General features: G+C 72.7%; 49 protein-coding genes and 3 pseudogenes (1 of these 52 running past the window's edge). 16 read left to right on the forward strand and 36 right to left on the reverse strand.

Going from position 1 to position 55,994, the window contains the following annotated elements:
• Positions 1–266: 266 nt before the first annotated feature.
• Together ABT026_RS25275 and ABT026_RS25280 are read right to left on the reverse strand one after the other, a co-directional pair.
• Complete coding sequence (locus ABT026_RS25275; RefSeq protein ID WP_351117447.1) at positions 267–719, reverse strand: MarR family winged helix-turn-helix transcriptional regulator; 453 nt, start codon at positions 717–719, stop codon at positions 267–269.
• A gap of 13 nt (positions 720–732) precedes the next feature.
• Positions 733–2,094 (reverse strand): D-arabinono-1,4-lactone oxidase, encoded by a 1,362-nt coding sequence (locus ABT026_RS25280; protein ID WP_351117448.1) that lies wholly within the window; start codon positions 2,092–2,094, stop codon positions 733–735.
• Positions 2,095–2,186: 92 nt separating this feature from the next.
• Between ABT026_RS25280 and ABT026_RS25285 the strand changes: the two genes are divergently transcribed.
• The 6 genes from ABT026_RS25285 to ABT026_RS25310 all read left to right on the forward strand — a co-directional run bounded on the left by ABT026_RS25285 (position 2,187) and on the right by ABT026_RS25310 (position 7,520).
• Positions 2,187–2,732, forward strand: a complete 546-nt coding sequence (locus ABT026_RS25285; protein WP_351117449.1) for a UGSC family (seleno)protein — start codon at positions 2,187–2,189, stop codon at positions 2,730–2,732.
• Positions 2,729–3,886 carry a hypothetical protein gene (locus tag ABT026_RS25290; RefSeq protein WP_351117450.1) on the forward strand — a complete coding sequence of 386 codons (1,158 nt, stop codon included), beginning with the start codon at positions 2,729–2,731 and terminating at the stop codon, positions 3,884–3,886. The genes ABT026_RS25285 and ABT026_RS25290 overlap by 4 nt, the downstream gene beginning before the upstream one ends.
• A 13-nt stretch (positions 3,887–3,899) precedes the next feature.
• Positions 3,900–4,892 (forward strand): NAD(P)/FAD-dependent oxidoreductase, encoded by a 993-nt coding sequence (locus ABT026_RS25295; protein ID WP_351117500.1) that lies wholly within the window; start codon positions 3,900–3,902, stop codon positions 4,890–4,892.
• Between the two features lie 36 nt (positions 4,893–4,928).
• On the forward strand, positions 4,929–5,705 hold the full coding sequence (locus tag ABT026_RS25300) for an enoyl-CoA hydratase/isomerase family protein (protein WP_351117451.1): 777 nt from the start codon (positions 4,929–4,931) through the stop codon (positions 5,703–5,705).
• Between the two features lie 97 nt (positions 5,706–5,802).
• A complete protein-coding gene (locus ABT026_RS25305; protein ID WP_351117452.1) occupies positions 5,803–6,633 on the forward strand; it encodes an SDR family NAD(P)-dependent oxidoreductase in 831 nt (276 codons plus the stop codon).
• Between the two features lie 80 nt (positions 6,634–6,713).
• Positions 6,714–7,520 (forward strand): LURP-one-related family protein, encoded by an 807-nt coding sequence (locus tag ABT026_RS25310; RefSeq protein ID WP_351117453.1) that lies wholly within the window; start codon positions 6,714–6,716, stop codon positions 7,518–7,520.
• Between the two features lie 142 nt (positions 7,521–7,662).
• On the opposite strand, the gene ABT026_RS25315 is transcribed toward ABT026_RS25310, so the two are convergent.
• Entirely contained in the window at positions 7,663–8,796 is a 1,134-nt protein-coding gene (locus ABT026_RS25315; RefSeq protein ID WP_351117454.1) for a hypothetical protein, read from the reverse strand.
• Positions 8,797–8,966: 170 nt separating this feature from the next.
• Here ABT026_RS25315 and ABT026_RS25320 point away from each other — a divergent pair, with 170 nt between their 5' ends.
• Positions 8,967–9,866 carry an amidohydrolase family protein gene (locus ABT026_RS25320; protein ID WP_351117455.1) on the forward strand — a complete coding sequence of 300 codons (900 nt, stop codon included), beginning with the start codon at positions 8,967–8,969 and terminating at the stop codon, positions 9,864–9,866.
• A 131-nt stretch (positions 9,867–9,997) separates the two neighbouring features.
• Here ABT026_RS25320 and pdxR read toward each other — a convergent pair whose 3' ends face one another.
• From pdxR to gad, 3 genes are all read right to left on the reverse strand, one after another.
• A complete protein-coding gene (pdxR, locus tag ABT026_RS25325; RefSeq protein WP_351117456.1) occupies positions 9,998–11,464 on the reverse strand; it encodes a MocR-like pyridoxine biosynthesis transcription factor PdxR in 1,467 nt (488 codons plus the stop codon).
• 90 nt (positions 11,465–11,554) lie between these two features.
• Positions 11,555–12,424 (reverse strand): class II glutamine amidotransferase, encoded by an 870-nt coding sequence (locus tag ABT026_RS25330; RefSeq protein ID WP_351117457.1) that lies wholly within the window; start codon positions 12,422–12,424, stop codon positions 11,555–11,557.
• An 85-nt stretch (positions 12,425–12,509) separates the two neighbouring features.
• A complete protein-coding gene (gene gad / locus ABT026_RS25335) occupies positions 12,510–13,931 on the reverse strand; it encodes a glutamate decarboxylase (RefSeq protein ID WP_502968053.1) in 1,422 nt (473 codons plus the stop codon).
• Positions 13,932–14,342: 411 nt separating this feature from the next.
• Between gad and ABT026_RS25340 the strand changes: the two genes are divergently transcribed.
• Positions 14,343–14,870 carry a carboxymuconolactone decarboxylase family protein gene (locus ABT026_RS25340; protein WP_351117458.1) on the forward strand — a complete coding sequence of 176 codons (528 nt, stop codon included), beginning with the start codon at positions 14,343–14,345 and terminating at the stop codon, positions 14,868–14,870.
• A gap of 75 nt (positions 14,871–14,945) precedes the next feature.
• On the opposite strand, the gene ABT026_RS25345 is transcribed toward ABT026_RS25340, so the two are convergent.
• The 3 genes from ABT026_RS25345 to ABT026_RS25355 form a co-directional block, all read right to left on the reverse strand.
• Positions 14,946–16,118, reverse strand: coding sequence for an FAD-dependent oxidoreductase (locus ABT026_RS25345; protein ID WP_351117459.1), 1,173 nt, complete (start codon positions 16,116–16,118; stop codon positions 14,946–14,948).
• Between the two features lie 198 nt (positions 16,119–16,316).
• On the reverse strand, positions 16,317–17,012 hold the full coding sequence (locus ABT026_RS25350) for a TetR/AcrR family transcriptional regulator (RefSeq protein ID WP_351117460.1): 696 nt from the start codon (positions 17,010–17,012) through the stop codon (positions 16,317–16,319).
• A gap of 131 nt (positions 17,013–17,143) precedes the next feature.
• Complete coding sequence (locus ABT026_RS25355; RefSeq protein WP_351117461.1) at positions 17,144–18,091, reverse strand: C45 family autoproteolytic acyltransferase/hydrolase; 948 nt, start codon at positions 18,089–18,091, stop codon at positions 17,144–17,146.
• A gap of 271 nt (positions 18,092–18,362) precedes the next feature.
• On the opposite strand from ABT026_RS25355, the gene ABT026_RS25360 reads away from it, so the two are divergent.
• Entirely contained in the window at positions 18,363–18,743 is a 381-nt protein-coding gene (locus tag ABT026_RS25360; protein WP_351117462.1) for a hypothetical protein, read from the forward strand.
• Positions 18,744–18,774: 31 nt separating this feature from the next.
• On the opposite strand, the gene ABT026_RS25365 is transcribed toward ABT026_RS25360, so the two are convergent.
• From ABT026_RS25365 to ABT026_RS25375, 3 genes are all read right to left on the reverse strand, one after another.
• Positions 18,775–19,392 (reverse strand): thymidine kinase, encoded by a 618-nt coding sequence (locus ABT026_RS25365; protein ID WP_351117463.1) that lies wholly within the window; start codon positions 19,390–19,392, stop codon positions 18,775–18,777.
• A gap of 96 nt (positions 19,393–19,488) precedes the next feature.
• On the reverse strand, positions 19,489–21,060 hold the full coding sequence (locus ABT026_RS25370; protein ID WP_108952058.1) for an oleate hydratase: 1,572 nt from the start codon (positions 21,058–21,060) through the stop codon (positions 19,489–19,491).
• Positions 21,061–21,204: 144 nt separating this feature from the next.
• A complete protein-coding gene (locus tag ABT026_RS25375) occupies positions 21,205–21,852 on the reverse strand; it encodes a CBS domain-containing protein (protein ID WP_170145024.1) in 648 nt (215 codons plus the stop codon).
• Positions 21,853–22,094: 242 nt separating this feature from the next.
• Between ABT026_RS25375 and ABT026_RS32200 the strand changes: the two are divergent.
• Together ABT026_RS32200 and ABT026_RS32205 are read left to right on the forward strand one after the other, a co-directional pair.
• Positions 22,095–22,331 (forward strand): annotated as a pseudogene (locus tag ABT026_RS32200) (glyceraldehyde 3-phosphate dehydrogenase NAD-binding domain-containing protein); the annotation flags it as partial.
• Positions 22,331–22,543, forward strand: a pseudogene (locus tag ABT026_RS32205) (type I glyceraldehyde-3-phosphate dehydrogenase); the annotation flags it as partial. The pseudogenes ABT026_RS32200 and ABT026_RS32205, both read left to right, overlap by 1 nt.
• 44 nt (positions 22,544–22,587) lie before the next feature.
• Here ABT026_RS32205 and ABT026_RS25385 read toward each other — a convergent pair.
• On the reverse strand, positions 22,588–23,253 hold the full coding sequence (locus ABT026_RS25385; protein WP_108952057.1) for a CBS domain-containing protein: 666 nt from the start codon (positions 23,251–23,253) through the stop codon (positions 22,588–22,590).
• 306 nt (positions 23,254–23,559) lie between these two features.
• Between ABT026_RS25385 and ABT026_RS25390 the strand changes: the two genes are divergently transcribed.
• On the forward strand, positions 23,560–25,248 hold the full coding sequence (locus tag ABT026_RS25390) for a GAF domain-containing sensor histidine kinase (RefSeq protein ID WP_108952056.1): 1,689 nt from the start codon (positions 23,560–23,562) through the stop codon (positions 25,246–25,248).
• Positions 25,249–25,271: 23 nt separating this feature from the next.
• Here the strand turns inward: ABT026_RS25390 and pflA are convergent, their stop codons facing one another.
• From pflA to ABT026_RS25405, 3 genes are all read right to left on the reverse strand, one after another.
• Positions 25,272–26,021 carry a pyruvate formate-lyase-activating protein gene (gene pflA / locus ABT026_RS25395; protein WP_108952055.1) on the reverse strand — a complete coding sequence of 250 codons (750 nt, stop codon included), beginning with the start codon at positions 26,019–26,021 and terminating at the stop codon, positions 25,272–25,274.
• On the reverse strand, positions 26,018–28,276 hold the full coding sequence (gene pflB / locus ABT026_RS25400) for a formate C-acetyltransferase (RefSeq protein WP_108952054.1): 2,259 nt from the start codon (positions 28,274–28,276) through the stop codon (positions 26,018–26,020). Before pflB ends, pflA begins: the two co-directional genes overlap by 4 nt.
• A 136-nt stretch (positions 28,277–28,412) precedes the next feature.
• On the reverse strand, positions 28,413–29,339 hold the full coding sequence (locus tag ABT026_RS25405) for a universal stress protein (RefSeq protein ID WP_108952053.1): 927 nt from the start codon (positions 29,337–29,339) through the stop codon (positions 28,413–28,415).
• Positions 29,340–29,558: 219 nt separating this feature from the next.
• Here ABT026_RS25405 and ABT026_RS25410 point away from each other — a divergent pair, with 219 nt between their 5' ends.
• Together ABT026_RS25410 and adhE are read left to right on the forward strand one after the other, a co-directional pair.
• On the forward strand, positions 29,559–29,942 hold the full coding sequence (locus ABT026_RS25410; RefSeq protein ID WP_108953391.1) for a hypothetical protein: 384 nt from the start codon (positions 29,559–29,561) through the stop codon (positions 29,940–29,942).
• Between the two features lie 228 nt (positions 29,943–30,170).
• Entirely contained in the window at positions 30,171–32,825 is a 2,655-nt protein-coding gene (gene adhE / locus ABT026_RS25415) for a bifunctional acetaldehyde-CoA/alcohol dehydrogenase (protein ID WP_351117464.1), read from the forward strand.
• Between the two features lie 120 nt (positions 32,826–32,945).
• Here adhE and ABT026_RS25420 read toward each other — a convergent pair whose 3' ends face one another.
• The 7 genes and pseudogenes from ABT026_RS25420 to ABT026_RS25450 all read right to left on the reverse strand — a co-directional run bounded on the left by ABT026_RS25420 (position 32,946) and on the right by ABT026_RS25450 (position 40,852).
• Positions 32,946–33,938 (reverse strand): Acg family FMN-binding oxidoreductase, encoded by a 993-nt coding sequence (locus tag ABT026_RS25420; RefSeq protein WP_351117465.1) that lies wholly within the window; start codon positions 33,936–33,938, stop codon positions 32,946–32,948.
• A gap of 727 nt (positions 33,939–34,665) precedes the next feature.
• A pseudogene (locus tag ABT026_RS25425) lies at positions 34,666–35,282 on the reverse strand (hypothetical protein).
• 149 nt (positions 35,283–35,431) lie between these two features.
• Positions 35,432–37,816, reverse strand: coding sequence for a phosphoketolase family protein (locus tag ABT026_RS25430; RefSeq protein WP_108952050.1), 2,385 nt, complete (start codon positions 37,814–37,816; stop codon positions 35,432–35,434).
• Positions 37,817–37,936: 120 nt separating this feature from the next.
• On the reverse strand, positions 37,937–38,077 hold the full coding sequence (locus ABT026_RS25435; RefSeq protein ID WP_245967366.1) for a hypothetical protein: 141 nt from the start codon (positions 38,075–38,077) through the stop codon (positions 37,937–37,939).
• The gene (locus tag ABT026_RS25440) at positions 38,077–38,676 is read right to left on the reverse strand and encodes a universal stress protein (RefSeq protein ID WP_351117466.1); all 600 of its coding nucleotides are present in this window, start codon (positions 38,674–38,676) and stop codon (positions 38,077–38,079) included. The genes ABT026_RS25435 and ABT026_RS25440 overlap by 1 nt, the downstream gene beginning before the upstream one ends.
• A 328-nt stretch (positions 38,677–39,004) precedes the next feature.
• On the reverse strand, positions 39,005–39,445 hold the full coding sequence (locus tag ABT026_RS25445) for a pyridoxamine 5'-phosphate oxidase family protein (RefSeq protein ID WP_351117467.1): 441 nt from the start codon (positions 39,443–39,445) through the stop codon (positions 39,005–39,007).
• Positions 39,446–39,928: 483 nt separating this feature from the next.
• The gene (locus ABT026_RS25450; protein WP_351117468.1) at positions 39,929–40,852 is read right to left on the reverse strand and encodes a carbamate kinase; all 924 of its coding nucleotides are present in this window, start codon (positions 40,850–40,852) and stop codon (positions 39,929–39,931) included.
• Positions 40,853–41,782: 930 nt separating this feature from the next.
• Between ABT026_RS25450 and ABT026_RS25455 the strand changes: the two genes are divergently transcribed.
• Positions 41,783–42,511 (forward strand): hypothetical protein, encoded by a 729-nt coding sequence (locus ABT026_RS25455; protein ID WP_351117469.1) that lies wholly within the window; start codon positions 41,783–41,785, stop codon positions 42,509–42,511.
• 165 nt (positions 42,512–42,676) lie between these two features.
• Here ABT026_RS25455 and ABT026_RS25460 read toward each other — a convergent pair whose 3' ends face one another.
• The 9 genes from ABT026_RS25460 to ABT026_RS25500 all read right to left on the reverse strand — a co-directional run bounded on the left by ABT026_RS25460 (position 42,677) and on the right by ABT026_RS25500 (position 50,912).
• Positions 42,677–43,207: a transposase gene (locus ABT026_RS25460; protein ID WP_281262830.1), complete on the reverse strand. Its 531-nt coding sequence runs from the start codon at positions 43,205–43,207 to the stop codon at positions 42,677–42,679.
• A 362-nt stretch (positions 43,208–43,569) separates the two neighbouring features.
• The gene (locus ABT026_RS25465) at positions 43,570–44,076 is read right to left on the reverse strand and encodes a flavodoxin domain-containing protein (RefSeq protein ID WP_108952047.1); all 507 of its coding nucleotides are present in this window, start codon (positions 44,074–44,076) and stop codon (positions 43,570–43,572) included.
• 13 nt (positions 44,077–44,089) lie between these two features.
• A complete protein-coding gene (locus tag ABT026_RS25470; RefSeq protein ID WP_351117470.1) occupies positions 44,090–44,821 on the reverse strand; it encodes a CBS domain-containing protein in 732 nt (243 codons plus the stop codon).
• A 204-nt stretch (positions 44,822–45,025) separates the two neighbouring features.
• A complete protein-coding gene (locus ABT026_RS25475) occupies positions 45,026–45,877 on the reverse strand; it encodes a universal stress protein (RefSeq protein WP_351117502.1) in 852 nt (283 codons plus the stop codon).
• A gap of 5 nt (positions 45,878–45,882) precedes the next feature.
• Entirely contained in the window at positions 45,883–46,905 is a 1,023-nt protein-coding gene (locus tag ABT026_RS25480; protein ID WP_351117471.1) for a zinc-dependent alcohol dehydrogenase, read from the reverse strand.
• A 28-nt stretch (positions 46,906–46,933) separates the two neighbouring features.
• Positions 46,934–47,839: a universal stress protein gene (locus tag ABT026_RS25485; protein ID WP_108952044.1), complete on the reverse strand. Its 906-nt coding sequence runs from the start codon at positions 47,837–47,839 to the stop codon at positions 46,934–46,936.
• Between the two features lie 125 nt (positions 47,840–47,964).
• Positions 47,965–48,606, reverse strand: a complete 642-nt coding sequence (locus ABT026_RS25490) for a DoxX family membrane protein (RefSeq protein WP_108952043.1) — start codon at positions 48,604–48,606, stop codon at positions 47,965–47,967.
• 533 nt (positions 48,607–49,139) lie between these two features.
• Positions 49,140–50,051, reverse strand: coding sequence for a universal stress protein (locus tag ABT026_RS25495; protein ID WP_108952042.1), 912 nt, complete (start codon positions 50,049–50,051; stop codon positions 49,140–49,142).
• Between the two features lie 162 nt (positions 50,052–50,213).
• Positions 50,214–50,912 carry a response regulator gene (locus ABT026_RS25500; protein WP_108952041.1) on the reverse strand — a complete coding sequence of 233 codons (699 nt, stop codon included), beginning with the start codon at positions 50,910–50,912 and terminating at the stop codon, positions 50,214–50,216.
• Between the two features lie 463 nt (positions 50,913–51,375).
• Between ABT026_RS25500 and ABT026_RS25505 the strand changes: the two genes are divergently transcribed.
• Entirely contained in the window at positions 51,376–51,618 is a 243-nt protein-coding gene (locus ABT026_RS25505) for a hypothetical protein (protein ID WP_108952040.1), read from the forward strand.
• A 144-nt stretch (positions 51,619–51,762) separates the two neighbouring features.
• On the opposite strand, the gene ABT026_RS25510 is transcribed toward ABT026_RS25505, so the two are convergent.
• The 4 genes from ABT026_RS25510 to ABT026_RS25525 all read right to left on the reverse strand — a co-directional run.
• Positions 51,763–52,422 (reverse strand): thymidine kinase, encoded by a 660-nt coding sequence (locus ABT026_RS25510; RefSeq protein ID WP_108952039.1) that lies wholly within the window; start codon positions 52,420–52,422, stop codon positions 51,763–51,765.
• A gap of 271 nt (positions 52,423–52,693) precedes the next feature.
• The gene (locus ABT026_RS25515) at positions 52,694–53,917 is read right to left on the reverse strand and encodes an alkaline phosphatase family protein (RefSeq protein ID WP_351117472.1); all 1,224 of its coding nucleotides are present in this window, start codon (positions 53,915–53,917) and stop codon (positions 52,694–52,696) included.
• Positions 53,917–54,504, reverse strand: a complete 588-nt coding sequence (locus ABT026_RS25520) for a DUF5998 family protein (protein ID WP_351117473.1) — start codon at positions 54,502–54,504, stop codon at positions 53,917–53,919. Before ABT026_RS25520 ends, ABT026_RS25515 begins: the two co-directional genes overlap by 1 nt.
• 86 nt (positions 54,505–54,590) lie before the next feature.
• Positions 54,591–55,994 carry the end of a bifunctional acetate--CoA ligase family protein/GNAT family N-acetyltransferase gene (locus tag ABT026_RS25525; RefSeq protein WP_351117474.1) on the reverse strand. It continues 1,581 nt past the right edge of the window, so 1,404 of the gene's 2,985 nt are visible here — the last part of the coding sequence; its start codon lies beyond the right edge, outside the window; the stop codon is at positions 54,591–54,593.

A 55,994-nucleotide genomic window follows, 5' to 3' on the forward strand; every position in this document is an offset into this window, starting at 1 on the left:
CGGGGTCTGGTGCGTGCGGCTGCAAGGCGGAGGAGGGAGGCGACGCGGAGCGTCGTCGACCGACGACAACGCCGCAGACGTGCGTGCCAGACCCCGCGACCCACGTGCATGATCCGCCGGACAGGCCATAGGGCGGACAGCGAACTGTGCGCGATCAGCACTCCCCCGGACGGCACCCCCAACTCCTGGAACCCGTCACGGAGTTCCCGGTACGTGATCGCCCGCATGCCGCCCCTTCGCCTTCGCCCGTCCCGCCGCCGGACATCCTAGGCAGGTTCCTCCTCCGCCCCCGGAGCGATGCTCGCCAGGGCCGTGAGGACGTGGGCGCGGGCCGCCGCGTCGAGCGACCGCAGGGAGTCGTCGATGAGGTGGCGGTAGAACTCCCGCTCCGCCGCGAAGGCCCGCCGGCCGACGGCGGTCAGTGCGAGGACGACGGTCCGGCGGTCGGTGGGGTGGCGGCGGCGCTCGAGGTAGCCGTCGCGCTCGAGCCGGTCAGCGAGGCTGGTCAGCGTCGACGGGGACAACCGCAGGCTGCGGCGCACCGAGAGGATCGGCGACTCCCCGTTGAGGCCGAGTTCCTGGATGAGCATCCGGGCGCGCAGGTCCAGCGAGGACGTCGGACGGGCGCGGTGCTCGGCCTCGATCACGTGGACGAGACGCATCAGCGCCTCGATCTCGCGGTCGGTAGCACCGGAATCCTGCTGGGGCATGTCCACCATGTCCTGATCCTACTTATACGCCGCCGAGCACACGATCGACGGCCGGGCTCCCGAACAAACCCTGCGGATCGAGCTCGCCGCGCAGCGCGGCGAAGTCGTCCCATCGCGGGTAGAGACCGCGCAGTTCGGCGGCCTCCAGGGTGTGCCACTTGCCCCAGTGCGGCCGGCCGCCGCCCAGCTCGACGCACGCCCGCTGCGCCTGCTCCCAGGCCTCGTCGACGTCGATGCCGGGCGACTGGACCGCGGCGCCGACCCAGGTCGAGGTGCGGCCGTGGGCGGGGTGCAGCCAGGCGGACTCGGCCGGGGAGACGCGGGTCTCGCAGGGGAAGGCGACGGGCGCCCCCGCGTCCTCCACCGCGGACATCAGCCGGCGCACGCACTCGGGGCCGGCGGCCTGCTCCACGGCGAACTCGAAGGCGTCGTGCCGGACGAACAGGGGCCGCAGGAAGACCCGGTCGTAAGTGTCCACGGTCGTCGCCGGCCTGATCCCGCGGGCGAACGCCCGGCTCAGCGCGGGCGCCGTGCCCGGCGCCCGGCGCGCCACCGTCCCCATGGCGCGCAGGCCGTGATTGACCTTCACCACGTCGCGGAACCACTCGGTCAGGGCCGACGGCCGGTCGACCGGGTCGGCGGTGCGTTCGGCGGTCCACATCAGCACCTGGTCGATGTACGGAAGGAAGTAGAGGCCGATGTGGTCGACGGCCGGCGGGTCCGCGAGGAGGGTGTAGGCCTGCTCGCGGGTGACGACCGCGTCGGACCTGCGCAGGCGGTACGCCGGCACGGCCTGCAGGGTGACCTGGACGACGACGCCGAGCGCCCCGAGGCTCACCCGGGCCTCGTCGAGCAGACCGGGATCGCGGTCGTCGCACCGGACGACCGAGCCGTCGGCGAGCATCAGTTCCATCGCGACCACCTGCGAGGCGAACGCCGGCGCGTGCAGGCCGGTGCCGTGCGTGCCGGTGGAGAGGGCGCCGCCGATCGTCTGGTGGTCGATGTCGCCCATGTTGGCGAACGCCAGGCCGTGCCGGTGGAGCGCGGCGCGGACCGCCCGCAGGGTGATGCCGCCCTGGACCGTCACCCGGGCCGAGGCCGTGTCGACGTGGAGCACCCGGTCGAGGTGACGCAGGGAGACCTGGGTCTCGGGGGCGACGGCCACGTCGTTGTAGGAGTGGCCGCTGCCGACGACCCGTACCCGTGAGCCCTCCGCGGCGGCCTCCGCGAGCACCCTGCGCAGCTCGCCGAGGTCGGCCGGCGCCACGACGTGCCGCGGGCGGACACGGTGGCGGCGGGGGAAGTTGGTCCAGGTCCCGTCCGCGGAGACCTCCGCGCCGGCGGCACGCCGGGGGCGTGCGCGGGAACCCGGACGTACAGCCATCAATATTCCTTGATTCGTAAGATCTCTTGATCGTAACTTCCGGGCTGCATACGATCCGCGTCACAGCCTGCGGCGTCAAGGGAGGGGACCCGATGGGCGTCACGATCGTCGATCCGACCGGTCACGGGGCGGCCCCGGAGTCGGTCCCCCGCGCGACCGTCCCCGCACTCCACGGGCTGACCGTGGGGTTCCTGAGCAACAGCAGGACGAACGCCGACAAGGTGCTCGAGGGCGTGGCCGCCGCACTGGTCCGGCTCTACGGCATCACACCGCGCCTCTACACCAAGAGGGTCCCCGCGATCTCCGCGGCCGGCGAACTCCTCGACCGTGTGGTGCAGGAGTGCGACGCCGCGGTGGTGGCGATGCTCGACTGCGGTTCCGGGGCCTCCTGGGCGGCGGCCGACATGGCCGCCCTGGCCGGCCGCGGCCTGCCGGTGTGCGGCATGACGTCCACCCTGTTCGAGGGCCTGTCCCGGCAGGTGCTGGCCGTCCGGGGCGCCGACGCGCTCGGGCTGGCCGTAGTCGCCCACCCGGTCGGCGGGATCCCGCAGCAGGAGGCCTTCGAGCGGGTCACCCCGCTCGCCGTCGACGACGTCGTCTTCGCCCTGACCACCGAGATCGAGCGGTACGCCTCGTGACCGCCCCCGAAGGGCCGGACCTCGTCACCCTGGCGGACGCGCACGACGAGGAGACCGCCGCCGAGCAGTTGTACCGGTGGGGATGGACGGACGGCCTGCCCGTGGTCGTGCCGACCACCGAACGGGTGGAGCGCTTCCTCACCGCGGCGACCCGGGACCCCGACGCCTCCCTCGGTCCTCTCGCCCCGCGCGGCGCGGAGCTGACCCTGCGCGGGCTCGCCGCGAACGCGGTGATGGCCGGCTGCCTGCCCGCGTACATGCCGGTGCTGGAGGCCGCGGTCGTCGCCCTTCAGCAGCCGGACTTCAACCTGTACGGCACCCAGACCACCACCCATCCGTGCGCGCTGATGGTCGTCGTCCAGGGGCCGGTCGCGGGCGAGCTCGCCGTCGCGGGCGGGGCGGGCTGCATGGGCTCCGGGTTCCGCGCCAACGGCACGATCGGCCGGGCCGTTCGTCTGGTCGCGATGAACGTCGGCGGCGCCCGTCCCGGGGACGGCCAGGCCGACGACATGGACCGGGCGACCCACGGCGCCCCGGCCAAGTGGTCGTTCTGCTTCGCCGAGAACCGGGCCGACAGCCCCTGGCCGCCCTTCGGCGCGCAGCTGGAGTGGCCCGACGGCTGGGACCCGGCGGACAGCCTGGTGACGGTGGCGGCCGTGGAGGGCCCGCACAACATCAACGACCACCGGTCGTCCACCGCCGGGAACCTGCTGCGGACGATCGCGGCGACCATGGCGACGCCCGGCGCCAACACCGTCTACCGCGGCGGCGACCAGTTCCTCGTGCTGGGCCCCGAGCACGCGCGGCTGCTCGCCGACGCGGGTCTGTCGCGTGCCGACGTCCAGCAGTACCTGTTCGAGCACGCCCGTGTCGACGCCACCCGGGTCGGCGCGGAGAAGCTCCAGGAGGCGAGCCTGTGGGGCGGCTACCGGTTGCTGCTCGAGGAGTGGGGGCACCGGGTGGCGATCGCCCGCGCGCCGCAGGACATCCGCGTCCTCGTCGCCGGCGGCGCCGGCAAGCACTCCGTGTGGATGCCGACCTTCGGCGCGACCTGGAGCCAGACCGTCCGGCTGCCGCGCTCGGCGGGGGACGGCTTCACCGTCGCGCCGCTCAACGAGACGGCCCGCTGGGCCGACGGCCTGGAAGCGATGTGAGCGCCCGGTGAGCATGTGGGCCGGCATCACCGACGGGACGGCCCTGCCCTCCGGCACCGTCGACGCGGTCGTCGTCGGGGCCGGGCCGGCCGGCTGGACGGCCGCCCTCTACCTGGCGCGGGCGGGCGCCGCGCCCCTGGTGCTGGCCGGCCCGACGCCCGGCGGCCGGCTCATGGACGCGGGCCCGGTGGAGAACTTCCCCGGCTTCCCCGAGGGCATCGACGGCCCCGTGCTGATGGCCCGGATGCGCGAGCAGGCGGAGCGTGCCGGGGCCACCGTGGTCACCCTGGACGCGGACGAGATCCGGTACGCCGCCGGCGACCCGTCCGCCCGGGACGCGGTCCACGAGGTCGTCACCGACGAGGGGACCGTGCGCACCCGCGCCGTCGTGCTGGCCACCGGTTCCGCGCCACGCCGCCTGGGCCTGCCCGGCGAGGCGGAGCTCAGCGGAGGGCGCGGCATCGCCTACTGCGCGATCTGCGAGGCGCCGCTGTTCAAGGGCCGTGACGTCGCGGTGGTGGGCGGCGGTGACACCGCGATGGAGTGGGTGCTGGCCCTGGCCGGGCACACGCGGCGGGTACGGCTGCTCCACCGGGGAGAACGGTTCCGGGCGACCCCGGTCCTGCTGGAGCGCGTCCGGTCGCTGGACAACGTCGAGATCGGCACCGGTCGCGTCGTGCGGCAACTGCTGCGCGGCCGCGACGGCAAGCTGGCCGGGCTGGGCGTGGAGGACACCGCCACCGGCGAGCGCACCGACCTCACGGTGCAGGGCCTGTTCGTGGCGATCGGGCACACCCCGCGCACCCGGCTGGCCGACGGGTTCCTGACGCTGACGCCGACCGGCCACCTGCACACCACCGGCCCGGGCGGGGCCACCGACCTGCCCGGGGTGTTCGTGGCGGGCGACGTCGTGGACGCCCGGTACCGGCAGGCCGTCACCGCGGCGGGCGCGGGCTGCGCCGCCGCCCTGGAGACCACCCGCTACCTGGAGGGCGTCCATTCCTGAGCAGCCGGCCGGAGGCCACGAAGGAGCGCCGCCGGTATGAGCACCGCCGAGAAGAGCCGGGTGACCCTCACCCGGGACGGTCACGTCGCGGTCGTCGAGACGCACGCCCCGCCGACGGGCTTCTTCGACCGCCACCTGCTCGCCGCGATCGCCGACGCCGGCGAGCGCGCGGCCGCCGACGGCGCGAGAGCCCTCGTGCTGTGCGCGGAGGGACGCCACTTCTGTGCCGGCATCCGGCTCACGGACGCCAGCGGCGCACTCGACCCGCGCGCCTCGGCCACCGCCGTCCACGAGCAGGCGGCACGGATCCTCCGGCTCGACGTCCCGGTGATCGCCGCGGTCCAGGGCGCGGCCGTCGGCGGTGGCCTCGGCCTGGCCTGTGCCGCGGACTTCCGGATCGCCGGGCCCTCGTCCCGGTTCGAGGCCGACTTCGCCCGCCGGGGCTTCCCCTGCGGCTTCGGGCTGAGCCTGACCCTGCCGAGGATCGTCGGCCGCACCCGCGCGGAACTGCTGCTCTACACCGGCCGCCCACTGGTCGGCGCCAAGGCCCTGGACGCCGGCCTCGCCGACCGCCTCGCGGATCCCGGCGACGAGCGTGCCGTCGCGCTCGACCTCGCCCACGAGATCGCGGCCACCGCCCCCTTGGCGGTCCGCTCCATGCGGGCCACGATGCGCGCCGACCTGCTCGACGGGCTCGAGGCGGCCCTCGCCCGCGAGGTGGACGAACAGCAGCGGCTCTGGCGCACCGAGGACGCGGTCGCCGGCGTCACCGGGTCCGCCGAACGCCGCGCCCCCCTCTTCCGCGGCCGCTGACCGGCGGCGGCCGCCCACGCGCCCCCGCCACCCGCACCACCCGCACCACCCGCACCACCCGCACCACCCGCACCAGGCAACACCCAGGAGGTATCGGATGACCCAGCACGTGGTGATCAGCGGGCTCGCCGACGGCATGGGCCGCCGGACCGCCCTGCTGCTCGCCGACCGGGGCGCGTCGATCGCCGGATTCGACGTCGACGAGACCGGTCTGACGTCGCTGGCGGAGGAACTCGACGCGAAGGGCGTCCGCCACCACCTCGTCCCCCTCGACATCCGCGACCGACCGGCCGTCCGGACCTTCCGCAACGACACGCTGGCACGATGGGGACATGTCGACACCGTCGTGTCCAACGTCGGCGTCCCGTTCTTCGGGCCGTTCGAGGAGGCCGACCTCGACGCGGCCCTGCGCGCCTTCGAGATCAACGTGATCGGCGCCGCCGCCCTGTTCCAGGCCTTCCTCCCGGGCATGCGGGAGCGTCGCAGGGGCAAGCTGGTCGCCGTCTCCTCGCTGGTCGGGCGGATCCCCTTCCCCTTCGAATCGGTCTACTCCTCCACCAAGTTCGCCCTGGAGGGCATGGTCCAGTCGCTGAGGTTCGAGGTGGAGCCGTACGGCGTACGGGTCGCCCTGATCGAGCCGGCCCAGGTCGCCACCGGCTTCGCGGCCAAGGCCCTCGTGCTGCCGGCGAAGGGCTCGCCCTACTTCGAGCGCGCCTCCCGCTTCGTGGCGCGTGACAGGGAACTGGTCGCCCGGGCCACCACGCCCGAGCAGGCCGCCGCCCGGATCGCCGCCGTCGTCCTGGCCGGGAGGCCCAAGCTCTTCCACCAGGTCGACCGGAGGAGCTCGCTGTTCCTCCGCCTCAACCAGTACCTGCCGACCCGGGTCCGCGACGCCGTCCTGCTCCACCACATGGGAATCAAGGACTGACCGGACCGCCGACGCCCTCCGGGTGGGCGGCTGTCCGTTACTCGTGGCGCATTCCCGTCGAACACACGTAGCATCCGCAGGTGACCACACATCCCACACACCCCGCCGGCTGGTACCCCGACCCCCAGGGAGCCCAGCAGCTCCTGCGTTACTGGGACGGCGCCCGCTGGACCGAGCAGACCGCGCCCGTCCAGGGCGCACCGCAGGCGGCCCCCCAGATGCCCGACCCCCGGGTGGCCCGGCAGGTCCAGCAGCAGGCCGGCGTCCAGGCCCCCGTGACCGGCACCGGCTCGATCTTCACCGAGCCGGTCCTGGTCGTGAACCAGAAAGCCAAGCTGGTCGAGCTGGTCAACGAGTACAAGGTGATGGACCAGCAGGGCGCCCACATCGGCTCGGTCGTCCAGGTCGGCCAGAGCACCCTGCGCAAGATCCTGCGCTTCGTCAGCAGCCTCGACCAGTACCTGACGCACCGGCTGGAGATCCGCGACGCCTACGGCCAGCCGCTGCTGCTGCTCACCCGCCCCGCGAAGTTCATCAAGTCCCGGGTCGTGGTGACCCGTCCGGACGGCACGCCGGTCGGCGAGATCGTCCAGCAGAACGCGATCGGCAAGATCAACTTCGCGATCACCGCGAACGGCGCCAAGCTCGGCGAGATCCGCGCGGAGAACTGGCGTGCCTGGAACTTCGCCGTCGTGGACCACACCGGCACCGAGGTCGCCCGCATCACCAAGACCTGGGAGGGCCTGGCCAAGACCCTCTTCACCACCGCCGACAATTACGTCCTGCAGATCCACCAGCAGCTGCCCGAGCCCCTGCGCAGCCTGGTCGTCGCCACCGCCCTCACGGTGGACACCGCCCTCAAGCAGGACGCCCGCGGCCTCGGGTGACCCGACCGACCGGAGCGGTCGGCCCCGGCCGCTCCGTGTCGTGCCGCGGTGGTGTTCCGCTCACAGGGTGACCTCGGTCGCCGGCCGCACGCCGTGACCGACCAGTTCCTGTTCCGGCGAACCGTCGGGCGCCGGGCCGTGGTCAGGGACGCTGCGTTCGGTCAACCGCTCCGCCGTGACGCGGCGTTTCCGCCACCGCGCCCAAGGCGGTCTCCAGCTGTTTCCGCAGGACCCGGTTCCCGATCCGGTCACGCTGCCGCCGCAGGACGTCGAGGGCGTCCTGACCGCCGATGTCGGCGAGGGCTTTGACGGCCGCCCCGGCCAGTCGGATGTTCCCGCACACCTCGGCGGTGAGTCCGGCGAAGCGCGTGGTCAGCACGTCGAGGTGCGGCACCGCGGCCGGACCGCCGGTCGTCGCGGCCGCCCAGATCAGGCCGCGGACCAGTTCGCCGTCGGTCGGGTGGACGAGGTGGCTCTGGAGGGGTCCGACGGCCATCGAGGGGACGACGTCCGTCACCCTCCACATCGGGCGTTCCTCGGCCAGCCGCCCCAGGACGTCGGCCAGCACGTCCCGCGCCGACGCCGCGTCCGCCAGGGCCAGGCACGTCCGTCGCCAGGTCCGGGTGGGGCGCGGCCCCGGGACGATCGGCAGGTGCCGCAGCAGGTCGGCCAGTTCGCGGGAGGGCGCGGAGGCCACCCGCTCCCGCAGCGGAGCGGCCCAGCGGTCGTCCGCGGGTATCAGCCCCTCGGGGATGCCGGCCTCGTCCACACGGGCCAGCAGAGTCCGCAGCCGATGTCCCGCCGACCCTCGTCCGGCCAGGTCCTTCCCATGACATTCCATGAGCTGCCTGTGCACGTGTTGCAGCCACGGCTCGAGTGCCCGACAGCTGTCCGCGTCCAGCTGTTCGACGACGTCCAGGACCATGCAGAGCGTGTCGCTGTACACGTGCTGCAGGTCCTTCTCCGTGACACGGTGCAGCAGCACCGCGAGCTCGCCGATGGTCCAGTCGCGCACCCGTGGCATGACGATGCCCAGTTCGTCCTGGTGGTGCCAGAAGGTCGTGACGGCGAAGGTGATGCCGAGCATGAGGCAGATGACCGCGGCCCGGCCCTCGTCGTCCGGGCAGGCAGCCAGCCATGCGTCGATCTCCGCCTGGATCCGTCTGTTCGCGGCGCGGCCGCGCTCGTCGATCGAGCTCCAGTTCCCTCGCGCCTCGGCCCGTTGCTCCTCCAGCAGGTCGACGAGCGGCCGAGCGCGGTGCGCGTCGTACAGCATGGCCGGATCATGGCACCGCCGACCGACAATCGGTCGGGCACCGCTGCGTCCGCTCCCCCACCCGACGCCGCGTGCCGGAGCGGGAGCTGATATTCAGGGAACGACGAGCGCGTCCCGACACGCAGGCCCCGGCGGCAGCCGCCGGCCGTCCGAAGGAGAGGTGGTCCCCGGTGGGTCTCCCCCGTACCGCTGTCGGCGACGAGGCCGGTGAGGTGCGCCGGTTCTGGAGCGGGCTCGGTCTGCCCGGACTGATCGACGTGCACACCCACTTCATGCCGGAGAGCGTCCTGCGCAAGGTGTGGGCGTACTTCGACACCGCGGGCCCGCTGATCGGCGGGCTGGGATGGCCGATCACCTACCGCGCGGAGGAGAACGAACGCGCGGCGCTGCTACGGGAGTTCGGCGTGCGGGCCTTCACCTCCATGGTCTATCCGCACAAGCCGGGCATGGCCCGCTGGCTGAACGGCTGGGCGGCCGAGTTCGCCCGCCGCACCCCGGACTGCCTGCACACCGCCACGCTGTATCCCGAGCCCGACGTCGAGGCGTACGTCCGCGAGGCGCTGGAGGCGGGCGCCCGGGTCTTCAAGGCCCATGTCCAGGTGGGGGCGTACGACCCGGCCGACGAGTTGCTGAGCCCCGCGTGGGGTCTGCTGGCCGAGGCGGGCGTGCCGGTGGTGACGCACTGCGGCTCGGGTCCCGCTCCGGGCAAGCACACCGGCCCCGAGCCTGTCGCCCGGGTGCTGGCGCGTCACCCGAGGCTGCGCCTGGTCGTCGCGCACATGGGCATGCCCGAGTACGAGGAGTTCCTCGATCTGGCCGATCGTCACGACGAGGTGCGGCTGGACACCACGATGGCGTTCACCGACTTCACCGAGGGCTTCATGCCCTTTCCCCGGCGGGCTCTGCCGCGGCTGGCCGACCTCGGCGACCGCATCCTGCTGGGGAGCGACTTCCCCAACATCCCCTACCCGTACCTGCACCAGCTCCAGGTCCTGGAACGGCTGGGCTGCGGCCCCGACTGGCTTCGCGCGGTGTGCCACGACAACGCGGCCGCCCTCTTCGGGCTCTGACGGGCGCGCCGGGCGCAGGGGTTCGGCGGACGGTGACCGTGCAGGTGGCCTGCTCGGGGGTCCGGGAGTGCGGGGTCGCACTGTTCGCCACCGCGACACGCTGCGGCGCGGACGCCACGGCGCAGGGGGGATCACCGGGTGGAGCCTGGAACGACGTCGCCGGGCGGCAGGGCCCGGAGCAGGGCGTCGAGGGCCGCCCGGTAGGCGTGCTCGGCCGGGGCGGCGTAGCCGACGACCAGTCCGTCCCCGGCCGGTGTGGTGGCCCCGGGGTGCCGGAAGGCGGCGAGGCCGTCCAGCGCGATCCCCTGCCAGGTGGCCGCCTTGACCACGGACGCCTCCGTCCCGGGCGGCAGCCGCAGGACCGCGTGCAGCCCTGCCGCGATGCCGGTGGCCGTGACGTGCGGGGCCCGCTCGGTGAGGGCGGTGACGAGCTGGTCGCGCCGGTCCCGGTAGTGCCGGCGCATCCGGCGGATGTGCCGGTCGTACCGACCGGAGACGATGAAGTCCGCGAGCGTCAGCTGGTCGACGACGCCCGCCCACGCCTCCCGCTCGCCCTTGGCGGCGAGCACGCCGTCGACGAGGTGCCCGGGCAGCACCATCCAGCCGATCCGTACCGCCGGGGACAGGCTCTTGCTGACCGAGCCGAGGTGGACGACCCGTTCGGGGTCCAGGCCCTGGAGTGCGCCGACGGGCTCCCGGTCGTAGCGGAACTCCCCGTCGTAGTCGTCCTCGAGGACCAGTCGGTCACCGGCGCGGGCCCAGTCGACGACCGCGGCACGCCGGGCCGGGTGGAGCGGTCCACCGGTGGGGAACTGGTGCGCGGGCGTGAGCAGGACGCCCCGCACCCGTGGCCTCACGTCGGCCAACTCCTCGATCCTGGCCCCCTGTTCGTCGATCCCCAGCGGCACGGTCCGCGCGCCCGCGCTCTCCAGGATGCCGCGGTGGAACCCGAGCCCGTACGACTCCACCGCGAACGGACCGCGCAGTACCCCGCCGGCCGCGCCGCGCGAGCCGTCGAACAGCAGCCGCAGCGCGTGCGCGACGCCGGAGCACACCACGATCCGGTCGGGGTCGGCCCGCACCCCGCGGGCGCGGGCCAGGTAGTCGGCGAGCGCGCGGCGCAGCTCGACGCGGCCGCGCGGGTCGCCGGGGCCGAAGGCGTCGTCGGGCGCGGAGCCCAGCGCCCGCCGGGCGGACGCCAGCCAGGCCGTGCGGGGGAAGGAGGCGGCCTCGGGCGCGCCCTGCCGGAGGTTGTGCGCCGGGCCGGCCGGCTGCCCGGCGACGCGGTGCGGCCTGCGGCGACGCGACGAGGGCGGGGCGGCGCGTTCCGCCACCCGGGTGCCGGAGCCCTGGCGCGCGGTCAGCCAGCCCTCGGCGACGAGCTCGGCGTAGGCGTCGGCGACGGTGTTGCGGGCCAGGCCGAGGTCGGCGGCCAGCGAGCGGTAGGGCGGCAGCCGGGTGCCGGGCGCGAGGCGTCCCTCGCGCACCGCCTCCCGCAGGGCGCGGATGAGCACGGCGCGGCGGCTGCCGGGACCGGACAGGTCCAGGTGCAGGTCACTGCCGACACGCGCCGCCGAATCGACCCATGATTCCGGCATGGCAGTGCACCCTAGCCGAGGTCGCCTGACGGCTCATGAGCGCTCGCCGGACCGGCCTTCGGACGGCCTTCAGGCGGCATAAGGCAGCCATCAGACGGCCTTCTGCGAGGCCGCCGCGTCGGGCCGCAGGTCGTCGAGGGTGAGCAGGTGGGCCGGGGGTCCGGACAGGGCCTCGTGGCGGGTGACGCCGAGGTCGGGGCCGACGTGGAGCAGTTCACCGGCGTCCAGCAGGCGCCAGTCGGGGTGGTCGTCCATGCGCTCGCTGGCGAGGACGACGGCGGGGTGGTCGGCCAGGTTCGTGGAGTGGACGCGCATCCGGCCGTTGCTGCCGCTGTGGTCGAGGTGCCGGCCGCCGTGGAGGCCGCCCGCCCCGCGTCGCAGGACGTACAGGTCGTGGGTGTCCGGGTAGCGCAGCGCCCACAGTTCCTGCGGCGTGACGAGGATCAGGTTGAGGGCGTAGACCGGCAGGTTCGCGGCGATCCAGCGGGCGGCCTGCCGGATCCCCGCGGTGACGTCGCCGTCGTGCCGCCGGGTCTCCCGGGTGATCAGGGCGAAGAACCGCTCGGAGTCGGTGTCGCCCCGCACCAGGGAGCGGTCCTCGCCCAGGTGGTCGTCGAGCGCGTCCAGGCCCTCGACGACCCCGTTGTGCGCGAAGAGCCGCCCCTCCTGTGCGAAGGGGTGGGTGTTGCGGGCGTCGAGGCCGCCGGTGGAGGCGAAGCGCAGGTGGGCGACGAAGGTCGCCGATTCCACCCGGCGGGCCTCCTGGGCGAAGGCGCGGTCCTGGTAGGCCGCGACCGGGGCCTTGTCGACGCGGGGGGCGCCGTCGGCGGTGAAGTGACCGAGACCGGTGCCGTCGGGGTCGCGGTGGCTCTGGTCGCTGAGGCTGTCGGGCGCGTCGAGGAGCCAGAAGGTGGCGTGCGTGCGGCGCGGGGCGCTGCTGAGACCGAAGAGACGGCACACGGCGTACCTCCGTAGGGGTGGGGCGGTGGTCCGCCGTCACCGGCGGCGGGCGGGGCGGGGGTGCGGGTCTCGGCACCGCCCGTCGTCAACCGCGGCCGGGACGGCCTGGGTTCCTGGTCTCGGCGCCGTGGGCGAAACCGCCGGCCTCCTCACCGCGCCGCGGCGCGTCCTGCGTCTCCAGCCGGCTCAGCGCGCGGCGCAGGTCCTCCAGGAGCAGATCGGCCAGGTCGTGGCTGAAGTCGACGCGGACCACGATGCGCAGGGCGGCCAGGTCGGAGCGGTTCTGGGGGAAGGTGTAGGCAGGCACCTGCCAGCCCCGTTCGCGCAGCGCCGCGGACACGTCGAAGACGCTGAAGCGTTCCTCCCCGTCGCGCACCCGGAAGGCGAAGACGGGGATGTCGCTGCCGTCGGTGATCAGCTCGAAGGGGCCCAGCCGCGCGATCTCCCCGGACAGCCGGGTGGCGACGTCGCGGCAGGTCTGCTGGACCCGCCGGTACCCGTCGAATCCCAGCCGCAGGAAGTTGTAGTACTGGGCGACGACCTGGGCCCCGGGGCGGGAGAAGTTCAACGCGAAGGTCGGCATGTCGCCGCCGAGGTAGTTGACGTGGAAGACCAGGTCGTCGGGAAGCGCGTCCCGGTCCCGCCACAGGACCCAGCCGACCCCGGGCATGACCAGGCCGTACTTGTGACCGGAGGTGTTGATGGAGGCGACCCGCGGCAGCCGGAAGTCCCACCGCAGGTCGGGGTCGAGGAAGGGGGCGATCATCGCGCCGGAGGCGCCGTCGACGTGGACGGGGACGTCCAGTCCGGTGCGGCCCTGGAGGTCGTCCAGGGCCGCGGCGATGTCCGCGACGGGCTCGTAGCTGCCGTCGAAGGTCGAGCCGAGCACGGTGACGACGCCGATGGTGTTCTCGTCGCACAGCGCGACCGCCCGGTCGGGCGTGAGGTGGAAGGTCTCCCCCTCCATGGGCGCGTAGCGGGGCTCGACCTCGAAGTAGTCGGCGAACTTCTCCCAGCAGATCTGGACGTTGCTGCCCATGACCAGGTTGGGCCGGTCGGTGGGCCTGCCCTCGGCCCTGCGACGGTGCTGCCAGCGCCGTTTGAGGGCGAGTCCGCCCAGCATGGCGGCCTCGCTGGACCCCGTGGTGGAGCAGCCCGTCGCGTGCCGGGTGTCCTCGGCGTGCCAGAGCCGGGCGAGCATGTGCACGCACCGGGTCTCGAGTTCCGCGGTCTGCGGGTACTCGTCCTTGTCGATCATGTTCTTCTCGGCGCACTCGTCCATCAGCCGCCGGGCCTCGGGCTCCGCCCAGGTGGAGACGAACGTCGCCAGGTTCTGCCGGGCGTTGCCGTCGAGCATCAGCTCGTCGTGCACCACCTGGTAGGCCGTGGCCGGCTCCATCTCGCCGGCCGGCAGCTCGTACCGGGGGACGCGCAGCGGCTCGCGGCTGAACACCGGGTTGACCTGGAGATCACGGCTCCTGCCGTGACCGTCGTGCTTCACCTTCACGCGCGCTCGGCCTTTCCACGAGGAGGGGTGGGTACGCCACTGCCAGGACTCCCCCGCGTGGCCCGTGACGAATCAGGCCGGCCCGCACCGGCCGGGGCCCGGCCGCCGGCGACAGCCGCACGGTTCGCGGCCCGGCCCGGGTTCCGAGGCGTCTCCACAGGGGTCCGCGGCACCGCACCGGAAGCCGGGCGGCGCGGACGTGCGCGTCGGAAGTTCCGCCGGACGGCGGACGGCGGAGGACGGCGAAGGACGGGGGCGGGCGGCGGAGGACGGGGGTGGGCGGAGGGCCCCCGGCGCGGCCCGGGACTCGCGTGCTTCTCACGGCAGCCCGGACGCGGACGCGAATTGACCCAGGAAACCGGCATGGAAATGCACCTCCACGGAGGTCTTTCCGCACCCTAGTTTCGAAGCATGACGAACACCACGCACACCACGACCGCTCCCGCCCCCGCCCTCTCCCCCGACGCCGCGGCCGGACACGACCACGCCCCGCGCCTGAACTTCGCGAAGGCGGCGCCGAAGGCCTTCCGGGCCCTCGTCGGCTTCGACGCCGCAGCCCGCGAGGGCATCGACCCGGCGCTGGTCGAGCTGATCCAGATCCGGGCCTCCCTCCTCAACGGCTGCGCCTACTGCCTCCACATGCACACCACCGACGCCCGCAAGGCCGGCGAGGACGAGGCCCGCCTGCACATGATCGGCGTCTGGCGCGAGGCCCGGCACTTCTTCACCGGGAAGGAGCAGGCCGCTCTCGCCCTGACCGAGGCCGTCACCCTGGTCTCCCGGGCCGGCGTCCCCGACGACGTGTACGCCGAGGCGGCCCGCCACTTCGACGAGCCGGAACTCGCCAGCGTCCTCGCCCTGATCCTCACCATCAACACCTGGAACCGCATCGCCGTCGCCACCGCCAAAGTCGCCGGCCAGGACGAGCGGGCCCGCTGATCCGGGACCCGGCGGCCCGGCGGCCCGGGCGAGGAGCTCGTCCGGCCGGGGTCGAGAACCGGTGACGTGGGGCGGTTACCCGGCCGCGGCCGCCGGGCCCTGCGAGAAGAAGGCGGCCGTCCGCTCCAGTCCTCGCGCGCCGAACATGGTGTCCAGGCTTGCGGCGGACTCGACGGCGGACGCCTCGCTGCGCGGGAAGAGCGCGGCCTCGTACGCGGCGAGCGCGGCCTCGATGTCGCCGGGGTGCGCGGCGACGGCGAGAGCGAGTTCGGCGCCGTCGAACATGGCCAGGTTGGCGCCCTCGCCGGCGAACGGCGACATCAGGTGCGCGGCGTCGCCGAGCAGGGTCACCCCCGGCACCCGGTCCCAACGGTGACCGACGGGCAGCGCGTGGATGCGCCGGGGCGTGATCGTCTCGGCGTCGGCGACCAGGCCGCGCAGGCCCTCGTCCCAGCCCTCGAAGTGGGCCAGGACGGCTGCCTTGGCGGCGGCGTGGTCGGTGAAGTCCACGGTGTCGGTCCAGCCCTCCTCGGCCCTGAGCGCGGCGTAGACGTGCAGGCTGCCGTCGGTCTCCAGGTGGGCGAGGAAGCCGCGCTCGTCGCCGAGGGCGAGGAGGAAGCCGCCGCCGACGACCTCGGCACTGCGGGGGTGGCGGGTGGCGGCCTCGAAGAGGTCGGTCTCCACGAAGGAGATCCCGGTGTACGCGGGCCGCGCCTCCGAGACGAGCGGGCGGACCCGTGACCAGGCTCCGTCGGCGCCGACGAGAAGGCCGGTGGTGACCGTGGAGCCGTCGGCGAAGTCCACCTCGTGGCGGCCCTCGCCCACCGCACGCACGCCGGTGGCCTTCCGGCCCCACCGGACCGTGCCCTCGGGCAGGGAGTCGAGGAGGAGGTCGCGCAGGTCGCCGCGGTCGACCTCGGGGCGGCCGCCGGTGCCGTCGTCCTCGTGGGCGACGTGGACGGCGCCGTCCGGGCCCAGCAGGCGCATGGCCTGACCGCCCTCGTGCACGATCGCGCGGAACCCGTCGTGGAGACCGGCGGCCAGCAGCGCCTTCTGGCCGTTCTCCTCGTGGATGTCGAGCATGCCGCCCTGGGTCCGGGCCTCGGGTGACTCCTCGAGGTCGAAGACGGTCGCGGCGATGCCGTGGAGGTGCAGGACACGGGCGGCGGTGAGGCCCCCGAGACCCGCGCCGATGATCGCAATGGGGTGGTGGGTGCTCGCGTGGTGGGTGCTCGCGTGGTGGTTCATGTGACGCCTCCGATGCGGAAGAGGTGCGGTACGCGCACGGAGGGAGACCCCCCAGGCGCCGGACACGGGACGACTGCGTCGCCCGATCTGACCTCTCCAAGGTAACGAACATGTTCGTTGCGAACAAGTTCGCCGGAGCGCATGCCGCAGGGCGTCGGGCCGAGGACGGATGACGACGGGCCGCGCGACCCCCGTGCGTCAGCTCGCGGCGTCCGGCAGCGGTGTGCGGGTGATGCCGTTGATCAGGACGTCGAAACCCCAGGCCATGCGGGCGGAGCCGGACCCGCCGAGCAGGTCGGGCAGGAGGGCCTTGATCGTCGGACGGGTGGTCCCGTCCGCGTCGCGCAGGGCGCGGGTGAAGGCGTCCCACTCCTTCCCGCCCGCGGGGTCGGCCTCCTGGGTCGCGTGCTCGGCGGCGGTGGCGGTCGCGTACTGCAGAAGGCTGTCGACGCCCCAGGCGACCTGCTCGCCGGGCGCGCCGCTGCGGGAGAGGAGCTCCAGGACGCGCTCGACGAGGTTCAGGTAGTTCTCGCCGCTGGGACGCGCCACCAGTGCGGACCGGGCCAGTTGCGGGTGCCGGAACAGCGCAAGGGTGTAGGAGGTCAGCACGGCGACGAGCTGGTCGCGCCAGCCCGCGCCCGCATCCTCGGCGTAGAGGTCGACCTCGCCCAGCAGGGCATCGAGGACGGCCGCGTGCAGTTCGGCGGTGTTGGCCACGTACACGTACAGCGAGGCCGGACCGGTGTCCAGCTCCTTCGCCAGACGGCGCATGGTGACCTTGTCGAGTCCCTCGTCCCGCATGATCCGCACGGCGGTGTTGACGATCCACTGCCTGGTCAGGGCGGGCTTGGCAGGCCGCTCACGACGGCTGACGGGCTCTTTTCCGGCTGGCATGCGGCGATCGTAGCGAACGCGTTCGCCCGGCCCTCCCGCCGTCCGGGCGTCCCGTCGTCGGGTCGTCCCGCCGTCCGAGCGTCCCGCCGTCGGGTCGTCTTGCCGCCCGCCCGCGAGGCAGGGGCGGGCCGTCACGGCCTCCCGAGGGTGATGGTGCGTGCCCCCTCCTCGAAGGAGGCGAAGCCCTGCTCCCAGCTCTCCCCCGGCCAGTGGTAGGTCACACGGCCCTCGGCGGGGCGGTAGTGGGCGGTGTACATCGTGCCCAGCCCCTGGTCGTACGCGTACTGGTAGAGCGGCGGCCGCAGCATCACCGCCACGTCGACGCCCGCCGCCCGCACTGCGGCGAGCCGTTCCTGGGTCCGCGAGAAACGCTCCTGCTCGTCCGGCACCGGCTGGTGCTGGTGGTTGGCGGCGCAGTGGCCGGGCGCCTCGGTCAGGGGGATGTCGGGCCCCACGTGCACGGTCAGGGTCCGGTGCGGGTCGACGAGGGTCACGTTCTGCGGGATCGCGACGGGTGTCGAGCGCAGCCTGTCCACCGCCTGGTCGACGGTGTCGCAGGTCTCCAGGAGACAGCGCAGCACGAGGGGCAGGGCGAACCCCGGCCCGTGCACGAACCGTCCGCCGAAGGTGAGGGAGACGGCGAGGCCGGCGTCGTTCATCCCGTCGAGCAGCCCCCACCCCGCGTCCTGCATGCCGATCACCGGCCGCAGGAAGCGGGAGGAGACGATGGTGCCCTCGCAGTCCTCCGGGGCGAAGTCGTAGTTCCTGAGCAGCGCGCCCGGTTCGCCGATCTGGGTGCAGCCGGAGAAGAACGGCCGTAGCGCCGCCAGGGTCAGGAGGGTTCCCGCCCAGGGGGCGTCCACCTGGGCGGCGAGCCGGTCGAGTGCCGGGACCAGTTCGGGCATGTGGACCTCGAACAGTCCGCGCGCCCGGGCCGCGCCCTCGGGCGTCCGGCCTTCCTCGGTCAGCCAGTCCTCCGCCCGCGACTCCATGTCCATGGTCCGCAGGTGCGCCGCCCATCGCCCGTCGCCGCCGTCGCCGATCTCCAGGGCGTGGAACGTCTTCACGTAGTGGGTCATGCGGCGGGAGTCAACCGTTCCCGGGGGCGTCACCACAATGCCCGCCCCCGGTTCCCCACGCGCCCGCCGCCTCGTGCACGCCCGCCACCGCATCGTCGGGGTGGAGCACCTCTCCCGGTGCGCGGGGACCGCGGACGCGAGGCGGTCGGCAGTCGCGGCCGCCGGCTGACGGAGCACCCGCGGTCACTCACGGGGCAGCCGAAGCGGTCGCTCCCCACTGCCCGAGCTCGTAAGGTCCGTACGTCAACGGGACAACGGAGGAGCGCTTCTCGTGCGGATAACGGTTGATGAGACGACGACCCAGGTTCTGGTGAAGGCGTACACCACCCTGCTGCTGGAGGACTTCACCATGCAGGTGGGGCGGCGGACGGCGCGCATCAAGAAGGCGACGGTCCACTGGATGTACCTGAACGGCGGTTGGCAGATCGACTTCGTGCACGTCTGGGGCCCGGTCATCCGCAAGAGCGATGGCGCCGAGTCTTCCCAGCACGTCTCCGAGGGCACCAGGCCCGCGGGCGCCGACGGCTCGGCGTACGGTGTCGTCACGCCCCAGGAGATCGTGGACGTGGCCCTCGCGAACACCCCGGACTGGATTCCCGAGATCAACGGGACGACGTACCCGCGTACCGCGAAACTCAAGAGCAGTCTGTAGCCGTGACGTTCGTGGCCCGACCCGAGGATCCTCAGTTCGTGACGGGCAGCACGTCCGGCGACAGCGTTCCCGCCCGCGCCGTCAGGCTGGTCATCCGCTTGCGGTGGTGGCGCCGGCAGAGGACCTCGTAGCCGATCTCGTCGGGCTGGTTGGCGACGTCGCCCACCATGACCTGCTCGCCCTCGACGACCATCACGCCGCCCACCGTGCGGGCGTTGTGCGTGGCGCGGGCCCCGCACCAGCACAACGCCTCGACCTGCAAGGTCTCGACGCGGTCAGCGAGTTCGATCAGCCGCTGCGAGCCGGGGAAGAGGCGGGTCCGGAAGTCGGTCGTGATGCCGAAGGCGTAGACGTCCATCTCCAGGTCGTCCACGATCCGCGCCAGCTGGTCGACCTGCTCCGGGGCGAAGAACTGCGCCTCGTCGGCGATGACGTAGTCGATGCGGCCGCCCCGCTGCAGCCGGTCCACCACGTACCCGTACAGGTCGAACCCGGTGCCGGCCTCCACCGCGTCCGTCACCAGCCCCAGGCGCGAGGACAGCTTGCCCTCACCGGCACGGTCGTCCCGGGTGAAGATCAGCCCCTCAAGGCCGCGGGCGGACCGGTTGTGGGCGATCTGAAGGGCCAGAGTCCTCTTCCCCGCAATCAACGGACCCGCGGCAGCCGGTGCGGCGGTCGCGGGTCCGCGGGCACATTGCCGCCGGCCTCCACATGGTCGCCGCGGACAGCTCGGTCAGACCCCGGTTCAGCGGTGGTGCAGGGTCTCCGCGGCCGCCGCCAGCACATGACGGTCGTGGTACCCCTTGTGCACGGGCGGGGGCTGCCGGCCCAGATCGAGGAGACTGCTCACGGCCGTCCAGGCGGTCCGCACCGAGTACTCGACGGTGAAGGCGGCCTCGTCGGGGAGCTCGGCGAAGTGTCCGACGAAGGCGAGGTTCACCGAGCCCCGGGGCACGACCCTGGGCCTGTCGTCCCGGGTGCGGCGCAGGAACGGTCCGGTGAAGTACGGGAGCAGGCAGGGCACGACCGTCGACGTCTGCCGGACGCGCGCCGCCACCGCCTCGCCCAGCGGCAGGTGGTGCAGGACCTCCTCCAGGATCTCCTGACCGGAGCACTGCGTCATCGGCTTGGGCGTCCGGGCGCCACGGCGGTCGGGGAACAGGCCGTAGCCCCACCAGACCGACACCCCTTCCGGCTGGTCACGGTGGACCGGCTGCCGGTCGGCGACGACGCTGAGCAGCCAGGGGGAGCCGGTGAGGGTCATCAGGCCGCCCCTACCCGTCTCACGGCCGCTGAACTCCGTCAGCGCCTCGAGGAACACGGGGTCCTTCGTGGTCACGGTGAACGACACCCCGAGGGACTCCTTGACGTTCTTGTCGAAGACCGCCGGGTCGCCGAGGTCCTCGCGGCCGCGGGCCATCCGGTGCCACAGGAGCCAGGCGTCCGAGCGGCGCGGAGGGGCGGGCGGCGGGGTGGTGTGCGAGCCGAAACCGGCGGCGTCGGTCACCGCGCCGTTGGTCACCAGAACCAGGTCCTCAGGCGCCACGGCGATCCTCTCCTTCTGTCCGTTCCTGGCGAGGTGGAGGGTCCTGACCGTGATGTCCTTCCGTCCCGGCGCCAGTGCGAGGTCGACGACACGGCAGCCCGTGTGGAAGGACACTCCGCGCTCGCGCAGCCAGGCGACCAGCGGAAGGACGAGGGAGTCGTACTGGTGGTACCGGGTGCGGTGGTCGCCGGACATGGTCGCGAACTCGGGCAGGAGGTGGGCGAAGCGCCGGAGATGGCGTCGGAACTCCACCGCGCTGTGGCCCGGCCGGAAGGCGAACGTGGTGGACCAGACCAGCCAGAAGGCCGAGGTGAAGAAGTGTTCGCCGAAGCAGTCGGTGATCCGCTCGCCGTCCAGCGACCGCTCGGGGAGCGCCAGCAGCCGGAGGAGCTGGAGCCGGTCGCGTTCGGAGAGGCCCGTCGCACGAGGGTCGACGGGCCTCCCCTCACCGTCGACGAGACGGGTGACGTCGTCCAGGGGGAAGCTCTCGTGGTCCTCCAGTATCTCCCGCGCCACGCTCACCGACGGGTCGTCGAGGCTCGGAATGCCCGACAGCAGGTCGAACGCGCAGTGTGATCCCGCGTCGATCAGGCGTCCGCCGGGCACGGTGTGTCCGGGTCCTGTCGTGCCGCCGGCGTTCAGGCTTCCGCCGATGTCCGGCCGTTCCTCGAAGAGGTGGACGTCCCCTCCGTCGAATCCGCCGTCACGGATCAGGAACACGGCCGCCGCGAGTGCCGCGACCCCACTGCCCACCAGATACGCCTTCGCCATCGCACAACTCCCTGGTCTCCGGCTCCTCGACCGCGGAACCGCTCGCCCTCAGCGTTTCCCGGGCACCGGTGTGCCGTCAGTGGGCCGGTCAGGCCCTCCGGCCGGTCCGACCGGCTCTCGCCGGCCGGGGTCTTCCGGCGGGAGTCACCGGACGGGAGCCCAGGTGGCCGCCACACGCGGCTGGGTGTCGTCGACGTGGAACGTCAGCGCGTTCAGCACTCCCACGACGCCCTCCAGCCGCCATGTCCGGTGAACGGCCTCCGCGGCCTGGCTGCGGCGCTCGATCCGGCCGTCGAGGGTGACGACGCCGTCGTGGACGGAAACGAGGACGGCGCCGGGCGCCAGTCCCAGCGCACCGGTGAGGACCTCCTCGGCCACCTGGCGGCGGAGGTCGTCGTCGGTGCGGAGGAAGACCCGCAGAAGGTCCCTGCGGGTGGCGATGCCGATGAGCCGGTCCTCCTCGTCCACCACGGGCAGCCGCTCCACACCACGGCGCTCCATCAGCCGCGCCGCGTCCGGCACGGACTGCTCCGGATGAACGGTGATCGCGGGGCTGGTCATGAGGTCGCCGGCGGTGACGGCTCCCCTGGGCTCGCTGCCGTCCCGGTAGGCCTGTGCCCGGAGCAGATCGGTCCCGGAGACCACACCCACGACCTTGTCGTCGTCGTCGACCACCGGCAGGCCGCTGATCCGGTGGTGGTCGAGCAGCCGGACGACTTCCTTGAACTGGGTTCCTCGGCGGGCCCGGACGACCTCACAGGTCATCACCTGACCGACGGTGCGGAATCTCATGATCTTCTCTCCTTGACGGCGGGCCGGGAGCGGACGCCGGCACGGGCACCCGCGGGGGCCGGCACGTCTTCAGCGTGCCGGTGCCGTGCCCCGCGCCGCGAGGGGCGCCCGGCCCTCGGCAGGGGGCCAAGGGTCCCCCGAACCGGTACCGCACGGCCCGTGCCCCGGCGGGCCCGCGACGGTGAGGCTGGAGGGGTCCCGGGGCGACCGGGTGACGACCGGCCCTTGCCGGGAGGACCGACATGACCGTTCGTGTGGGCATCAACGGCTTCGGCCGCATCGGCCGCGACTACCTGCGCTGTGTGCTCGACAGGGCCGCCGGTACGAACGCGGATCTGGAAGTGGTGGCGGTCACCGACCTCACCTCGCCGGAGGCGCTGGCGCACCTGCTGGCGTACGACTCGACGTACGGCCGGCTGGGGCGAAGGGTCGAGCACGACGACACGTCGCTGACCGTGGACGGCCGGCGGATCGCGGTGGCCCGCTGAAGGGCGTGCTGAGGGTGTCCGACGCCCCCATCGTCTCGCGGGACGTGGTCGGCGATCCCGCCTCGTGCGTCCTGGACGCGCCGCTCACCCAGGCCCACGGGGACCTGGTGAAGGTCTTCGGCTGGTACGACAACGAGTGGGGCTACGCCAACCGCCTGCTGGACCTGTCCGAGCACGTCGCGGCCCGGCTCCCCGAGGCCTGATCGCCACGGCCGGCCGGCTGCCTCCCCGGCCGCCGGCCGGCCGGTCACGCGCCGGGTGTGGCGGCGCCCGGTCCCTTCAGGTCGAACTGGACGTCGACGACGCCCTCGACCGCGCGGGCCAGACGGGCGGCGACGGGCACCATCGAGGTGTCCCGGAGCCGCCCGCAGAGCGTGACCACGCCGTCCGCGACCTTCACCCGCACCGGGGGCCTCAGGGTGGGGAACAGGTACGCGACGACCTCGCGGCGGACCTCCGCGGCGATCTCCTCGTCCGGGCGCAGGAACACCTTCAGCAGGTCGGCACGGCTGATCACGCCCTTGAGCATGCCCCGGTCGTCGACGACGGGGAGCCGCTTGACCTGCCGTCGCGCCATGACCCGGGCTGCCTCGGCGAGGGGCGCGTCCGCGCGGACGGTGACCGCGGGCGCGCTCATCAGCTCGCCCGCCGTGCGGGCGCCCGCCTTCGCCAGGTCGAGCAGCCGGTCCCTCTGGGTGAGGCGGTCGGGGTCGCTGTCGCGGAACTCCTCCTTGGGCAGGAGGTCGGCCTCGGACACGATGCCCACGACGCGGTCCTCCCCGGCCAGCACGGGCAGGGCGCTGACCCTCCACTGCTGCATGATCGCGACGACGTCCTTGAACGTGGCGTCCCGGCCGACCGAGACGACCGTGTGGGTCATGACGTCGCTGACCGTGTACCGACTGCCGCGCATGATCTTCCTCTCATCGTGATGTGACGGGCCCGGGCGGTCCGCCGGGCCCGGTGCCCGCGCCCGGTGGTACGGGCGCTGCTCCTGGCTCCAGCCTCGCCCCGTGCCGCGTCGTGGGCCACGGGCCGCTCGGGCCCGCTCCGGGGGTCGTTCGGCCCCGGCCGCTTCGCGGCTCCGGCCAAGGACCGGTGTCGCGCACCGCGTCCCGTACGGCATGCTTGCCCTGACGACACACATCGGAGGGGCGAGAGCGCAGTGAGGAACGAGCAGGCGGGAGACGGCCGCCGGAGTTCTGTCCCGCCGTTGCGGATGGACGAGTTGCTGAACGAGCTGCAGGAGCACGTCGAGCGGGTCCGCGGCGGCCGTGACCGCATGCAGACCCTGCTGGACGCCGTGGTGGCGATCGGCAGCGACCTGGAGCTCGAGGACCTGCTGCGCCGGATCGTGCAGTCCGCGGTCGACCTGGTGGACGCCGAGTACGGCGCCCTGGGGGTGCTGGGCGAAGAGGAAACGATCCGGCAGTTCATCACCGTCGGCATGGACGAGGCGACGATCGCGCGCATCGGTCACTACCCCCGGGGCCACGGCATCCTGGGGCTGCTGATCCGCGAGCCGCACCCGCTGCGTCTGGACGACCTCGGCGCGCACGGGGAGTCCGTCGGTTTCCCGGCAGGGCACCCGCCGATGCGGACCTTCCTCGGCGCCCCCGTGCAGGTGCGGGAGAAGGTCTTCGGCAACCTGTACCTGACCGACAAGCGCGGCGGCGTGCCCTTCGACGCCGACGACGAGGCGGTGCTGCGGAGCCTGGCCGCCGCCGCGGGCGTGGCGATCGACAACGCCCGCCTCTACGAGGACAGCCGCCAGCGGGAACGTCGCCTGGCCGCCAGCGAGGACATCACCCGTGCCCTCCTGTCGGGGGCGCCTCCGGAGGAGATCCTGCACTCGCTCGCCGACACGGTGCGGGAGATGACCGGCTGTGACCTGGTCACCCTGGCCCGGCCGGTCGGCGACGACAAGGGCCTGGTCGTGGAGGCCACCGCCGGGGTCGAGGCCGACCGGCTGCTCGGCCTCGCCCTGCCCCCCACCACGCTCGCGGCGAAGGTGTACGGCACGGGCGAGCCCGTCATCAGCGACGCGCTCAGCGAGGATCCCCGTGCCATGGGCGGCAGCGGCTCGCAGGTGGCGCTGGGGCCGGCCTTCTTCGTCCCCGTCGGCGACCGGAAGGGGGTGCGCGGCGTGCTGCAGGTGGCCAATCTTCCCGGCCGGCCGCCGTTCACCGAGGGGGCCGTCGACATGGTCCTCACCTTCGCCGACCAGGCGGCGCTGGCGCTGGAGATCGCCGAGCACCGGCGGGACGCGGAACACCTCGCCCTGCTCGGCGACCGCGACCGTATCGCCCGTGACCTGCACGACCAGGTCATCCAGCGGCTCTTCGCCGGCGCCCTGACCCTGCAGGCGGCACTCGGCCGGATCCGGGACCAGCCCACCGCCGCCGAGCGCATCCAGCGGGTCGTCGACGACCTGGACGACACCATCAGGATCATCCGCACCACCATCTTCGGCCTGCAGCACCGCGACCGGCAGGAGGGCGACGGGGGACTTCGCGCCCGGCTGCTCGCCCTGACCGACGAGGCCGCGCAGAACCTCGGCTTCCCCCCGGCCCTGCGCATGACCGGACTGCTGGACACCGACGTCCCCGCCGGGCACGCCGAGCACCTGGTGGCGGTGCTGCGTGAGGCGCTGTCCAACATCGCCCGGCACGCCGGGGCCACCAGGGTGGAGGTCGGCGCCGAGGCGTCCGAGGGAGCGCTGCGGCTGACCGTCGCGGACGACGGTCGCGGCATCGACCCGGCGGTCGTCCGGCGGAGCGGTCTGGCCAACCTGCGCAGCCGCGCCGAGGAGCTCGGGGGCGCCTTCCGGGTGACCCGCCGTGACCCGGCCGGGACGCTGCTGGAGTGGACGGCTCCGCTGCCCTCCGCGAGCGGGACGGCCGGCTGAGTCCGCGCCCGCGGACCGGACGGTCAGTGGGCCGCCATTCCGTGTGCGCGGAACCGCTCGCATACCCGCTCCACCAGCTCCGGGTCCGGGGACGGGGTGTCCTTCAGGGGGAAGGGGATGCCCAGCGCCTCGTACTTGGCCGCGCCGAGCTTGTGGAACGGCAGGACGTCGACCCGGTCCACGGTGTCCAGGCCGCCGGCGAACTCGGCGAGGCCGTCCACCGCCGCCATGTCGTCGGTCCAGCCGGGGACGAGGACGTACCGGATCCAGATCTTGACGCCGAGCCGGTTCAGCCGGGTGGCGAAGGACAGGGTCGGCGCGAGGGCCCCGCCGGTGAGCCGGCGGTAGGCGCGGACGTCGAAGGACTTGACGTCGAGCAGGACCAGGTCGGTGTCGGCGAGCAGCTCGTCGGTGGCCCGCTCGCCGAGGAGGCCTGAGGTGTCGAGCGCGGTGTGGAGGCCGGCCTCCTTGCAGCGGCGCAGGACGGCGCCGGTGAACCGGGGCTGGAGCAGCGGCTCGCCGCCGGTGAGGGTGACGCCGCCGCCGGCCGTGGTGATGAACAGCCGGTAGCGGTCGATCTCTCCCATCACCTCGTCGACGGTGCGCTCCTGTCCGTCCCGCATCCGCCAGGTGTCCGGGTTGGCGCAGTACAGGCAGCGCAGCGGGCAGCCGCTGGTGAACAGCACGAACCGGGTCCCGGGACCGTCCACGCCGGTGGACAGATCCCAGGAGTGCACCCGGCCGGTGACGGGCCCCGTGGGCACGGTGGTCACAGGGCACCGTGGAAGGTGCGGCTGATCACGTCGAGCTGCTGCTCACGGGTCAGGCGGACGAAGTTCACTGCGTATCCGGAGACCCGGATGGTCAGTTCCGGGTACTTCTCCGGGTGTTCCATGGCGTCCTCCAGGGTGGCCCGGTCGAGGACGTTGACGTTCATGTGGAACCCGCCGGCTCCCGTGTAGCCGTCGAGGATGCCGACCAGGTGCCCGGCGCGCTCGGCCGGGACGTGGCCGAGACCCTCGGGGGTGATGGTGGTGGTCAGGGAGATGCCGTCGCGGGCCTGCTCGAAGGGAAGCTTGGCCACCGAGAGTGCCGAGGCGACGACACCGTGCCGGTCCCGGCCGTTCATCGGGTTGGCGCCCGGCGCGAACGGCTCGCCCGCGCGGCGGCCGTCGGGGGTGTTGCCGGTGTGCTTGCCGTAGACCACGTTCGAGGTGATGGTCAGGACGGACTGGGTGTGCTCGGCGTCCCGGTAGGCGGGGTGCGTGCGCACCTTCGCCATGAACGACTCCACCAGGCCGACGGCGATGGCGTCGGCGCGGTCGTCGTCGTTGCCGTAGGACGGGTACTCCCCCTCGGTGCGGAAGTCGACGGCGAGTCCCGTCCCGTCGCGCAGCACCTTCACCCGCGCGTGCTTGACGGCCGAGAGGCTGTCGGCGGCGACGGAGAGGCCGGCGATGCCGCAGGCCATGAAGCGGTGCACGGGGTGGTCGTGCAGCGCCATCTCCAGGCGTTCGTAGGCGTACTTGTCGTGCATGTAGTGGATGACGTTGAGCGCGTCGACGTACGTCCCGGCCAGCCAGTCCAGCATCCGGTCGTAGGCCGCCGACAGCTCTTCGTACTCCAGGTACTCGCCCGTCAGCGGCTCGGCGGCCGGGGCCACCTGCTCGCCGGTCATCTCGTCCCGGCCGCCGTTGATCGCGTACAGCAGTGCCTTGGCGAGGTTGACCCGGGCGCCGAAGAACTGCATCTGCCGGCCGACCGCCATGGCGGAGACGCAGCAGGCGATGGCGGTGTCGTCGCCGTTGCGCGGGCGCAGCAGTTCGTCGGACTCGTACTGGACGGCGCTGGTGTCGATGGAGACCTGGGCGCAGAACTCCTTGAAGCCGGCGGGCAGTCCGGGCGACCACAGGACGGTCATGTTGGGTTCGGGGGCCGGGCCCAGGGTGTAGAGGGTCTGCAGGAACCGGAAGGAAGTGCGGGTGACCAGCGGCCGTCCGTCCTCGCCGATGCCGCCGATCGCCTCGGTCACCCAGGTCGGGTCGCCGGAGAAGAGGGCGTCGTACTCGGGGGTGCGCAGGAAGCGGACCATCCGGAGCTTGATGACGAAGTCGTCGATCAGCTCCTGCGCGCGGGACTCGTCGATGACCCCGTCGGCGAGGTCGCGCTGAAGGTAGACGTCGAGGAAGGTCGAGGTCCGGCCCAGCGACATGGCCGCGCCGTTCTGCTCCTTCACGGCGGCCAGGTAGCCCAGGTACAGCCACTGCACGGCCTCGTGCGCGGTGGAGGCGGGCCGGGAGACGTCGCAGCCGTAGGCGGCCGCCATCTCGGTGAGCTCCCTCAGCGCCTTGACCTGCTCCGCCAGTTCCTCCCGGTCGCGGATGACGTCCGCGGTGGAGGGCCGCTCGTCCAGTAGGGCGCGTTCAGCCCGCTTGGCCTCGATCAGGCGGTCGGTGCCGTAGAGGGCGACCCGACGATAGTCGCCGATGATCCGGCCACGGCCGTAGGAGTCCGGGAGCCCGGTGATGATGCCGACCTTGCGGGCCGTGCGCATCGTCGGGGTGTAGGCGTCGAACACGCCGTCGTTGTGGGTCTTGCGGTACTTGCCGAAGATCTCGGAGACGACCGGGTCGGGCTCGTAGCCGTAGGCGCGCAGGCCGTTCTCGACCATGCGCAGGCCGCCGTTGGGCATGATCGCCCGCTTGAGCGGGGCGTCGGTCTGGAGCCCGACGATCAGTTCACGGTCCCGGTCGATCCAGCCGGGGGCGTGCGAGGTGATCGTGGAGGGCGTGGCGGCGTCGACGTCGAGGATCCCGCGGCGGCGCTCCTCCGGGAACAGCGCGCAGACCTTCTCCCACACCGCGCGCGTGCGCTCCGTGGGCCCGGCCAGGAAGGACGCGTCGCCGTCGTAGGGGGTGTAGTTGGCCTGGACGAAGTCACGCACGTCGACGCGCTCACGCCACCCGTCGCCGGTGAACTCGCGCCAGGCGTCGGCGTTCCGGGGGGTGGTTGTCACCGTCGCGGTCATCACGGGTCCTCTCGTCGGTCCTGACTTCACTTCGATGGTCGTCCCACGGGGCGGGAGACGGCAGTGCCCATGAGGGCATCGCCGCGGTCCCTGCGGCCCCTGCCGACCGGGACCTTCGGCCCGGCCGGCAGGCGGGTCAGTCGTGCGGGACCACGGCGACGGGGCAGCCGGCATGGTGCAGTGCGGCGTGGGCGACGGAACCGATCCGCGCGCCGACACGGTGGCCGGTCTCCCGGCGGCCCACCACCAGGAGCCCCGCGTCGCTCACCTCGTGCAGCAGGACGGACGCCGCCCTGCCCTCGGTGACCCACCCGGTCACCGGCACGGTCGGGAACTTCGCCCGCCAGAAGCTGATCACGGCGGCCACCTTGTGTTCCGCGTCCGCCCGTGCCCGGGCCTGCGGCTCCGGTTCCACGGCCTCGGGCGGGACGACCAGTGAGGCGTCCGTCAGAGGCCAGTCGGTGCGGAAGGCGTGCACCACGCGCAGCCCGGTGTCGCGCCGGCGGGCCGCCTCGAAGGCGAACTCGATCAACTCGTCGCAGGGGTGCGCCGTGTCCAGACCCAGCACCACCTCGCGGCAGGGCGTCTGCGGTATCTCGTCCGGGGCGATGCCGTCCACCGCCGGGAGGTGCTCCGCGGCGACGCCTCGGCCGGCCCTGACCAAGACCACCGGACGCGGGGAACGGGCCACCACGCGGTGCGACACGGAACCCGTGACGAAGCCGCCGAGTGCGCCGAGACTGAGCGAACCGAGGACGAGCATCTCGCTGTCGGCGGCCGCGGCGGTCAGGGCCGTGACGGCCGAGTCGCACACCAGCCGCCCGTGGATGTCCGCACCGGCGTGCGCGCTCCGCAGTCCCTCGACCGTCTGCCGCAGGGTCGCCTCGGCCCAGGCGTGCTCGCTGCTGTCCTGGGGAACGTGCGGCGTGGGACCGACGTGGGGGTGCCAGGCGTGCACCACGGCGAGACCGGTCCCCCGCCGCACCGCCTCCCGGGCCGCCCAGTGCGCGGCGGCGAGGCTCGCGGGTGATCCGTCGATCCCTACGGTGATGACGTGCGACATGAGGTTTCCCCTCCTGGGGCGGGTCCTGGGCCTGGATCTTCCGGACGCTCTCCGGACGTCCTCGAGCCTGCGCCATGAGGGGCCGCGCGCCCACGGACCGTCCGGCCCGAGGCACGGGTCCCAACGGCCCCGCCCCGGGGCCCGGTCGGCCCCTGACCGCGCCGGCGGGCGGCGGCAAGGCTTGTCGCACAGCCCCGGAGATCGCAGGGAGTGGAGCACATGACTGCCAGGAACACCCGAATCCGTGACCTCACCGACGCGGTACGGGTCCGCGCCGACGGCGACGTGGACGAGGAGTCGCTCGCGTACGTGCGGGAGAAGGTCGCCACCGCCCTCGGCCGGCCCGGACTCGGACCGGTGAACGGCGAGGTGCGCGTGCTGAGGGCCTCGGCTCCCCACGTGGAGCTGCCGTGGTGGGCCGGCGCCGACCTCCAAGTGGGCGAGGACCTCGTCGTCGTCCACGTCCGCGAGGCGACCGTGCGGGAGCTCGCCGACCGTCTCCACGACCGGCTGCGGGGCCGTGTGGAACGCGTGGCGCACCGGGCGGAGGACGCCCGCAGGACGTCCGCGCCGCCTCCGTGGCGCGGCGGCCCCGGAAACTGAGCGGCCGTCCGGTGGTCCCCGGCCGGGCAGGGCCGACCGGTCCCTGCCCGGCCGGGCCGTACGGGCCGCGTCGAGGCCCTTCGGCATCCGGATCCGCATCGCGTTCGACGGGAGAGTGGATGACGGAAGCGGCCACTGCGGCTTCGGCGCCGCACCACACCACTCGCCCGGGGCACCTCACCGCTCGCACCACCACCCGGCCAACCAGCTCCCCACGGAGGCAGACCCATGACCCGACAGCACACGCCGACCAGCGTCACAACCGCGACCGAGGCGCCGTCGGACGCCGCGGTCGCCGTCGACCGCCTCGTCGAGGGAGGCCTGAAGGCCCTCGCCGACTACGAGTCCCTGACCCAGGAGCAGGTCGACCACATCGTCGCCAAGGCGTCGGTGGCCGCCCTGGACCAGCACACGGCGCTGGCCCGGCTGGCCGTCGAGGAGACGGGGCGCGGGCTGTTCGAGGACAAGGCCGTCAAGAACATGTTCGCCTGCGAGCACGTCACCCACAGCATGGGGAGCATGAAGACCGTGGGCGTCGTCGCCCGCGACGACATCGAGGACATGGTGGAGATCGCTGAGCCGGTGGGCGTGGTGGCCGCGGTCACCCCCGTCACCAACCCGACTTCCACCACGGTCTTCAAGGCGCTGATGTCGCTGAAGACCCGCAACCCGGTGGTGTTCGCCTTCCACCCGTCCGCCCAGCGGTGCAGCGCCGAGGCGGCGCGGGTGGTCCGTGACGCGGCGGTCGCCGCGGGGGCGCCGGAGAACTGCGTGCAGTGGATCGAGGAGCCGTCGGTCGAGGCGACCGGCATCCTGATGAAGCACCCCGGGGTCGCGCTGATCCTCGCCACCGGCGGCAACGCCATGGTGAAGGCCGCCTACTCGGCGGGCAAGCCGGCGCTCGGCGTGGGCGCGGGCAACGTCCCGGCCTACGTGCACCGCAGCGCGAAGCTGTCCCGTGCGGTCAACGACCTGGTCCTGTCGAAGTCGTTCGACAACGGCATGATCTGCGCCTCCGAGCAGGCGGTGATCCTCGACGCGGAGATCTACGACGCGGCGCTCGCCGAGTTCCGCACCCTGCACGCCCATCTGGCGACCGCCGAGGAGAAGGCGAAGCTGGAGGCGTTCCTCTTCCCGGCGGGCCGGGCCCCGGGCGGCGGCTGCGAGCCGAAGGTGAACGCCGCCGCGGTCGGGCAGAGTCCGGTGTGGATCGCCGAGCAGGCCGGTTTCAGCGTGCCGGAGGGCACTTCGCTCATCCTGGTGGAGGCCGGACGGGTCGGCCCGGACGAGCCGCTGACCCGGGAGAAGCTCTGCCCGGTGCTGGCCGTGCTGCGGGCCGAGGACGAGCGCCACGGCTTCGACCTGGCCGCCGACATGGTCGCCTTCCACGGCCAGGGCCACAGCGCCGTCGTCCACACCGAGGACCGTGCGGTCGCCGAGGCGTACGGCCGGCGGATGAAGACGGTCCGCGTCATCGTCAACTCCCCGTCGTCGCAGGGTGCGATCGGCGGCGTCTACAACGGCCTGCTGCCCTCGCTGACGCTGGGCTGCGGCTCCTGGGGGAGCACCTCCGTGTCGAACAACGTCTCCGCCCCGCAACTGCTCAACGTCAAGCGGGTCTCCGCCCGCCGCAACAACCTCCAGTGGTTCAAGGTGCCGCCGAAGATCTACTTCGAGCCGCAGTCCATCCGCTACCTGGCCTCGATGCCGGACGTCCACCGCGTCACGGTGGTCACCGACGCGACGATGACCCGGCTCGGCTTCGTCGACCGGATCAGCCGGGTACTGCAGCGGCGCAGGGAGCCGGTGGTGGTGCAGATCATCGACAACGTGCAGCCGGAGCCCAGCATCGACTCGGTGCGCGAGGGCGCCCGCCTGATGGGCGACTTCCGCCCGGACACGATCATCGCGCTGGGCGGCGGCTCCCCGATGGACGCCGCGAAGGTGATGTGGCTGCTGTACGAGCAGCACGCGGCCGGTGTGGAGGTCGACTTCGCGGACATGCGGCAGAAGTTCTCCGACATCCGCAAGCGCGCCTTCCGCTTCCCGGAGCTGGGCCGGCTGGCGAGGCTGGTGTGCGTGCCGACCACCTCGGGCACCGGCGCTGAGGTCACCCCGTTCGCCGTCATCTCCGACCCGGCCACCGGCAAGAAGTACCCGCTGGCCGACTACGCGCTCACCCCGAGCGTCGCCATCGTCGACCCGCTGCTCACCGCGGCGCTGCCCCCGGCGCTCGCCGCCGACAGCGGCTTCGACGCCCTCACCCACGCGATCGAGGCGTACGTCTCCGTCTACGCCAACGACTTCACCGACGGCCTCGCCCTGCACGCGATCCGGCTGATCTTCGGCAACATCGAGGCGGCGGTGAACGACCGCGACGGGGCGCCGGAGGCCCGGGAGAAGATGCACAACGCCGGCACCATCGCGGGCATGGCCTTCGGCAACGCCTTCCTCGGCATCGTGCACGCCATGTCCCACACGCTGGGCGCCACCTTCCACATCGCGCACGGCCGCACCAACGCGGTGCTGCTTCCGCACGTGATCCGCTACAACGGCACGGTACCGGCGAAGCTCACCGGGTGGCCGAAGTACGAGAGCTACCGGGCGCCCGAGCGGTTCCAGGACATCGCCCGCACGCTGGGTCTGCCCGCCGCCACCCCGGCCGAGGGCGTGGAGTCCCTCGCCGCGGCCGTGCAGCAGCTGCGCGACGCCGTCGGCATCGAACCGACGTTCAGGTCGCTCGGGGTCGACGAGGAGACGTTCCTGGCGGCTCTGCCCCAGCAGGCCCTCAACGCCTACGAGGACCAGTGCGCGCCCGCCAACCCGCGCATGCCGATGCTGGACGACATGCAGGCGATCATGCGGACCGCCTACTACGGCTGACGGCGCGTCGGGCCGGGCCGGCTGCTGCCGGCCCGGCCCGGCCCGCACGGAGGCCGGGCAGAACCTTCGCGGTTCCGCCCGGCCTCCGTGTGCGTTGCGCCGCCTTCAGGGCCGGGTCCCTCACACGCGGGCACCGCCGAGGACCTCGGCCAGGCCCCGGCGCGGCGTGGAACGCACGTACGGCGGGTGTCCCAGGCGGAGGATGACCTGCGGGTACTGCCCGGCGGTGAGCGTCCGCCGGACGCGTTCCCGCAGTTCCGGCACCTCCAAGGGCTGGGTGTGGAAGGCCGCCATCACGCCGAGTCCTGCCGCGTGCAGCAGCATCCGCTGAAGGGCCTGTCCGGCCGTCAGCCAGGTGGACGGGTCGTCCCGATCGGTGGCCAGCAGGACCACCTCACCCGTCCGCGCTGACCAGGGCCGGGGATGCCGAGGGCTCGCGCCGGCCAGACTGGCGTAGTCGCGACCGGCGAGAGCGGTCGCGTCGGGGTGACGCACGCCGGCGTCGGCCAGCACCCCGTCACGCCTCGGCCGCACGGGCTGCCAGGCCCATCCCGCCTGTTCGGCGGCGAACCGTTCGTCGGCCCGGTGGGCGTCCTCCCCCGCACGTACCAGCGCGGCCACCAGGCGGCGGTCCACAGCGTCCCCCACGACGTGCAGCCGGGCGCCTTCACAGTCGGCCTGCTCACGCAACGCGGCGACGAGGCCGGCGGGCAACGGCTCCGGCAGGAACGGGCCGTGCGCGGTGTGCCGCAGCCCCAAGGCGTCGAACAGGCGCTGTTCCTCCGCTGTGGGCCGGGTGTAGGCGCCCCAGGCGACCGTGGCGAGGTGAGCGGGCTGCCGCAGGTCGGGGAAAACACGCACAAGGGGCCGGAAGCCGAGGTGGAGCATGGCCAGCCGCACGTTGAACAGGGCCGCCCCGCAGCCGAGCAGCAGTTCCCGCCCGCGGGGGTCGGCGAGCGGCAGGCAGCGACGGGTGTCCGCGTGCAGTTCGAGATCCCTGTCGCCGTCCGCGACGAAGCGCCAGGGCTGGGTGTTGTGGAGCGACGGCGCGGTCACGGCCGCGCGGACCAGGTAGGCGGAGGAGTGACTGATGGGTGTGCCGGTGACGGGCATGAGCGGTTCCCCGCTTTCGGTGTCGGGAGTCCCTCGGACTTCAGTGTCTGCCCGTGAGGTCCTCGTCCGACAGGGGCGACCGGGCACCGCTGCGGGACCATCGGCCCAGCTCACGGGATGGTTGCCACTGCCCGGGCGGGAGTTGCGGCGGGACCGGACGTCCTCGCTCGAACGGCATGCCAGGCCGCTCCCGCGGCAGGAGCTCCGGGGGCGCCTTGAGGGAACGACGACGCCGTGGCACATCCGTCTCCCGTGCCGTGCCCGGCCGTCCGAGCGCCCGGCACGGGGCGGGGCGGACGCCCCAGCGCCAGGGGTTCCCGCCAAACAACGGAGGACGCCGGATGCCGTTCTCGGCGCGGTCCGGCGGGGCTCACCGGTGTCCTGGCCGCCTGGAGGCCGACGGGCAGGGCCGAGCCCAGGCCGTGGCCGACCGTCCCTCGCTACGCGGCATACCTGGGTCGTCGCCCGGGGTCCAGCTGCCATCGTTGCTGTCACCGCCGGTCTCTTCCTCACCTGTGCAGGTGAACTGTCCACTGTCGGGGCTCGTCGCTCGCGGGTGCCCGCGAGGAGGGACTGCCGGCGTACCCGGGGCGCGCCATCCGTCACGCGCTTGCCGGGCCGCTGGGCCCGGTCGGGCCGAGTGTTTCACCGGGCCGGAGCGGACACGAACGGACCGGGGCGCCCCGCCCACGAACGGAGGCGCCCTGGTCCGACGAGCGTGTGGGACTCAGAGCAGCCAGCGGTTGCGGCTGACGAAGGGCAGCTGCGCCCAGGCCCGGCCCAGGCCCCAGGTGGCACCGGCACCCGCGAGGGCGATCAGGACGACGGCGTAGATGAGGCGGTAGTCGGCGAACGGGTTGGTCGACATGCTCGCCGACCCGTCGGACAGGTGCTTGGCCGGCGGCCACTCCGTGATCCACATCAGCGCCATCATCGCGGTGCCGGCAGCGGCGGTGAGCCGCAGGCCGACGCCCGCGATCAGGGCGAGGCCGATGCCGCCCAGGCCGAGCATGAACAGCCAGTCCGCCCAAGCGGTGCCCGCCCACTCGTGGAAGGTGGACTCCATCGGCCCAACGGCGACACTGCTGAGGAAGCCCTTGGTCGGCGAGCCGCCGTCGATCCAGCCCTCGCCGGACTGCGTGGCGTAGCCGAAGCCGAACGTCTTGTCCAGGAACGCCCGCAGGAAGATGAACCCGGCCAGCAGGTGGAGCCCGGCGAACACGTACGCGCTGGTCGCGGTCGCGGCGGCGGCCGCCTCATCCGCGGAGGTGGGAGCCGTCTGGCCCTGCGCCGCGACGGGAAGCGGAATCCGAGATGGCGGTGCGGATGCTCATGAACTGCCATGATGCCCATCCCTCCGAGGGAGCGGCGCCTGAGGTGTTGTCCTGCTCGTTGCGGCTTCAATATCCCGCGCCGTCGGCGCCCGCCGGAGGGGTTGCAAGGCCCCGGACAGCGGCGCGAACGACCCCCTGTCCGAAGCCTGTTGGCATCGGTCAGCCGTCCCAGGACCAGTCGGCGACTTCAGGCAGGTCGGTGCCGTGGATGCGGATCCACTCGTGGTGGCGCAGGCGGGCATCCTCCATCCGCTGCCGTACAGCCGCAGCACGCACCGCGAGGCCGGGCACACGGTCGATGACGTCCATGACCAGGCGGTAGCGGTCGAGGTCGTTGCGGACGACCATGTCGAACGGCGTGGTCGTGGTCCCGATCTCCTTGTAGCCACGCACGTGCAGGTGCTTGTGGCCGGTGCGGCGATAGGCCAGGCGGTGGATCAGCCACGGGTAGCCGTGGTACGCGAAGATCACCGGCCGGTCGGGGGTGAACAGGCCGTCGTACTCGAAGTCGGTCATACCGTGAGGGTGTTCCTCACTCGGCATGAGCCGGGCGATGTCGACGACGTTGACCACCCGCACCGCCAGTTCCGGCAGATGGGTGCGCAGCAGCTGAGCGGCAGCCAAGACCTCCTGTGTGGGTACATCTCCGGCGGCCGCGAGCACCACGTCCGGCTCCCTCTCGCCGCTGTCCGTACCGGCCCATTCCCAGATCCCGGCGCCGCGCGCACAGTGGACCTTGGCCTGCTCCATCGTCAGCCAGTCGAAGCAGGGCTGCTTGCCCGCGACGATGACGTTGACGTAGTCCTTGCTGCGCAGCGCGTGGTCGGCCACCGACAGCAGGGTGTTGGCGTCCGGCGGCAGGTAGACGCGGACGACCTCGGGGCTCTTGTTGAGGATGTGGTCGACGAAGCCCGGGTCCTGGTGCGAGAAGCCGTTGTGGTCCTGCCGCCACACGTGTGAGGTCAGCAGGTAGTTCAGGGAGGCGATGGGAGCGCGCCAGGGCATGCGGCGGGTCACACGCAGCCACTTGATGTGCTGGTTGACCATCGAATCGACGATGTGCACGAACGCCTCGTAGCAGGAGAACAGCCCGTGCCGGCCGGTCAGCAGATAGCCCTCCAGCCAGCCCTGGCAGGTGTGCTCGGAGAGGATCTCCATCACCCGGCCGTGGCGGTCCAGGTGCTCGTCCACGTTCCGGGTCTCCGCCTGCCATGCCTTGCCGCTGGCGCCGTAGACGGCCTGGAGCCGGTTGGAGGCGGTCTCGTCCGGCCCTACCAGCCGGAAGTCGCGGCGGTCGGTGGTGCCTCGCATGACGTCTTCGAGCAGGTCGCCGAGGACGCGGGTGGGTTCGTGCAGGGTCGCTCCGGGTTTGTCGACGGGGACCGCGTAGCGCTCCAGCGGCGGCAGGGGCAGTTCACGCAGCAGCAGTCCGCCGTTGGCGTGTGGGGTGGCGCCGAGCCTGCGGGCGCCGTCCGGGACACAGGCCAGGACGTCCGGGCGGGGGCTGCCGTGCTCGTCGAACAGTTCTTCAGGGCGGTATGAGCGCAGCCAAGCCTCCAGCTCCCGCAGGTGGTCGGGGTTGTCGCGGACGGCTGACAGCGGGACCTGGTGGGAGCGCCAGGTTCCCTCCACCGGCAACCCGTCGACCTGGGCCGGGCCCGTCCAGCCCTTCGGTGTACGCAGCACGATCACCGGCCAGCGGGGGCGCTCGGTCGTACCGTCCTCGCGTGCGGCCCGCTGGATCGCGGCGATGCGGTCCAGGGCGGTGTCCATGGCCTGCGCCATGGCTCGGTGGACGGAGGCCGGGTCGTCGCCGGTGACATGGACGGGGTCGTGGCCGTAGCCCCGGAGCAGTTCGTCGAGCTCGGGCTCCGGGAGCCGGGCGAGAACCGTGGGGTTGGCGATCTTGTAGCCGTTGAGGTGCAGAATCGGCAGGACGGCGCCGTCGTGGACGGGGTCGAGGAACTTGTTGGAGTGCCAGGACGCCGCCAACGGCCCCGTCTCGGCCTCGCCGTCGCCGATCACGCAGGCCACGACCAGATCGGGATTGTCCAAGGCGGCACCGTAGGCGTGCGCGAGTGAGTAGCCAAGCTCGCCGCCCTCGTGGATCGAGCCGGGGGTCTCGGGTGCGACGTGGCTGGGGACGCCGCCGGGGAACGAGAACTGCTTGAACAGGCGGGCCATGCCGGCCGCGTCCCGGGTGATGTCGGGATACGTCTCGCTGTACGAGCCCTCCAACCATGAACCCGCAACCACCGCGGGACCGCCGTGACCGGGGCCCCAGATACACAGCGCGTCCAGGTCACGGGCCCGGATGACGCGGTTGAGGTGGGTGTACACGAGGTTCAGGCCGGGTGAGGTGCCCCAGTGGCCGAGAAGGCGCGGCTTGACGTGCTCGGGGCGCAGCGGATCGGTCAGCAGAGGGTTGGCCATGAGGTAGATCTGGCCGACGGACAGGTAGTTCGCGGCGCGCCAGTGGGCGTCCAGCGTCCTCAGCTCGTCGTCGGTGAGTGGGGCAGACGCCTGTTGCGGGTCGACGGACATCCTGGGTTCCCTTCCGGATCGGGGTCGGTCGGAGGTATATGCGGGTCCGTACGTCCCCACCTTCCCCCGTTCGCCGGATCCCCGACAGGGTCGACCGGGCCATCCGCCTCGTGCGGTCTGTCAACGGGCCGTCGGCACCGGCACGGGGCAGTGGGCGTGCTGCAACAGGACCTCCGCGACCGGGCCGAGCGACGGACTGAGCCGGCCCGCGTGCTGCCGCGTCCCGATGGCCACGACGCCGACCTCGTGGGTGCCCTCCATCAGAGCATGGGCCGGACCGGTGCGGACCGTGCGGCTGGCGGCCGCCAGCCTCGCGCAGCCAGGTGATGCTGAACCGTGGGACGGCTTCTTCCGCCCGGTCGTGGCGGGCCTGGCGCTCCTGGCCGGGACTTGCCGCGGCAGTCAGCGACGGCAGTTCGGGGGTGATGTGCCGGTGCGTCGCTGAGTGCAGGACGCGCAGCCGGGCCCGCCACGTGCCGCCTCCTCGAAGGCGTCAGCGGCTGCGGCCTCGTCGGCATCGCTCCCCCAGGCCGAGCAGCACCTCGCGCTGCCTTTCGCAAGGAGTGGCTACCGCGGGCGACCACCAACGGACCGTGCACGCGTGCGGCCAGTCGCCGGCTCACCGAGCCGGCCAGTAAGCCGGTGACACTGCCGAGCCCGCGGGTGCCCACGACGGTGACGGCCACGCCTTCGCTCCCCGCTGCCAGTGTTGCGACGGCACCGCCCTCCACGGCGCTGGTCTCCACCAACAGCACCGAGGTGGCGTTCGTGGACCCGCTCGGCGGCCGGGGCCAGAACCGGCTCTCCTCGTCGCGGTCAGCCACGGCGTAGACGATACGCAGCGCGGTGCCGCGGCGCACCGCCTCCTCGGCGCCCCAGTCCAGGGCGCCCAGTCCAGCGCCCGTACCGCGACCAGCGAGCCGTCCATTCCGACGACCACATGATCATCAGTCATCGCCCTGCTCCCGTCCGTTCCTCCCCCTGGAGGGGGCGAGTGCAGTAACGCACTGGTCGGCCGGTCGGGTGGACGTGGATGTGGATGTGGTGACGTTTTCACGAACGATGCTCATCGTCCGCGAACGCTGCAGGCAGAGGCCGACAGAAGCCGACTGCACGCCGTCCGGCCCGCTTCGTCTGGCCGGTGGGCCCTGTGCCCCGACGGATGGGGGAACGGGAGGGACGAGACGTTCAGGCAGTGAGGTCCACGCCGTACAGGCTGCGTCCGCCGACGACCTCGCGACCGGTGACCAGCTCCGGCTCGATGCGGATGAAGACCTCCTGCGACGCGGGCGCCCAGGAGACCGGTCCCGTGCGAGCGAGGCGCTCATGCTCGGCAGGGTCGGTCACCACCGACGCCGAGCCCGTCACGACGACGCTCCAGCCTGATTGCCGGACCGCGTCGACGTCGTCGGCCTCGAAGGCGACGACCGCTCCGTCGATCGCACGGACCAGTTCCGAAACCGCGGAGGTGCACAGCAGGACCGTGCCATCGCCATCCAGGCTGAAGTTGACCGGCAGCACGGCGGGCAAGGCCTGGCACGTGTAGACGATGCGGCCGACGGGCACCTTGGCCATCAGCCGGAGACACTCCTGCCGCCCGAGTTCGCGGAAACCGTCATTGGGGTCCATGAGCCAGCCCATCCTTCGCCTGGTACAGCATTTTCGCGTCCTTCCACCCTGGACCAGGTGAGGCCCGGAGGTGAGGGGCCATGGGTCCCGGCCATCCCGGAGAACGACCCGTGGCACACCCCGGTCGAGGGCCGTGAGGACAGCCGCACGGGCCGTCGGCCCGTCGCGTTGGCAGAGGCGGTCGTGGGTGATGACGCCCCGCCCCATGGAACGGGTCCGGGTAGAACCGGGTGGCAGAGCACCGGCCCGATCCACCCTTTCATCTCTGCCTGTTGCCCCTCATGTCTGCTCGGCCCGCGCTGAGGCCGCAGGACCGTCGATGTGGAAAGCCATGCCCTTCGGAGGGACACGCGGGCGAGTCACCATCCGAAGTGGCGTCCTCACATGACGCGGCGAGTTGCGTCCCGCGACCACAGCAGCCCTGGTCGCAACGCCGACCCTCGCAGCCCCGCCCATCCACGCTTTCGTACAGCCACGGGCCTGTCAGCCAACGGTCAGATCCCGGCGCACAAGCGTTCCCGACCGCCCGTGCACGATTTCGTACGCCGCGTCGCGGGCGCCGATGGCGGCCAATGCTCCGGTGCGTTCGACGAACCGGGCTGCGGCCTCCGCCTTGGGGCCCATGGAGCCGGCCGGGAAGTCTCCCCGGCGCAGGTCGTCGGGCGTTGCGTCGAGGATGGGCTGTGGGTCGCGGGTGCCGTAGCCGGCGTAGACGCACGGCACGTCGGTGAGAATGAGCAGGAAGTCGGCCCCGACGTCTTCGGCGAGCAGGGCCGCCGTGAGGTCCTTGTCGACGACTGCCTCAGCGCCGGTCAGTGCACCGGTGTCGTTGTCGGCGGTGACGGGCACGCCTCCGCCACCGGCGCAGATGACCAGGGCACCGCTGCCCAGAAGTTCGTGAATGGTTTCGGTCTCCAGGATCCGTTCGGGCGACGGTGAGGGGACCACGCGGCGCCAGCCAGTGTCGTCCTTGGCGATGTGCCAGCCCTGCTTGCGGGCGAGCGCTTCGGCCTTCTTGCGGGAGCACACCTGGCCGACGAACTTCGTGGGCCGGACGAAGGCAGGATCATCGGCCCGTACGAGGGTGTGCGTGACCAGCGCGGCAATCCGACGCCGCGGCAGTGCGTCGTGCAGCGCACGCACCAGCAGCGAACCGATCATGCCCTGTGTCTGGGCGCCGAGCAGGTCCAGCGGATACGGAGCGCTCAGCCCCGGATCGGCGGCGCTCTCTTCGGCGAGCAGACCGATCTGCGGTCCGTTGCCATGAGTGATGACGATCTCGTGTTCGAGAGCGAGGCCGGCGATCGCGGTGGTCACCCGGTCGATGTTCGTCTCCTGCACGTCCGCGTCAGGGCGTTCGCCCCGGTGCAGTAGGGCATTGCCGCCGAGGGCGATGACGATGCGCATGGGTTTGGTCCTCCAGGGTGGCCACGATGAGGGCGCGAGGGTGTGCAGCCGGTTGTCTGCCTGGCCCGAGGCGGGCGAAGGCACAAACCCTGGCAGTTCCCCCGTCTGGGTAGCAGGTATTCAGGAGGTGACGGGTCGGCCGGGGACAGCGGTCGAGCGGGGCGGGCTGTGCGTACAGGGGTGCCCGGGTGGCCGGTGGCTGCCGGCGTCCTGCCGCGGGCTTGCGCTGTGGCTCCGGTTTCTCCTGTCCGTCGATGTAGGGGTCCGCTCGAGTCAGCGGGGGGACTCTGGCTCTCGTCGGCGACAGGTCGTTGGTGCGCACGACGTCGCTGCGTCCCTGGCGTCAGTGCGTCGAGCGCTGCACTGAGCACGAAGGTGACCGCCGTGGAGCCCGCCAGGAGAACTGAGAAGCGCTTCCAGGGCTCTGAGGTCAGTGGCGTAGTCACCATGCCTCCCGTCGCCGCGTCGTCTGTCGTCTTCATCGAACATCCAGAACCCTTCCGGCAGAGGATGCCGAAGGACCCGGACATGGTGCCGGAGGGCCCAGCCACGGGGCGCCGCCGAGATTCCGACAGAGATGGGCAGACCGGCCCGCTCGGTGCTCAGATGATTCTTGAAGACGCAGGGCCCTTCTGCTCTGGGGCCTGACGGAAGGGCATGCGCACGGTATGCGCAGTCTGCATGTATCGGTTCAAGCCATTCGACAACGGCATGATCTGCGCCTCCGCGCAGGCCGACATCCGGACACGGTGATCCCCATCGAGTCACTCGCTGGGTTCCGCGACCGTCTCGTTCTCCAACTGGCCGGTGTGCTTAGCGAATGTACGCATTTCGAGTGACGCGACCCCTGCCGCGTTATGCCATCTTCTTCCGGATGTGACCCAGGTGCCGACGTGCCCGGGCGCTGGTATCGGAGGAGCGGGAATGAGAGTGGACGGACTGCGGCGAGTCCAGGCTGTCGTGGTGGCGCTTGCTGCGGTGGCCCTGCTGGCCGGCTGCGGAAGCGGCGACGAAGCGACCGGAGACGGCGGAAGCGGCGCCGTGACCGAGGACTCGGCAAAGGGGACGGCGTCGGGAAGACCGAACGACGGCCCGCTGAACGCTGCTGCCCTCGAGAACGCAGCGGTCACCGAAGCGGACCTGCCCGAATACACTTTCACCGTCTTCAAGCAGGGCACCGTCCTCGGTAGCAAGGGGAAGCCGGCCAAACCGGCGGCCTGCCAGCCCATGGAAGACATCCGGCTGCGCTCCCCCGAACCGGCACCGACCGCTGCGGCAGCCCGCTCCGTCCACCCGAAGACGGACACGAAGGCCACCGACATCACGCTGTACGCCTACGCCAAGGCGGCCGACGCAGAGGAACTCCTCACCCGTGTCCGTGACGCGGCGAAGAGCTGCACCGGGTACGAGGACGACATGGGCCTCAACCCGACCGTCACGGCCCTCCCTGTCCCCGACCCGGGTCCGGCCGATGAGGCGTTTGCCTTCAAGCGGGAGTCGTCGGGAACAGCGCACTGGTACCGGGTGACGCGTAGCGGCTCCAATGTAGCCGTCTTCAACTGGCAGGGCCTGGTCGCACACAAGAGCGCGGGCGAGGCCCCGGACGAGGTGATCACCGCCCAGCTTGAGAAGCTGACGGAGACAGCGGGCACGGGCTGAGCTTCTTCATTGCGCGGATTTCTTCCCGGTTGTCCATACGGCCACAGTAGGCGTGCCGCGCGTTCCCTGAGAGACCCTGCTGTTACCTCCATAGGCAGTAACCCCCGACGCTCCCCTGCACGGCACTGTGCGCACGTCAGGGCAACCGCACTCCGGTGAGGAGGTTCAGCTCGTCGAGCAGGGCATCCTGGAAGCCGGGGTCGGAGGCGGCCGCAATGGGCGCCCGGCGGCGCCGGTGGAATCGTCGACGACTGGGCACGGCGAATCGCCGACGACCTCACGCGCGGCAGCATGGGCGACTGACGCGGTCCCCGCCCCCCAGGCTCCGGTCCGCCGCGGCAAACATCCGCACAGACAGGAGCCGTCGGCAGCGTGCTGATGGACCCGCTGATGGTGGAGCGACCGACAACCAGCACTGGATGTCCCCGGCCGTGTCCTTCTCGGCCTGGACGACCCGCAGCATGCGCGAGAAGGCTCCGTCCAGAGCCCCGGCCTGCGGAAAGGCGTGCACAAGGTCTGCCGGGAGCCGTACCGTTCCGGCACATCGCGCCAGGCCGATCCGGTCCCCGGTTTCCACGCGATCCCGTTCAGCACCACCCGGTCGTCCGAACGAGGCCGTCCCGCGACCCCCGAACTCGGCGGTAACCGCGACAACACCGCCCACTCGGCAACCGAAAACTCATGACGACGCACCATGACAAGCACGGCCCCTCATGCCATGGAGACTTCTGCAGACGGTTCCCGGCGCCGCAGCGGGCGGCCGGGCATGCGGCTTCACGAGGCGGCGCGCTCTGTGCCGGTGTCGGCGGTGGCCGGGAGGTCTGCCTACAACCAGGCAGAGAGCGGGCGGCTCGACGGGCGAATCGTCGCCGTTACGGACGCCGCGCCTTCTTCGAGGAGGGCAACCGCGCCAGCAGCCGGGTAGGGCCACGGGTTCACGGCCATGGCCGGCTCGGGATGACGCGGCACCACGGGCGGCCGTGTGACGGCCAGGGCCGTCATGTCGTCCAGGGCGGGTCGAGGAGGCTCGGCCGGCCGTGCACGGTAGCGCCCTTGCCTCACCGGCCGGGCACTACGGCGAGCGCCTTCGCCACGTCGGCCGCCCAGCTCTCCACGGCGTCGAAGTCGCGGAAGTCCCCGCCCTGCCCGTTGCGCAGGATCATACGAGCCATCCACCCCTGCGCGCCCTCCTGCAGGCAGCCCCCGAAGGTGACGTGTCCGTAGGCGTCCAGCCGTGTCATGGCCCTGTGGACCCAGGGCACGGGAGGTATCTCCCGCTGCGAGGCCGTGGAGTCGAGCGGGCCGCTGCTGAAGAACCACAGCGGACGCGCCGCCAGCGCCCGGCGGTGGCGGCGGACGAAGCGGCGGGCGTCCTTGTGCCATTGGCCGAGGTACAGCGCGCCGCCGACCACCACGGCGTTGTACGCGGCCACGTCGGTCACCGATGCGGCGGGCAGCGCCTCGGCGTCCAGGTCCGCCTCCTGCAGTGTCCTGGCCACACTCTCGGCGATGCGTGTCGTCGATCCGTTGGTCGTCCCGTAGGCGACCAGCACCTTGGCCGTCATGACGGTCCCTCCTTCACAGCCGGCGCAGCCAATCTTCGCCGCCTCCGTGGGCAGCCGCACTCTCGGGCTTCAACCGGGAGTCGTCGACGCGGTGGCCGAGCTGATCGACGACGGCGACGACACCGTCGATCTTCCGGGCCATGGACACGGCGGCCTCCGCCTCGCTCCGGCGCTCCAGGCGTCCCCGCAGGGTGACGACGCCCTCGGCCACGAAGACGTCGACGGCCCGGGAGGACAGCCACAGTCCGTTCTCCACCACCTCACGGATCACCTTCTCCCTGAGGGCCTCGTCGGTGCTCAGGAAGACCTTCAGCAGGTCGCGTCGGGTGACGATGCCGACCAGTCTGTCGTCCTCGTCCAGCACCGGCAGCCGGTCGACGTGCCGCCGCACCATGGTCCGGGCGGCCTCGGCGACGCTCTCGTCGGCGCGCACGGTGACCGGCGAGGGGGTCATCAGGCCGCCCGCGGTACGAGCCCGGGCCTTGGCCGCGTACCGCCGGGCGGTGGGCGTCAGGGAAGGGAACCGGAACCTGCGGGCCGGTTCGTAGGGAAGGGGGGCCTTCGCCTGGTGGGCCATCAGGTCCGACTCGGAGACGACGCCGATGACGTGCGCCTCCTCGTCGACCACGGGCAGTCCGCCGATCCGGTGTTCGGCGAGCAGCCGGGCGACCTCCTTGAACGGGGTGTCGTACCCGGCCCGGACGACGTCGGCGGTCATGACCGCACCGACCTTGGTCTGCTTCATTGCGGTTCCTCCTGGACGTGAGCGGTGCCGAGACGGGTCATCGCCGGTTCGGCGCCGGCCGTGTCCGCACGTCGAGCACGGTGACCCCGGCCGGGAACGGCGGGGACGGGACGGAAGTCGCCTCAGCGAGGACGCCACCCTGGGCGGGTCCTGCTGACGGCGGAGGCGACGGACGGGTCCGGGACCAGGACCGCGATCCGCCGATCATGGGTCGGGCACGACGACGACGGGGCACTGGCCGTGGTGCAGGACCTGGTGGGCGACGCGCCCCAGATGGGGACCGAGGTGTTTCGGACGGCGGCGGCCGATCACCAGCAGGCCGGCCTCCTGGGAAGCGGCAAGCAGCATCCTTCCTGCCGAACCCTCGACGGTCCGCCGTCGCAGCTCAAGGTCCGGTGGGGCGTCGGCGAGTGCGGCGCGCAGCTGGCCGGCGGCGCGTTCCGCGTGCATCCGCTCCGGGTCACCCGCGAGCAGCGGGTGGTCGGCCGTCCGGTGAGAGGGGCAGCGCCAGGCCCGTACGGCGGTCAGCGGGACCTGGCGCCGTTGTGCCTCCTCGTAGGCGAAGCGCAGCGCGGCCGTCGGAGTCTCGGTCACCCCGACGACGACGCCGGTGTGTCGCGCGTCAGGGTTCCGGTCGCCGCGGGCCACGACGACCGGACAATGCGCGCGGGTGGCCACGCTGAGGCTGACGGACCCCAGCAGGGCGTCGGCGACGGCGCCGCGCCCGCGGGTGCCGACGACCACGGCGAAGGCGGAGCGGCTCTCGTGGATCAGGACGTACTCCGGTTCCTCCACGGTCACCTCGGTGGTGACGGAGAGGCCCGCCCGGCGTCGCACCGCCCGCAGCGCGGCGACGCGGAGAATGTCCTCGCCGCTCACTTCTCCAGGCAGCTCGCGGACGTCCTCGGCGAGTGCCGGCCCCTCGTAGCGTTCCCAGAGGGAGGCGTGGACGAGCCGCAGGGACAGACCGTGCAGGGCGGCCTCGTCGGCCGCCCAGTCGACGGCCCGCAGGCTCTGCTCGGAGCCGTCGACGCCGACGACCAGGGGCAGGCGCATGGTGCTCATCCTCCGCTCCCGAGGTCGAAGACGATGCGGGCCTTGACCTCGCCTCGCAGGACCTCGTCGACGGCCTCGTTGACCGCGGTGAGTGGCCGGGTCTCGTGGACGACCCGGGTGCGGCCCGCGGCGTGCAGGCGGAAGACCTCGTCGAGGTCCTGGCGGGTGCCGACGATGGAGCCGATCACCGAGGTGCCGTTGAGGACGGTGTCGAAGATCGGGATTTCGAGCGTGCCGTGGGCGGGCAGGGCCACCATGACGAGCTTCCCTCCGCGCCGCAGGCCGGAGTTGACGGCCGCGAAGGCGGCCGGGTTCACGGCGAGGGCGAGGGCCGCGTGGGCGCCGCCGTGCCGCTTGAGTTCGGCGGCGACGTCCTGGGTGCGGGCGTCGATGACGATGTCGGCGCCGAGTTCCCGGGCCAGTTCCAGCTTGTCGTCGGTGACATCGATCGCGGCGACGGTGGCGCCGGCGATCTTCGCGTACTGCACGGCGAGGTGGCCGAGGCCGCCCACACCGGATATGGCGACGAGCTGGGCGGGGCCGACGCCCGCGACCTTCAGCGCCTTGTAGGTGGTGACACCCGCGCAGGTCAGCGGGGCGGCGTCGAGGGCGCTGACGCCGTCGGGCACGGCCTGGGCGAAGTCGGCGCGGGCGAGCATCTTCTCGGCGTACCCGCCGTCGCAGCCGTAACCGGTGTTGACCTGGCTCCCGCACAGGGTCTCCCAGCCGGACAGGCAGTGCTCGCACCGCCCGCACGCGCTGCCCAGCCAGGGGACGGCCACGCGTTCGCCCACCGACAGATGGGTGACGCCTTCGCCGAGCTTCTCGACGATGCCGACGCCCTCGTGGCCCGGTACGAACGGCGGGACCGGCTTGACGGGCCAGTCGCCGTGCGCGGCGTGGATGTCGGTGTGACACAGTCCGGACGCCTCGAGGCGGATGCGGACCTGTCCGGGCCCCGGCTCGGGGTCCGGGCGCTCCTCGATGACGAGCGGCGCCCCGAACTCCTTGACCACTGCTGCCTTCATGGTTCTCTCTCCTTACTTGCCGGCCGCGTCAGTCGTGGGGGACGACGGCGACGGGTGCGACGGCGTGGTGCATGACCGCCTGGGCGACGGACCCGATGTGCGCGCCCAGCGGGCCGCGGCGGATCCGGCGGCCTACGACGACCAGCGAGGCCTCGTCGGAGGCGTCGATCAGGTGCTCAGCGGGGCTGCCCAGGCGGCACGCCTCGACGACCTCGACGTCCGGGTACTTCTCGCGCCACGGCCGGAGCGTCTCGCTGAGCGCGGCGGCCTGCTCCCGGGTGATGTCCTCCAAGGGCACGACCGCGGGAGAGGCGCTGTACACGTAGTAGGGCGCCAGGTTCCAGCCCTGGACGACCACGAGCGGGGCCCGTCGGCGCAGCGCCTCCTCGAAGGCGAAGGTCATCAGCTTCTCGTCGGGGCCGCCCGTGGCCAGTCCCAGCACGACGGGCCGGAAGCCGGTGGCCTCGGACGGCCTGCCGGTGGCGTCCTCGATGTGCTCGTCGGCGGCCTTTTCCCCGGCCCGGACCAGGATCACGGGTGTCCCGGTACGACCGACGACGGAGCGGCCGACGGACCCGACGAGGAAGCCGCCGATCCCGCTGAGCGCCCGGGATCCGAGGACCAGCAGCTCCGCGCCACGGGCGGCGTCGACGAGCAGTTCTCCCGAGGAGCCGCTCGGCTGCTCGGTGCCCACCTCGACACCGGGGTACCTGGCCTTCAGGTCCTGGGCGGCCTCGCGGGGCAGACGTTCCGCCCAGTGGCGGTGCGTCTCGAGCGCCTGGCGCAGGGACTCGCCCATCGGCTCGGGCATCGGCTGCCGGACGTGGACCAGCCTCACCTCCGAGCCGCGCAGCGCGGCCTCCCGGGCGGCCCAGTCCGCGGCGGCGCGGCTCTCGGCCGAGCCGTCGAATCCCACAATGATCGTTCCGGGCATGGAGCCCACCTCCTGAAGGTGTGGTGCGTGTTCTGTACGGGTGTTCCGGTCGGCGGACCGGTGTGACGGGCCGGTGTGACGGGCCGGTGCGGTGGGCCGTGCCCTCTCCACCGCACCGGCGGGGTTCAGCGCAGCCACCCGTGGTCGCGGACGACGGGGAGCCGGGCCCACAGCCGGCCGAGGCCGAGGGCGTCGCCTGCGGAGGCGGCGGCCAGGGCGACGAGCAGCAGCGCGTAGATCAGGTGGTAGTCGACGAACGGGTTCGTCGACATGCTCGGGGAGCCGTCCGACAGGTACTGGGCGGGCGGCCACTCGGCCACCCACATCAGCGCCATCATCACGGTCCCGGCGAGGGCCGTGAGGCGCATCGCGACTCCGGCGGTCAGCGCGAGGCCGATGCCCAGCAGGCCCAGCATGAACAGCCAGTCCGCCCAGGCGGCTCCGGCCCACGCGTGGAAGGTGGTCTCCATCGGCCCGACGGAGACATGGCCCAGGAAACCCTCGGTGGGCGAACCGCCGTCGACCCATGCCTTGCCGGACGGGGTGGCGTAGCCGAGGCCGAAGGTCTTGTCGAGGAAGGCCCACAGGAAGACGAAGCCCATCAGCACGCGGGCCGCGGCGAAGGCGTAGGCCCGTGCGGTGAGCACCTCGACGCGCGCTTCGGTGCGTGCCGCCGGGGCGGTGCCGGAGGCGGCGGAGTTCCGGCGGCGGCGCAGGGACGGCAGGTGCCGGCCGGCGCTGCCGTTCGTGTGCTGGTGCACGGCCATGATGGGTTTCCCTTCGTGGGGTCCGGTCGTTCCTGACGCCACTCACTCTCCCGCCCGTCCGCTCCTCGCACCGGGTGCCGCAGGGGCCACGGCGGGGTGCTGAACGTCCCTTGCCGGCCGGGACGTTCGGCGCACTCACGCGCCGGGCCGGCCCCGCCACAACGTGAAGCGCCGCCCGGCGGGGCCGGGCGGCGCGAGGGTCGGGCTGGGGGTGGGCGGGGTCGGGGAAGGCGTGGACGGGTGGGCGTAGACGACGTCCGGGGCGGGTGTCGTCGGGGCCGCGGCAGGCGTTCGTCCGACGCCAGGCCCGCAGGGCTCGGGCTCGGCCTGTGGGCTGGTCACCGTGCGGCGTGGGACCACTGGCGAGTTCGCGCGGGCCGGGCCGGCAGCAGGTCCGGCGCCGGCACGGTGAGGGCAAGGGTCCCCGGCGCGGGCGGTCCTCGGCCATGCGGCGTCCGGCCCGCGCGGGCGTGGCGGCCCGACGGCCCTCCCCCGTCACCCCTGGTCGATCTCGTGTGCGGCCGGAACGCCGGTCAGTCGTGCGGAACCACGGCCACCGGGGCGGCGGCGTGGTGCAGCAGTGCCTGGGCGACCGGGCCGATGTGGGCGCCGGCCGCCGCCCGGCGGATCCGACGGCCGACGACGACCAGCGCCGCGTCGCCCGACGCCTCGATCAGGTGGGATCCGGCTCCGCCGACGACGGCTTGCGCGATCACCTCGACGTCGGGGAACTTCTCCCGCCACGGCCGCAGCACCTCGGACAGCTCGCGCGGAGCCCGCGCGGCCATGCCCTCGCGCATCTCGGGCATGAGGTCTCCGCCGTAGAAGTAGGGCGGGATCGTCCAGCCGTGCACGACCCGCAGGGGCGCCCCGCTCCGTGCGGCGGCCTCGAAGGCATAGGCGATCACCTCGTCACCGGGCTTCTCCAGGTCAAGGCCCAGGACGATCTCCCCCGTGGCCGGGACGCCGGCTCCGTCGCCCGCCGGCCGCTCCGCCGGTTCCTCCGCGTACACGCCCGGCCGCACGACGACCACCGGCCGCTCGCTGCGGGCCAGCACCGCCTGGGAGAAGGAACCGAGCAGGAATCCGGCGATCCTCCCCAGACCACGCGAGCCCAGCACCAGGAGCTCGGCGTCCTCCGCGGCATCCAGCAGCGACGAGACAGGCTGTCCGGTGGTCTGCCGGCTCTCGACCCGCAGCTCGGGGTGACGGCGGACGAGATAGGTGCGCGCCTCGTCGAGGAGCCGCGCGGAGTAGGCCTGCCGCAGGTCACTCGGCGGCATCGGCGCAGCCAGGGTCACGGAGACGTGGACGGCCGGCTGCCAGTCCTCGGCGTTGACCAGCAGCAGGGGCAGGTCACGCCGGAGCGCCTCGCGGGCAGCCCAGTCGGCGGCGGCCAGGCTCTCCGGTGAGCCGTCCAGGCCGACGGTGATGGTGCGGGTCATGGGGACCTCCTTCAGACTCCTCCGAGTCTTCGCTTCACCACCCCACCGTCGGCAGGGGCCACTGGTCCCACCTCGACGGCCGAGGGTCCCCGCCCGTGGGCCCGGGGGTCCTGCCCGTGGGCCCGGGGTCCCCGGCCTCGGCGGCCGCCGGGTGCGGTGGGGTCAGTCGGTCCGCTGCCGCAGGCGGTCCTTCGCCTGCGTGGCGATGACGGCGGCCTGGATGCGCCGCTCGACGCCGAGCTTCGCGAGCAGTCGGGAGATGTGGTTCTTCACCGTCTTCTCGGCGAGGTAGAGCCGCTGGCCGATCTGCCGGTTGGTGAGCCCGTCGCCGATGAGGGCCAGGATCTCCCGCTCCCGCTCGGTCAGCCCCGCCAGCTCGTCCTGCTGCTCCTCCTCCTTCTTCTCCGGTCCGCTCCGCAGGCGGGCCATCAGCCTGGCGGTGGCGCTCGGGTCGAGCAGCGACTGGCCCCGGGCGACCGCGCGCACGGCCGACAGCAGGTCGGAGCCCTGGATCTGTTTCAGAACATAACCGGACGCGCCCGCCATGATCGAGTCCAGCAGCGCCTCCTCATCGTCGAACGAGGTCAGCATCAGGCAAGCCAGCTCGGGCATGCGCGACCGCAGTTCGCGGCAGACGGTCACCCCGTCGCCGTCCGGGAGACGCACGTCGAGCACGGCGACGTCCGGTCGCAGGGCCGGTACGCGTATCAGCGCCTGTTCGACCGTGCCGGCCTCGCCCACCACGGACAGGTCCGGCTCGTCGTCCAGCAGGTCGCGCACCCCTCGCCGTACCACCTCGTGGTCGTCCAGCAGGAAGATCCGGATCGGGTCCCCGGTACCGGGCCGCTCGGCGTCCGTCATGTCATGCTCCCTGTGTCGCGTCGTGCGGGTGCCCGTTGCGGGACCTGGAGGATGGTACCCGCGGCCTCTTCCCCGCCGCGAGCTCTCCCACCGTGGGCTGTACCACCGTGGGCGAGGGCGGCCCGGCCCGGAGACGAACCTCAGCCGGAGATCGGCGGCACCTGGGTCGGCACCCACCCGGACGTTCTCGAGCTGCTCGCCTCACCGAAGGCGCCCGCTTGCACCGCCTCCTCGGCCCCGAACAAGGCGCAGGTCGTCTTCCGGGAACGCGCTAGGCAATACAGCTAGGGAGTGTCCGACCGATGAGCGCGGGAGAAGGAGCGGCGTCCGGTGCGTGCGATCGCAAGGCACCGGCGCCCTCGTAGCGGAGCTGCCAGGGCGGTTCGGCAACGCCGCGAGCGTGCGTGTCAGACGCCGCGACGCCGCGGGCATTGGTCAGACACCCCCTAGTCCCGTCGGCGGCATGGAACCGCTCGCCAACCGTCGCTGGGGCCACTTCGGTGACCGCACCCGGCAGGTCCTGCACGAGGAGGGATTCCCTGACGACCACACGCCCCCGGAGCACCCGGCATCAGTCGCCCCCAGCGAGGGCGCCCTCGCTCTGCTCGCCGCTCAGGCAGTCACGGGCACCGGGCTGCGCGCCGAACACCTCCAGGGTCCCTGGCTCGGCGGCCTCACGGCCAAGCCCTACCCGGCCGTGGCCTGACGACCGGATCGGGGGAACGCGCAATCGCGCGAAGCTGGATCAGGGCCTGGGGTCGGTTCCGTGCGGCCCGGAAGGGCGTATCGACCGGGACGGACAACCAGTCCAATGGTTCCGCTCTTGGAGTCTGACGCCCACGCATCATCCTCAAAGGCAGTCGGCAGAACCTACAGGCAGCACGTCCGGCGACAGCGTCCCCGCCTGTGCCGTCACACTGGTCATCCTCTTGCGGTGGTGACGCCGGCACAGGACCTCGTAGCCGATCTCGTCGGGCTGGTTGGCGACGTCGCCCACCATGACCTGCTCGCCCTCGACCACCATCACGCCGCCCACCGTGCGCGCGTTGTGCGTGGCCCGGGCGCCGCACCAGCACAGCGCCTCGACCTGCAACGTCTCGACCCGGTCGGCGAGTTCGATCAGCCGCTGCGAACCGGGGAAGAGACGGGTGCGGAAGTCGGTGGTGATGCCGAAGGCGTAGACGTCCATCTCCAGGTCGTCCACGATCCGCGCGAGCTGGTCGACCTGCTCGGGGGCGAGGAACTGCGCCTCGTCCGCGATCACGTAGTCGACCCGGCCACCGCGCTGGAGCCGGTCCACCACGTGCCCGTACAGGTCGAACCCGGACCCCGCCTCGACCGCGTCGGTCACCAGCCCCAGACGCGACGACAACTTGCCCTCACCTGCCCGGTCGTCACGGGTGAAGATCAGCCCCTCCAGCCCGCGAGCGGAACGATTATGTGCTATTTGTAGCGCCAAAGTTGACTTTCCACAGTCCATCGTTCCGGAGAAGAAGACCAACTCAGACATCAGCAACGCGGGTCCTTCCCCGACGAACCTACGTGGACAACGCCGTCAGCGCGGACAAGACCGCAGCCCAACCGGCCAGCACCGTCCGCCGCCCGACCAACCTGTGGCGAATACCCAAGAGAGTCGGTCGACTTGCCGCAGTCCATCGTCCCGGAGAAGAACACCAGCTCTGGCATGACAGGTCGAAGGCCTTTCGGTCAGGTCGGCGCGCCGGGAAAAAGGGGAAGGGGGCGGAGGCGGGGAGGCAGACGAACGGGGACGGCGTGCGCCGTCAGGTGCGGACTTCCAGGAGGGGGACGAGCTGCTCGGCCGGAGTCATCGAGCCGTGGTTCCCGGTCATCAGGGACTCCTTCGGCTCCCGCTCGGAAGCGATCAGCAGGACGTCGTCGCGGGCGGCGGCGATCACGTCGCCGAGGCGGGCGTACACCCGCTCGTCGATGCGCGGACCGAACCAGCCCGCCGCGATCGCCTCGTCCCGGGAGGCGATCCAGAACTGCTCGCCGAGGACCTCACGCCACACGGTGAGCACGTCGTTCGCCGCACCCGGCACCGCGTAGACGTGACGGGCGCGGCCCTCGCCGCCCAGCAGGGCGACTCCGGCCTTGAGCTCCCAGTCCTCGTCGACGTCGATGCGGTGCTCCTCGTCGAAGGGCACGTCGATCATGCCGTGGTCGGCGGTGACGTAGAGGGCGCTGCGGGGCGGCAGTTGCTCGGCGAGGCGCTGCACCAGGCGGTCGACGTAGCCGAGCTGGCCCCGCCAGGTGTCGGAGTCGACGCCGAACCGGTGCCCGGCGCCGTCCACCTCGGAGTAGTACGTGTAGACCAGGGCGCGGTCGGCCGCGGCGAGCTGCTCGGCCGCGAGGTCCATCCGCTCCTCACCGGCGAGGCGGCCGTGGAAGGTGCCGCCGCTGAGCGCGACCTTGGTGAGCGGGGTGGACTCGAAGGCGGGCGACGACACCTGCGCGGCGTGCACGCCGGCCGCCTCCGCCATCCGGAAGACGGTCGGGTGGGGCTGCCAGTCCGCCGGAGAGGTCCACGGGTGCCAGCGCAGCTGGTTCATCAGCGCGCCGGTCTCCGGGTTGCGGACCGTGTAGCCGGGCAGGCCGTGGGCGCCCGGCGGCAGGCCGGTGCCGACCGACGCCAGGGAGGTCGCGGTGGTGGCCGGGTAGCCGGCCGTCAGCGGGCGGCCGGTGCCGCCGCGCGAGGAGGCCAGCAGGGACGTCATGAAGGGCGCCTCGTCCGGGTGCGCCTTCAGCTGCTCCCAGCCGAGGCCGTCGATCAGGAAGACGCAGGCCCGGTCGGCCGGGGCCAGCTCCGGCATGGCGGCCGTGACACCCGGCACGCCCATGCCGGCGGCCAGGGTGGGCAGCAGGTCGGCCAGCGATCCGCTGCCGTACTCGGGGACCGGGGCGGAGGACAGCGGCAGCGGCTCCGGATAACCGGAGGCGGGCGCGGCGTTGGCCTGCTCCCAGTCGTCCCATGCGGCGTGGGACATCAGCGCGCGGTGTCCGCGATCGCCTCGGAGAGCGCCTGCGCGAAGGCGAGGGCCTGGGCGACCGTCTCCGGGCCGTCACCGGCCTCGCTGACGCGCAGGGTGAGGTCGTCGGCGGTGGAGCTGCCGGTGTAGCCGTGGTCGGCGTCGCAGTTGGGGTCGCCGCAGGCGGCGGGCTCCAGGTCGAGGCGGGCGACAGCGCCCCAGCCGATGGTCAGCACGACCTCGCGGGGCAGCCGGCCCGGCGTGTACGTCTCCGGGTCGGCGACGACGCGGCTGACCACCACGGAGGCGATCTTCTCCAGCTTGACCGACTCCGTGGACGTCGTCGCGTACGGCGAGGGCGAGGTGCTGTCGGCGTTCTGCTCGTCGGTGTGGCTGACGATGAAGCGGTTGCCGGTGAGCACCAGCACCGTCACGTGGCGGCGCACCTCGTTGGCGTCGAAGGTGGTCTCCTGATGGACCAGGAACGACCGGACGGGCTCGCCGCCCACGGCGGACTCCACCGCCTCGGCCACGAGGGCCGGGTAGTAGCCGCTGCGCTCGATCGCCGCGCGCAGCCCCTGGGTCGTCGTACTGGTCTTGGCCATGCCGTCCATCCTACGGCGGCGCACGGACTGTCCGGACCGCTCGGGAGCGCTCCGGTCCGTCCCCGCGGGGCTCCGGGCCCGGCCGGTCAGTACGCGGGCAGCGTACGCGGCCCCTGGTCGTCGCGGGCGGGCGGGGGCGCCAGCCGTACCGAGGCGCCGAGCACGCTCACGCCGCGCGGGGCGACGACCACGGGTTCCAGTGTGACGGCCACCACCTCCGGGTGGTCGTCCACCAGCCGCGACACCCGCAGGAGCAGCTGTTCGAGGGCGTCGGTGTCCACGGGGGCGGCGCCTCGCCAGCCGAACAGGAGCGGGGCGGTGCGCACCGAGCGGATCATCGAGGCGGCGTCGCGGTCGGCGACCGGGATCAGCCGGTGTGAGAGGTCTCCCAGGAGCTGGGAGGGGGCGCCGGCCAGGCCGAAGGAGAGCACCGGCCCGGCCGCGGGGTCGATCACCGCGCGCACCACGGTGTCCACGCCGCGCGGCGCCATCTGCTGGACCACCGGGCGGACCTCGTCGGCCCCGCCGAAGAGGTCGGCCAGCTCGGCGAAGGCGCGACGGACCTGGTCCTCGTCGGCGAGGTCGAGGCGGACGCCGCCGAGGTCGGCGCGGTGCCGCAGGTGGGGGGCGGTGGTCTTGAGCGCCACCGGGAAACCGAGCCGCCCGGCGGCGGCGACGGCCTCGTCCGCGGTGGCTGCGGGGACGGCACGGCGCACGGGGATGCCGTAGCGGCGCAGCAGATCGCGGGTGTCCTCGGGCCCGAGGTCCGGGCCCACGGAGGCGGGGGCCCCGGCCGGGGGACCGTTCACGTCGGCGGGGGCCGGGCCGCTCACCCCGGCCGGGGCGACGGAGCCGTTCACGCCGGCGGGGGCCACGGCGTCCGGGCCGCTCGCGTCCGCCGGGGCCGCGGCGGTGCGGGCGAGGAGGGCGGTGACGAAGGCCGCGGTCTCCTTCTCGTCGATGTCCTCGTACTCCGGCACCCTCCCGGAGTCCGCCGCCGACCGCCGCCAGTCGGCGTACCGGACCGCCTCCGCGAGGGCGCGGACGGCGCGCTCGGCGGCGGGGTAGGCGGGGATCAGCCGCTGACGGCTCTCCTCGGGCTTCTCCTCGCCGCCCTCACCCGCCGGGGTCCGCGGCGGTTCGGTCCCGTCGGCGAGATGGGCGCCCTCGCCGGACCGGGACCGGGGCGCGGTGACCGCGGCGGCGGACAGCGCCTCGGCGAGGCCGCCGAGCTCGACGTGCACGACCAGGACGGGTTTGTCGGGCGTCTGCGCGCCCGCGGTGCGCAGCGCCTCGGCGAGTTCCGCGTCGGCGGCGGCGCCTCCGACGCCGGTCGCCTCGTCGATGCGCGGGATGGCGGTGACCACCACGGCGTCGCAGCCCGGGTCGGCCAGTGCGCGGGAGAGCGCCCGGTGGAAGTCGTCCGGGGTCGCGGCCGTGGTGAGGTCCAGCGGGCGCTGCGGCTCCAGGCCCTCGGCGAGGCAGGCGTC

Source organism: Streptomyces sp. NPDC002734, assembly GCF_040295685.1.
Taxonomy (GTDB): Bacteria; Actinomycetota; Actinomycetes; order Streptomycetales; family Streptomycetaceae; genus Streptomyces.

What these genes read in the sequence shown, in the direction of transcription:
- ABT026_RS25275 (WP_351117447.1), bottom strand. Translation starts at nt 719, where the DNA reads ATGGTGGACATGCCCCAGCAGGATTCCGGTGCTACCGACCGCGAGATC.
- ABT026_RS25280 (WP_351117448.1), bottom strand. Translation starts at nt 2,094, where the DNA reads ATGGCTGTACGTCCGGGTTCCCGCGCACGCCCCCGGCGTGCCGCCGGC.
- ABT026_RS25285 (WP_351117449.1), top strand. Translation starts at nt 2,187, where the DNA reads ATGGGCGTCACGATCGTCGATCCGACCGGTCACGGGGCGGCCCCGGAG.
- ABT026_RS25295 (WP_351117500.1), top strand. Translation starts at nt 3,900, where the DNA reads ATGTGGGCCGGCATCACCGACGGGACGGCCCTGCCCTCCGGCACCGTC.
- ABT026_RS25300 (WP_351117451.1), top strand. Translation starts at nt 4,929, where the DNA reads ATGAGCACCGCCGAGAAGAGCCGGGTGACCCTCACCCGGGACGGTCAC.
- ABT026_RS25305 (WP_351117452.1), top strand. Translation starts at nt 5,803, where the DNA reads ATGACCCAGCACGTGGTGATCAGCGGGCTCGCCGACGGCATGGGCCGC.
- ABT026_RS25315 (WP_351117454.1), bottom strand. Translation starts at nt 8,796, where the DNA reads ATGCTGTACGACGCGCACCGCGCTCGGCCGCTCGTCGACCTGCTGGAG.
- pdxR (WP_351117456.1), bottom strand. Translation starts at nt 11,464, where the DNA reads ATGCCGGAATCATGGGTCGATTCGGCGGCGCGTGTCGGCAGTGACCTG.
- ABT026_RS25340 (WP_351117458.1), top strand. Translation starts at nt 14,343, where the DNA reads ATGACGAACACCACGCACACCACGACCGCTCCCGCCCCCGCCCTCTCC.
- ABT026_RS25345 (WP_351117459.1), bottom strand. Translation starts at nt 16,118, where the DNA reads ATGAACCACCACGCGAGCACCCACCACGCGAGCACCCACCACCCCATT.
- ABT026_RS25350 (WP_351117460.1), bottom strand. Translation starts at nt 17,012, where the DNA reads ATGCCAGCCGGAAAAGAGCCCGTCAGCCGTCGTGAGCGGCCTGCCAAG.
- ABT026_RS25355 (WP_351117461.1), bottom strand. Translation starts at nt 18,091, where the DNA reads ATGACCCACTACGTGAAGACGTTCCACGCCCTGGAGATCGGCGACGGC.
- ABT026_RS25370 (WP_108952058.1), bottom strand. Translation starts at nt 21,060, where the DNA reads ATGGCGAAGGCGTATCTGGTGGGCAGTGGGGTCGCGGCACTCGCGGCG.
- ABT026_RS25375 (WP_170145024.1), bottom strand. Translation starts at nt 21,852, where the DNA reads ATGAGATTCCGCACCGTCGGTCAGGTGATGACCTGTGAGGTCGTCCGG.
- ABT026_RS25385 (WP_108952057.1), bottom strand. Translation starts at nt 23,253, where the DNA reads ATGCGCGGCAGTCGGTACACGGTCAGCGACGTCATGACCCACACGGTC.
- ABT026_RS25390 (WP_108952056.1), top strand. Translation starts at nt 23,560, where the DNA reads ATGGACGAGTTGCTGAACGAGCTGCAGGAGCACGTCGAGCGGGTCCGC.
- pflB (WP_108952054.1), bottom strand. Translation starts at nt 28,276, where the DNA reads ATGACCGCGACGGTGACAACCACCCCCCGGAACGCCGACGCCTGGCGC.
- ABT026_RS25405 (WP_108952053.1), bottom strand. Translation starts at nt 29,339, where the DNA reads ATGTCGCACGTCATCACCGTAGGGATCGACGGATCACCCGCGAGCCTC.
- ABT026_RS25410 (WP_108953391.1), top strand. Translation starts at nt 29,559, where the DNA reads ATGACTGCCAGGAACACCCGAATCCGTGACCTCACCGACGCGGTACGG.
- adhE (WP_351117464.1), top strand. Translation starts at nt 30,171, where the DNA reads ATGACCCGACAGCACACGCCGACCAGCGTCACAACCGCGACCGAGGCG.
- ABT026_RS25420 (WP_351117465.1), bottom strand. Translation starts at nt 33,938, where the DNA reads ATGCCCGTCACCGGCACACCCATCAGTCACTCCTCCGCCTACCTGGTC.
- ABT026_RS25430 (WP_108952050.1), bottom strand. Translation starts at nt 37,816, where the DNA reads ATGTCCGTCGACCCGCAACAGGCGTCTGCCCCACTCACCGACGACGAG.
- ABT026_RS25435 (WP_245967366.1), bottom strand. Translation starts at nt 38,077, where the DNA reads ATGGAGGGCACCCACGAGGTCGGCGTCGTGGCCATCGGGACGCGGCAG.
- ABT026_RS25445 (WP_351117467.1), bottom strand. Translation starts at nt 39,445, where the DNA reads ATGGACCCCAATGACGGTTTCCGCGAACTCGGGCGGCAGGAGTGTCTC.
- ABT026_RS25450 (WP_351117468.1), bottom strand. Translation starts at nt 40,852, where the DNA reads ATGCGCATCGTCATCGCCCTCGGCGGCAATGCCCTACTGCACCGGGGC.
- ABT026_RS25460 (WP_281262830.1), bottom strand. Translation starts at nt 43,207, where the DNA reads ATGGTGCGTCGTCATGAGTTTTCGGTTGCCGAGTGGGCGGTGTTGTCG.
- ABT026_RS25465 (WP_108952047.1), bottom strand. Translation starts at nt 44,076, where the DNA reads ATGACGGCCAAGGTGCTGGTCGCCTACGGGACGACCAACGGATCGACG.
- ABT026_RS25470 (WP_351117470.1), bottom strand. Translation starts at nt 44,821, where the DNA reads ATGAAGCAGACCAAGGTCGGTGCGGTCATGACCGCCGACGTCGTCCGG.
- ABT026_RS25475 (WP_351117502.1), bottom strand. Translation starts at nt 45,877, where the DNA reads ATGCGCCTGCCCCTGGTCGTCGGCGTCGACGGCTCCGAGCAGAGCCTG.
- ABT026_RS25480 (WP_351117471.1), bottom strand. Translation starts at nt 46,905, where the DNA reads ATGAAGGCAGCAGTGGTCAAGGAGTTCGGGGCGCCGCTCGTCATCGAG.
- ABT026_RS25485 (WP_108952044.1), bottom strand. Translation starts at nt 47,839, where the DNA reads ATGCCCGGAACGATCATTGTGGGATTCGACGGCTCGGCCGAGAGCCGC.
- ABT026_RS25490 (WP_108952043.1), bottom strand. Translation starts at nt 48,606, where the DNA reads ATGGCCGTGCACCAGCACACGAACGGCAGCGCCGGCCGGCACCTGCCG.
- ABT026_RS25495 (WP_108952042.1), bottom strand. Translation starts at nt 50,051, where the DNA reads ATGACCCGCACCATCACCGTCGGCCTGGACGGCTCACCGGAGAGCCTG.
- ABT026_RS25500 (WP_108952041.1), bottom strand. Translation starts at nt 50,912, where the DNA reads ATGACGGACGCCGAGCGGCCCGGTACCGGGGACCCGATCCGGATCTTC.
- ABT026_RS25505 (WP_108952040.1), top strand. Translation starts at nt 51,376, where the DNA reads ATGGAACCGCTCGCCAACCGTCGCTGGGGCCACTTCGGTGACCGCACC.
- ABT026_RS25510 (WP_108952039.1), bottom strand. Translation starts at nt 52,422, where the DNA reads ATGTCTGAGTTGGTCTTCTTCTCCGGAACGATGGACTGTGGAAAGTCA.
- ABT026_RS25515 (WP_351117472.1), bottom strand. Translation starts at nt 53,917, where the DNA reads ATGTCCCACGCCGCATGGGACGACTGGGAGCAGGCCAACGCCGCGCCC.
- ABT026_RS25520 (WP_351117473.1), bottom strand. Translation starts at nt 54,504, where the DNA reads ATGGCCAAGACCAGTACGACGACCCAGGGGCTGCGCGCGGCGATCGAG.